This window comes from Jejuia spongiicola (assembly GCF_023502325.1).
Classification (GTDB): domain Bacteria; phylum Bacteroidota; class Bacteroidia; order Flavobacteriales; family Flavobacteriaceae; genus Wocania_A; species Wocania_A spongiicola.
This window is the reverse complement of the sequence record NZ_JAMFLZ010000007.1, coordinates 115,344-173,014: the sequence shown is the minus strand read 5'-3', so window position 1 is coordinate 173,014 and position 57,671 is coordinate 115,344. Positions and strand designations below refer to the sequence as shown.

The 57,671-nt window shown below is 32.4% G+C and carries 57 protein-coding genes and 1 tRNA gene (2 of these 58 cut by a window edge); 35 read left to right on the top strand and 23 right to left on the bottom strand.

From position 1 onward, the window contains the following. The 11 genes in view from M3P09_RS15160 to hemA are tightly spaced (at most 57 nt apart) and all read right to left on the bottom strand, a layout consistent with a single transcriptional unit that may run on beyond the window. A protein-coding gene (locus M3P09_RS15160) for a CNNM domain-containing protein (protein WP_099565261.1) crosses the window boundary here: on the bottom strand, positions 1-148 show its 5' end (the start). The gene continues 971 nt to the left of window position 1, outside the view; the window shows 148 of its 1,119 coding nt (coding positions 1-148); its start codon is at positions 146-148; the stop codon falls past the left edge of the window. Positions 149-194: 46 nt separating this feature from the next. Continuing rightward, positions 195-1,484: a serine hydrolase domain-containing protein gene (locus tag M3P09_RS15155; protein ID WP_249973783.1), complete on the bottom strand. Its 1,290-nt coding sequence runs from the start codon at positions 1,482-1,484 to the stop codon at positions 195-197. Positions 1,485-1,513: 29 nt separating this feature from the next. Beyond that, positions 1,514-2,503, bottom strand: a complete 990-nt coding sequence (gene hemB / locus M3P09_RS15150; RefSeq protein ID WP_249973782.1) for a porphobilinogen synthase — start codon at positions 2,501-2,503, stop codon at positions 1,514-1,516. 53 nt (positions 2,504-2,556) lie between these two features. Next, positions 2,557-3,459 (bottom strand): oxygen-dependent coproporphyrinogen oxidase, encoded by a 903-nt coding sequence (gene hemF, locus M3P09_RS15145; protein WP_249973781.1) that lies wholly within the window; start codon positions 3,457-3,459, stop codon positions 2,557-2,559. Between the two features lie 4 nt (positions 3,460-3,463). Continuing rightward, on the bottom strand, positions 3,464-3,811 hold the full coding sequence (locus tag M3P09_RS15140; protein WP_099565265.1) for a 5-carboxymethyl-2-hydroxymuconate Delta-isomerase: 348 nt from the start codon (positions 3,809-3,811) through the stop codon (positions 3,464-3,466). Between the two features lie 6 nt (positions 3,812-3,817). After that, positions 3,818-4,363: a GNAT family N-acetyltransferase gene (locus M3P09_RS15135; RefSeq protein WP_249973780.1), complete on the bottom strand. Its 546-nt coding sequence runs from the start codon at positions 4,361-4,363 to the stop codon at positions 3,818-3,820. Beyond that, complete coding sequence (locus M3P09_RS15130; protein ID WP_249973779.1) at positions 4,353-5,111, bottom strand: EI24 domain-containing protein; 759 nt, start codon at positions 5,109-5,111, stop codon at positions 4,353-4,355. The genes M3P09_RS15135 and M3P09_RS15130 overlap by 11 nt, the downstream gene beginning before the upstream one ends. Beyond that, entirely contained in the window at positions 5,104-5,658 is a 555-nt protein-coding gene (locus M3P09_RS15125; protein ID WP_249973778.1) for a GNAT family N-acetyltransferase, read from the bottom strand. The genes M3P09_RS15130 and M3P09_RS15125 overlap by 8 nt, the downstream gene beginning before the upstream one ends. 10 nt (positions 5,659-5,668) lie before the next feature. Then, complete coding sequence (hemE, locus tag M3P09_RS15120) at positions 5,669-6,697, bottom strand: uroporphyrinogen decarboxylase (RefSeq protein ID WP_249973777.1); 1,029 nt, start codon at positions 6,695-6,697, stop codon at positions 5,669-5,671. A gap of 57 nt (positions 6,698-6,754) precedes the next feature. Further along, complete coding sequence (gene hemC / locus M3P09_RS15115) at positions 6,755-8,332, bottom strand: hydroxymethylbilane synthase (RefSeq protein WP_099565270.1); 1,578 nt, start codon at positions 8,330-8,332, stop codon at positions 6,755-6,757. Then, the gene (gene hemA / locus M3P09_RS15110) at positions 8,325-9,587 is read right to left on the bottom strand and encodes a glutamyl-tRNA reductase (protein ID WP_099565271.1); all 1,263 of its coding nucleotides are present in this window, start codon (positions 9,585-9,587) and stop codon (positions 8,325-8,327) included. Before hemA ends, hemC begins: the two co-directional genes overlap by 8 nt. A gap of 189 nt (positions 9,588-9,776) precedes the next feature. Here hemA and M3P09_RS15105 point away from each other — a divergent pair, with 189 nt between their 5' ends. The 5 genes from M3P09_RS15105 (at position 9,777) to M3P09_RS15085 (ending at position 14,737) form a co-directional block, all read left to right on the top strand. Then, complete coding sequence (locus tag M3P09_RS15105) at positions 9,777-10,676, top strand: helix-turn-helix transcriptional regulator (protein ID WP_099565272.1); 900 nt, start codon at positions 9,777-9,779, stop codon at positions 10,674-10,676. Positions 10,677-10,685: 9 nt separating this feature from the next. Continuing rightward, the gene (hemH, locus tag M3P09_RS15100) at positions 10,686-11,717 is read left to right on the top strand and encodes a ferrochelatase (RefSeq protein ID WP_249973776.1); all 1,032 of its coding nucleotides are present in this window, start codon (positions 10,686-10,688) and stop codon (positions 11,715-11,717) included. Positions 11,718-11,719: 2 nt separating this feature from the next. Then, positions 11,720-12,280 carry a CopD family protein gene (locus M3P09_RS15095; RefSeq protein WP_249973775.1) on the top strand — a complete coding sequence of 187 codons (561 nt, stop codon included), beginning with the start codon at positions 11,720-11,722 and terminating at the stop codon, positions 12,278-12,280. 182 nt (positions 12,281-12,462) lie between these two features. Then, a complete protein-coding gene (locus tag M3P09_RS15090; protein ID WP_099565275.1) occupies positions 12,463-13,950 on the top strand; it encodes a sensor histidine kinase in 1,488 nt (495 codons plus the stop codon). 4 nt (positions 13,951-13,954) lie between these two features. Next, on the top strand, positions 13,955-14,737 hold the full coding sequence (locus M3P09_RS15085) for an enoyl-CoA hydratase/isomerase family protein (RefSeq protein ID WP_249973774.1): 783 nt from the start codon (positions 13,955-13,957) through the stop codon (positions 14,735-14,737). A 213-nt stretch (positions 14,738-14,950) separates the two neighbouring features. Here the strand turns inward: M3P09_RS15085 and M3P09_RS15080 are convergent, their stop codons facing one another. Beyond that, complete coding sequence (locus tag M3P09_RS15080; RefSeq protein ID WP_249973773.1) at positions 14,951-16,090, bottom strand: alpha/beta hydrolase family protein; 1,140 nt, start codon at positions 16,088-16,090, stop codon at positions 14,951-14,953. Between the two features lie 323 nt (positions 16,091-16,413). Between M3P09_RS15080 and M3P09_RS15075 the strand changes: the two genes are divergently transcribed. Continuing rightward, positions 16,414-17,487, top strand: coding sequence for a PA0069 family radical SAM protein (locus tag M3P09_RS15075; RefSeq protein WP_099565278.1), 1,074 nt, complete (start codon positions 16,414-16,416; stop codon positions 17,485-17,487). A gap of 65 nt (positions 17,488-17,552) precedes the next feature. Here the strand turns inward: M3P09_RS15075 and M3P09_RS15070 are convergent, their stop codons facing one another. Next, positions 17,553-18,143 carry a hypothetical protein gene (locus M3P09_RS15070; protein WP_099565279.1) on the bottom strand — a complete coding sequence of 197 codons (591 nt, stop codon included), beginning with the start codon at positions 18,141-18,143 and terminating at the stop codon, positions 17,553-17,555. Between the two features lie 205 nt (positions 18,144-18,348). Between M3P09_RS15070 and M3P09_RS15065 the strand changes: the two genes are divergently transcribed. Both M3P09_RS15065 and M3P09_RS15060 read left to right on the top strand, forming a co-directional pair. After that, positions 18,349-19,227: an AraC family transcriptional regulator gene (locus M3P09_RS15065; RefSeq protein WP_099565280.1), complete on the top strand. Its 879-nt coding sequence runs from the start codon at positions 18,349-18,351 to the stop codon at positions 19,225-19,227. 4 nt (positions 19,228-19,231) lie between these two features. Next, the gene (locus M3P09_RS15060) at positions 19,232-19,405 is read left to right on the top strand and encodes a hypothetical protein (RefSeq protein ID WP_199099708.1); all 174 of its coding nucleotides are present in this window, start codon (positions 19,232-19,234) and stop codon (positions 19,403-19,405) included. Between the two features lie 15 nt (positions 19,406-19,420). Here the strand turns inward: M3P09_RS15060 and M3P09_RS15055 are convergent, their stop codons facing one another. The 8 genes from M3P09_RS15055 to M3P09_RS15020 all read right to left on the bottom strand — a co-directional run bounded on the left by M3P09_RS15055 (position 19,421) and on the right by M3P09_RS15020 (position 26,050). Next, positions 19,421-20,080, bottom strand: coding sequence for an HD domain-containing protein (locus M3P09_RS15055; protein ID WP_249973772.1), 660 nt, complete (start codon positions 20,078-20,080; stop codon positions 19,421-19,423). A gap of 68 nt (positions 20,081-20,148) precedes the next feature. Next, positions 20,149-21,141 carry an acyl-ACP desaturase gene (locus M3P09_RS15050; RefSeq protein ID WP_099565282.1) on the bottom strand — a complete coding sequence of 331 codons (993 nt, stop codon included), beginning with the start codon at positions 21,139-21,141 and terminating at the stop codon, positions 20,149-20,151. A 9-nt stretch (positions 21,142-21,150) separates the two neighbouring features. Then, positions 21,151-21,888: a lysophospholipid acyltransferase family protein gene (locus M3P09_RS15045; protein ID WP_249973771.1), complete on the bottom strand. Its 738-nt coding sequence runs from the start codon at positions 21,886-21,888 to the stop codon at positions 21,151-21,153. Positions 21,889-21,914: 26 nt separating this feature from the next. After that, positions 21,915-22,313, bottom strand: a complete 399-nt coding sequence (locus tag M3P09_RS15040) for a hypothetical protein (protein WP_249973770.1) — start codon at positions 22,311-22,313, stop codon at positions 21,915-21,917. 52 nt (positions 22,314-22,365) lie between these two features. Further along, complete coding sequence (nadD, locus tag M3P09_RS15035) at positions 22,366-22,944, bottom strand: nicotinate (nicotinamide) nucleotide adenylyltransferase (RefSeq protein ID WP_249973769.1); 579 nt, start codon at positions 22,942-22,944, stop codon at positions 22,366-22,368. 26 nt (positions 22,945-22,970) lie between these two features. Beyond that, complete coding sequence (gene gmk / locus M3P09_RS15030; protein WP_249973768.1) at positions 22,971-23,561, bottom strand: guanylate kinase; 591 nt, start codon at positions 23,559-23,561, stop codon at positions 22,971-22,973. A 12-nt stretch (positions 23,562-23,573) separates the two neighbouring features. Continuing rightward, positions 23,574-24,431, bottom strand: coding sequence for a YicC/YloC family endoribonuclease (locus tag M3P09_RS15025; protein WP_099565286.1), 858 nt, complete (start codon positions 24,429-24,431; stop codon positions 23,574-23,576). A gap of 56 nt (positions 24,432-24,487) precedes the next feature. Beyond that, on the bottom strand, positions 24,488-26,050 hold the full coding sequence (locus tag M3P09_RS15020; RefSeq protein ID WP_249973767.1) for an arylsulfatase: 1,563 nt from the start codon (positions 26,048-26,050) through the stop codon (positions 24,488-24,490). A gap of 113 nt (positions 26,051-26,163) precedes the next feature. On the opposite strand from M3P09_RS15020, the gene M3P09_RS15015 reads away from it, so the two are divergent. From M3P09_RS15015 to M3P09_RS14980, 8 genes are all read left to right on the top strand, one after another. Beyond that, positions 26,164-27,264: a formylglycine-generating enzyme family protein gene (locus tag M3P09_RS15015; protein ID WP_099565287.1), complete on the top strand. Its 1,101-nt coding sequence runs from the start codon at positions 26,164-26,166 to the stop codon at positions 27,262-27,264. A gap of 308 nt (positions 27,265-27,572) precedes the next feature. Beyond that, positions 27,573-31,523, top strand: coding sequence for a DUF1592 domain-containing protein (locus tag M3P09_RS15010; protein ID WP_249973766.1), 3,951 nt, complete (start codon positions 27,573-27,575; stop codon positions 31,521-31,523). A gap of 5 nt (positions 31,524-31,528) precedes the next feature. Further along, positions 31,529-32,878 carry a DUF1552 domain-containing protein gene (locus tag M3P09_RS15005; RefSeq protein WP_099565289.1) on the top strand — a complete coding sequence of 450 codons (1,350 nt, stop codon included), beginning with the start codon at positions 31,529-31,531 and terminating at the stop codon, positions 32,876-32,878. A 27-nt stretch (positions 32,879-32,905) separates the two neighbouring features. Beyond that, on the top strand, positions 32,906-34,192 hold the full coding sequence (gene fucP, locus M3P09_RS15000; RefSeq protein WP_249973765.1) for an L-fucose:H+ symporter permease: 1,287 nt from the start codon (positions 32,906-32,908) through the stop codon (positions 34,190-34,192). A gap of 111 nt (positions 34,193-34,303) precedes the next feature. Continuing rightward, the gene (locus M3P09_RS14995) at positions 34,304-35,323 is read left to right on the top strand and encodes a cytochrome-c peroxidase (protein ID WP_249973764.1); all 1,020 of its coding nucleotides are present in this window, start codon (positions 34,304-34,306) and stop codon (positions 35,321-35,323) included. Positions 35,324-35,333: 10 nt separating this feature from the next. Further along, positions 35,334-36,923, top strand: coding sequence for an outer membrane protein assembly factor BamB family protein (locus M3P09_RS14990; protein WP_249973763.1), 1,590 nt, complete (start codon positions 35,334-35,336; stop codon positions 36,921-36,923). Positions 36,924-37,002: 79 nt separating this feature from the next. Beyond that, positions 37,003-38,133: a sialidase family protein gene (locus M3P09_RS14985; RefSeq protein WP_249973762.1), complete on the top strand. Its 1,131-nt coding sequence runs from the start codon at positions 37,003-37,005 to the stop codon at positions 38,131-38,133. A gap of 3 nt (positions 38,134-38,136) precedes the next feature. Further along, entirely contained in the window at positions 38,137-39,021 is an 885-nt protein-coding gene (locus M3P09_RS14980) for a phytanoyl-CoA dioxygenase family protein (protein WP_249973761.1), read from the top strand. 44 nt (positions 39,022-39,065) lie between these two features. Here the strand turns inward: M3P09_RS14980 and M3P09_RS14975 are convergent. Beyond that, positions 39,066-39,147: transfer RNA gene (locus tag M3P09_RS14975), tRNA-Leu, on the bottom strand. Positions 39,148-39,292: 145 nt separating this feature from the next. Between M3P09_RS14975 and M3P09_RS14970 the strand changes: the two genes are divergently transcribed. From M3P09_RS14970 to pth, 3 genes are all read left to right on the top strand, one after another. Next, positions 39,293-40,234 (top strand): ribose-phosphate pyrophosphokinase, encoded by a 942-nt coding sequence (locus tag M3P09_RS14970; protein ID WP_099565294.1) that lies wholly within the window; start codon positions 39,293-39,295, stop codon positions 40,232-40,234. 26 nt (positions 40,235-40,260) lie between these two features. Next, positions 40,261-40,905, top strand: coding sequence for a 50S ribosomal protein L25/general stress protein Ctc (locus M3P09_RS14965; protein ID WP_099565295.1), 645 nt, complete (start codon positions 40,261-40,263; stop codon positions 40,903-40,905). A 249-nt stretch (positions 40,906-41,154) separates the two neighbouring features. Then, the gene (gene pth / locus M3P09_RS14960; protein ID WP_099565296.1) at positions 41,155-41,781 is read left to right on the top strand and encodes an aminoacyl-tRNA hydrolase; all 627 of its coding nucleotides are present in this window, start codon (positions 41,155-41,157) and stop codon (positions 41,779-41,781) included. Positions 41,782-41,812: 31 nt separating this feature from the next. On the opposite strand, the gene M3P09_RS14955 is transcribed toward pth, so the two are convergent. Then, complete coding sequence (locus M3P09_RS14955) at positions 41,813-44,857, bottom strand: zinc-dependent metalloprotease (protein ID WP_249973760.1); 3,045 nt, start codon at positions 44,855-44,857, stop codon at positions 41,813-41,815. Positions 44,858-44,939: 82 nt separating this feature from the next. On the opposite strand from M3P09_RS14955, the gene M3P09_RS14950 reads away from it, so the two are divergent. The 16 genes from M3P09_RS14950 to M3P09_RS14880 form a co-directional block, all read left to right on the top strand. Further along, positions 44,940-45,878 (top strand): bifunctional riboflavin kinase/FAD synthetase, encoded by a 939-nt coding sequence (locus tag M3P09_RS14950; protein ID WP_249973759.1) that lies wholly within the window; start codon positions 44,940-44,942, stop codon positions 45,876-45,878. Beyond that, entirely contained in the window at positions 45,868-47,184 is a 1,317-nt protein-coding gene (locus M3P09_RS14945; protein WP_249973758.1) for an HTTM domain-containing protein, read from the top strand. Before M3P09_RS14950 ends, M3P09_RS14945 begins: the two co-directional genes overlap by 11 nt. Before the next feature lie 44 nt (positions 47,185-47,228). Continuing rightward, positions 47,229-48,500: a serine--tRNA ligase gene (serS, locus tag M3P09_RS14940; protein WP_249973757.1), complete on the top strand. Its 1,272-nt coding sequence runs from the start codon at positions 47,229-47,231 to the stop codon at positions 48,498-48,500. 176 nt (positions 48,501-48,676) lie between these two features. Next, positions 48,677-48,799, top strand: coding sequence for a hypothetical protein (locus tag M3P09_RS17395; RefSeq protein WP_255407676.1), 123 nt, complete (start codon positions 48,677-48,679; stop codon positions 48,797-48,799). 217 nt (positions 48,800-49,016) lie between these two features. Beyond that, entirely contained in the window at positions 49,017-50,792 is a 1,776-nt protein-coding gene (locus M3P09_RS14935; RefSeq protein ID WP_249973756.1) for a tetratricopeptide repeat protein, read from the top strand. A gap of 4 nt (positions 50,793-50,796) precedes the next feature. Further along, positions 50,797-51,309 carry a GNAT family N-acetyltransferase gene (locus M3P09_RS14930; protein WP_249973755.1) on the top strand — a complete coding sequence of 171 codons (513 nt, stop codon included), beginning with the start codon at positions 50,797-50,799 and terminating at the stop codon, positions 51,307-51,309. Positions 51,310-51,338: 29 nt separating this feature from the next. Continuing rightward, a complete protein-coding gene (locus M3P09_RS14925; RefSeq protein ID WP_099565302.1) occupies positions 51,339-51,662 on the top strand; it encodes a DUF4286 family protein in 324 nt (107 codons plus the stop codon). Between the two features lie 55 nt (positions 51,663-51,717). Further along, positions 51,718-52,515 (top strand): 16S rRNA (adenine(1518)-N(6)/adenine(1519)-N(6))-dimethyltransferase RsmA, encoded by a 798-nt coding sequence (gene rsmA, locus M3P09_RS14920; protein WP_249973754.1) that lies wholly within the window; start codon positions 51,718-51,720, stop codon positions 52,513-52,515. A gap of 59 nt (positions 52,516-52,574) precedes the next feature. After that, positions 52,575-53,945, top strand: coding sequence for a magnesium transporter (gene mgtE, locus M3P09_RS14915; protein ID WP_199099712.1), 1,371 nt, complete (start codon positions 52,575-52,577; stop codon positions 53,943-53,945). Between the two features lie 111 nt (positions 53,946-54,056). Further along, positions 54,057-54,422, top strand: a complete 366-nt coding sequence (locus M3P09_RS14910; RefSeq protein ID WP_099565304.1) for a cupin domain-containing protein — start codon at positions 54,057-54,059, stop codon at positions 54,420-54,422. 45 nt (positions 54,423-54,467) lie between these two features. After that, positions 54,468-55,442 (top strand): 2-hydroxyacid dehydrogenase, encoded by a 975-nt coding sequence (locus M3P09_RS14905; RefSeq protein ID WP_249973753.1) that lies wholly within the window; start codon positions 54,468-54,470, stop codon positions 55,440-55,442. 9 nt (positions 55,443-55,451) lie between these two features. Continuing rightward, on the top strand, positions 55,452-55,862 hold the full coding sequence (locus M3P09_RS17390; RefSeq protein WP_284041214.1) for a response regulator transcription factor: 411 nt from the start codon (positions 55,452-55,454) through the stop codon (positions 55,860-55,862). A 79-nt stretch (positions 55,863-55,941) separates the two neighbouring features. Continuing rightward, positions 55,942-56,313 (top strand): VOC family protein, encoded by a 372-nt coding sequence (locus M3P09_RS14895; RefSeq protein WP_249973752.1) that lies wholly within the window; start codon positions 55,942-55,944, stop codon positions 56,311-56,313. A gap of 97 nt (positions 56,314-56,410) precedes the next feature. After that, positions 56,411-56,917 (top strand): DUF4199 domain-containing protein, encoded by a 507-nt coding sequence (locus tag M3P09_RS14890; protein WP_249973751.1) that lies wholly within the window; start codon positions 56,411-56,413, stop codon positions 56,915-56,917. Between the two features lie 14 nt (positions 56,918-56,931). Next, on the top strand, positions 56,932-57,396 hold the full coding sequence (locus M3P09_RS14885) for a DUF1801 domain-containing protein (RefSeq protein ID WP_099565309.1): 465 nt from the start codon (positions 56,932-56,934) through the stop codon (positions 57,394-57,396). Next, positions 57,393-57,671: the 5' portion of a VOC family protein gene (locus M3P09_RS14880; protein WP_099565310.1), read on the top strand. 108 nt of this gene lie beyond the right edge of the window; 279 of the gene's 387 nt are visible here — the first part of the coding sequence; it begins with the start codon at positions 57,393-57,395; its stop codon lies off the right edge, out of view. Before M3P09_RS14885 ends, M3P09_RS14880 begins: the two co-directional genes overlap by 4 nt.

Here is a 57,671-nt window from a genome sequence, read left to right as displayed (position 1 = left end):
AGTGTTCTAAGTCTGATGCATAAGCTTTGCCTTCTTTCTTTTTTACATTAATAAATGTTGGTGTAACACTCAATAAAACAGCTTCTAGAATAGAGCATAAAAACGAAAAGAAAATAGAAATAAAGGCAAAAAATAGAAGTAATCCCATGTGATTTTTTAAAACTCTAAAGTACTAAATATTTATGAGTTTAAGTTTAATCTTTTAAAGCCTTATAAAACACTTGTTGTAATTTTGGCCTAATATTTAAATTGTAAATATTGCGGTGTGTTCTACTAGGGTAAACACGATTTGAAAGAAACACAAAAACAAGATTGTGTTTTGGGTCTGCCCAGACAAAAGTTCCTGTAAACCCTGAATGACCAAAACTTTCTGAACTTACTTGTGGAGCAGGATATGAGTCTTTAATACTTAAAGTATCGTTGCCAATTAAAGGTTTGTCGAAACCTAAACCTCGACGATTATTGTTTTCAAAATATTGAATTCTAGTAAACTCTTTTACTGTTTGAGGCTTAAAATATTGCTTACCAGCATAAGAGCCATTTTGCAAAAGCATTTGCATATATTTTGCCATGTCTTCTGCAGAACTAAATAAACCGGCATTACCTGAAACACCTCCAAAGAGGGCTGCATTTTCATCATGAACCCAATTCCTAGTGAGATCTTTTCTAACAATAGTATCAAACTCAGTGGGAACTATGGCATTTTTAAAATTTTTATGCATCGGAATATAACCAAGTGTAGTACAATCTAAAGGATCGTAAAAGTTTTCTTGAATATATTTTTGATATGATACTCCCGTAATATTTTCTATGACTTGCGGATAGATTAATGAGGCTATTCCAGAATATAAATATTCTTTTTTACCATCAGCTTTAACACGTTTAATTTTTCGATATATTTTGTGCTTAAATCTGTTTTTTATGTAAAGATTCTTATAAAATTGATTTGAATATCGCTTGCTTTTTTTAGTACGTAAAAATCTTCTTTTTATCTTACCTTTTTTTAAGGCTTCATTTAAAAAGATGATGTACGGTTTTATTCCAGACTGATGTGCCAAAAGCTCTCTAAGCGTAATATTTTTTTTGTCCTTTTGATGTTTCCAGTCGGTCCAATATTTACTAAAAGGAACATCCAGTTCTATTTTACCTTCTTCATAAAGTTTCATTAAAGCAGGTAGTGGGCCTGTTATTTTAGTTACAGACGCTAAATCGTAAACATCGTTTAAAGCTACTTTTTTAATACTATCATAAGTATGATATCCATAAGCTTGATGAAAAATAATTTTACCTTTTTTAGCGACTAATAGTTGAGCTCCAGGAAATGCTTTTTCGATAATAGCATAATGCATGATAGAGTCTACTTGAGTCTGAATGTCATTTGAATTTAACCCAACAGACTCGGGGGAATCATAAGTAAGTTGTGCACTTGCTACATGAAAACAAAACAAAATAAATAGAATTCTTAAAACGACTTTTTTAAACATGGATTCAAAACAATTATAGTTTTGACAATTTACGAAATCAATTTTACAATATCTTTAGCAAAGTAACTTGCTATAATATCAGCTCCAGCGCGTTTAAAAGCAGTGGTTGTTTCAAGCATAATTTGGTCATGATTTAACCAGCCTTTTTCAGCAGCAGCTTTAATCATAGCATACTCGCCACTAACTTGATAAACTGCAACAGGCGCATCAAATTCGTTTTTAATTTCTCGAAGAATGTCTAAATAAGCCATTCCTGGCTTTACCATAACTATGTCAGCACCTTCGTCAATATCCATTTCTGTTTCGCGAAGCGCTTCATGTCTATTAGCAAAATCCATTTGATAGGTTTTTTTATCTTTTGGAATATTTTCTAAATCTACAGGGGCAGAATCTAGAGCATCTCTAAACGGGCCGTAAAAAGCAGAAGCGTATTTTGCAGAATAACTCATAATACCAGTATCGATAAAACCTTCATCCTCTAAAGCTTCACGAATGGTTAAAATACGCCCATCCATCATATCACTAGGCGCTACAAAATTAGCCCCGGCTTTAGCGTGTGAAATACTCATTTCGGCTAAAAAATCTGCAGTATTATCGTTAGCAATTACACCGTTTTCAATAATGCCATCGTGTCCGTAAATGGAATATGGGTCTAAAGCGACATCTGTCATTACTAACATATCTGGGCACGCATTTTTTACCGTTTTAATGGCACGTTGCATAAGTCCGTTTGGGTTTAAAGCCTCTTTTCCTTTGTTGTCTTTTAAATTATCAGGAACTTTTACAAAAAGCAGTACAGATTTTAAACCAAGTTTCCAGAGCTCTTTCACTTCATTTTCTAGTAAATCTAAACTATAGCGAAAGTAATTTGGCATTGAAGCTATTTCTTCTTTAATTCCTTTGCCTTCAACCACAAATAATGGAACTAAAAAATCGTTTGGAGTAATTATAGTTTCGCGAACCAAGCCACGAATAGCTTCATTTGCTCTTAATCTTCTATTTCTTCTAAGTGGAAACATAATATTTTATTTTGATAGGTTTCGACTGCGCTCAACCTGACATTTAATTTGTATTAAACCCAATCTACAGGTTTATTTAAAACTTCTAATAATTTTTCCTCTTCACTTCCAGCTTTTGGATGATGATTGTAAACCCATTGCACATGAGGCGGCAAACTCATTAAAATACTTTCAATACGCCCATTGGTTTTTAAACCGAAAAGCGTGCCTTTATCATGTACTAAATTAAACTCTACATATCGCCCACGGCGAATTTCTTGCCAGTTACGATGTGCATCTGCATATGGTAAATCTTTTCTTTTTTCAACTATTGGAACATAAGCTTCTAGAAAGCTATTTCCAACCTCGGTTACAAAGTTATACCAATTTTCCATGGTCATGTTATCTGACGCTTTACAGTAATCGAAAAATAAGCCACCAATGCCTCGCGCTTCGCTTCTGTGTGCATTGTAAAAATATTCGTCACAACGTTTTTTATAGGTTGGATAAAATTCTGGAGAATGTTTATCACAAGCTGTTTTGCAAGTTTGATGAAAGTGAATAGCATCTTCTTCAAATAAGTAATAAGGTGTTAAATCTTGTCCGCCACCAAACCAACTATCTGCAATATCGCCATGCTCGTTATACATTTCAAAGTAACGCCAATTAGCATGAACCGTTGGGACCATAGGGTTTTTTGGATGCAACACTAAGCTTAAGCCGCAAGCAAAGAAATTTGCATCGGAAACTCCAAAATGCTTTTGCATTGTTTCAGGTAATTTGCCATGAACTGCTGAGATGTTTACTCCTCCTTTTTCAAAAACATGTCCATTTTCTATAACACGTGTTCGTCCGCCACCACCTTCTGCACGTTTCCATATATCTTCCTGAAATGTAGCTTTACCATCAATAGCTTCTAGTCTAGAAGTAATGATGTCTTGTAAATCTTGAATATATTGGTAAAATGTATTTTTCATTATTTTAAATCATCGATTTATTACAATATGTTGCTGCTTCAAAATCTCGAATATTAATAGCGATAAATGGAATATTAGGAAACATCGTTTTAAGACCAGCTACAATTTGTTTTGAAAGTTTTGCTTTTTGATGTGTAGTTCTGCCTTCCATAATGTTAGCAAATACATGAATAAAAGAGGTTTCTTTTCCCCCAACTAAATAATTATCCATAAAAGGATTAAGACGTACTTTAATATCGTTTTCCTCAAATAAACCTGAGTCGTTGGCATCATTATGAACCTGAAGCGTAACAGACTTAGGGTCTTGTATTTCTAAAATATCTTTTGAGCAATCAATTACAAAATGTGGCATATTATATTAGGGTTCTATTTCGTTATATAATTCATAGAGTTCCATGTTTAAAGGCTTCTCTCCTGGCGGTGTAAATTCATTCTTTAGTGTTTTTTTCCAGATATAATCACAATTTTCAGCAACTTTTACACTTGCAAAATTATCTTTATGTACAATAATTTGAAGTGTTTTTAAACCTAATTCTTTAAAGGCATATTTAGATAATGTATTTACCGCTTTTGTTGTTAACCCTTTGCCTTCAAATGGATAGCCTATACAATAAGCAAACTCACCTTGTTTTTTAATGGAATCGATTTCTTTTATATAAATTAAGCCTGCTAATTGGTTTGTGTCTTTTTGTTTTAAAGTAAACAAAAACTCTTCTCCCGATTTAAATTGATAAGCTTTTTTCTCAGTAAAAAGCCTTGATAAATCTGGAGTTAAATTTTGTTCTAAAGTTTTAGGAAAATACCGTTTTAGTCGGTCTTCATTTGAAACCGCAAAATTGCAAATATTCCAAGTGTCTTCAGTTTTTATGGGTTCTATATAATATGACTCTAAATCAAACAACATTTTCAATTTTGTTTTTAAGTTGTAAAGCTTCAACAGTTCTTATTGATGCAGCGGTAACCGATAATGGTAATACCAAAATAACCCCAATAAAAGGAATTAGGAGGCATAATATAAAAACAATTCCATTACCAATCGCTAATCCACGATGTTTACGAACAAATTGAATACTATCAGAGTATTTATAATGGCGCTCTAAAGTATAATCCATATTACCAAACCCAGCATAATATGCTTGAACCATAAATAATAATATTGTTGAAAATATATTAACTACAGGAATAAACTTTAGAAGTAAAATAGGAATGGTTAATATTAATTCCATCAGTAAGTTTCTGCCGTTTATACGAATACCTCGCCAAAGTTGTTGCATGAACGAGGTGTCCCTATGAGAATGCGCAGGATTTCCTGTTAAATGTGCTTCAATTTTCTCTGAAACGGGACTCATAAACGGCGCTGATAAAGCCATTATAATATGCTTGAAAAGGATAAGCCCAATAACTAAAACAATAAGGCCTCCTAGTATATTGCCAATTGTAGTAAAAGTTTCTTTGCCCCAGTCCCAAATCCAAATTTTCGCTATAAAACCACCAATATTATCAGATAATCCATAAGCTGAGCCAAAAATAATGATTGCAGTAATGAAGCTAATAAGCATAGGAATGGCAAAATATTTCCAAAGCTTTAATTTAGAAATAAGGCTAAAAGCACCAAAATATGCTTTGATCCCTAATGATATGTTTTTAAACATTTTTGCTTTTTAAATAATCGTTTTTTAGCAAACCAAAATACATAACATCTTCAAACTTATCTTGAAAACCTTTGTATTCTTCTCGCAAAACACCTTCTTTTTGAAATCCGTTTTTTATGGCTACTTTTTGACTTCCAATATTATCAGGAGCAATACGCAGAAACACTTTATTCATTTGTAATACTTCAAAACAATATGTTACAACTTCTGATGTGAATTTTGATACAATACCTTTTCCTGCAGTTTGTTTTGAAATAAAATAACCTATCTCACACTTTTTTACGCTGTTGTCAATATTTTTGATATTAACTAAACCGACGAGGTTGTCTGTTTGCGTGTTTTTTATAAAAAAAGAAAAACATCTCTCTTCACTTTCTTCTGAGACCCATTCATCAAATAGCATTTTTGCTCCTTGTTGTGTCTCACACCTTTTTACAGTTCCTGCAAATCCTTTTTCTATATATGTTTTATTGGCATAGATTAAATCTAAGAATGCTTCAAATGAAATTGAATTAATACGTTCTAATTTATAATCTAAATGGCTCACAAGGCACAGATTAACTATTATATTCTTTTACAGCATCAATAAACGCTTTAGCATTATCTAAGGGAATATTAGGTAAAATACCATGCCCTAGGTTTACAATGTATTTGTCTTTACCAAAGTCGTTAATCATTTGATGCACCATTTTCTTTATCTCAGCAGGTGGAGACAACAGTCTTGATGGATCGAAATTACCTTGAAGTGTTATATTACCACCAGTTAAATAACGTGCATTTCGTGCAGAACATGTCCAGTCTATCCCTAAAGCGGAAGCATTAGATTTTGCCATATCTCCAAGCGCAAACCAACATCCCTTTCCAAAAGCAATTACAGGTGCATCATCTTTTAAAGCTTCTATAATTTGGTTTATGTATTGCCAAGAAAATTCTTGATAATCAGTTGGAGAAAGCATACCTCCCCAGGAATCGAAAACTTGAACAGCATTTACGCCAGCATTTACTTTTTCTTTTAGATAAGCAATTGTTGTATCGGTTATTTTTTGGAGTAATTGATGTGCTGCTATTGGGTTTGTAAAACAAAACTCTTTGGCTTTATCAAAATTCTTGCTGCCTTGACCTTGAACACAATAGCAAAGTATCGTCCATGGTGAACCTGCAAAGCCAATTAGAGGAACTTCATCATTTAATAATTCTTTAGTAGCTTTTATAGCTTGATAAACATAGTCTAACTCAACTTTTACATCTGGCACTATTACATTATCTACATCTTTTTGAGTTCGCACAGGGTTTGGTAAATACGGGCCAAAATTTGGTTTCATTTGTACCTCGATATTCATAGCTTGTGGAATCACTAAAATATCACTAAACAAAATGGCAGCGTCCATTCCGTATCTACGAATAGGTTGCACTGTAATTTCGCTAGCTAATTCTGGAGTTCTACACCGTGTAAAGAAATCGTATTTCTCGCGAATTGCTATAAATTCTGGTAAGTAACGTCCTGCTTGACGCATCATCCATACTGGGGGGCGATTAACAGTCTCTCCTTTTAGTGCTCTTAAAAATAAATCGTTTTTTATGCTCATATTTTTTTGTAATTCTCGCGAAGGCGGGAATCTTTTTTTTGTATTGACGTTTATTATTTAAACGTAATTTTCATTAACTAACTCAATGACACTTTCTACAGTTGGCACTTTAGCAATTCTAACATCTTTAAAATGTTTTTTTGCTTCTTTTGCTGTGGTTTCACCTATACAAAATGCAATAATTTCTTCACTGTTTTTTTGAATATAACTTTGCACTGTTGATGGACTATAAAACATAACACCTTCAATAGAATCATCAATTTTTATAGCATCAAACTTTGTTTGATAGGCTTCAACCTCGTTAACCTTTATATTATTGGTTTCCAAAATGGTTGGCAAATCATCAAGTCTTAAATTACTGCAAAAATAAGTAACTTCAGTTCCTTCAATATATTCGACTAAGTACTGTGCTAATTTTTTTGCATTCTTTTCAAAGTGAGTAACTTTGCCAATTTTTTGTTCTATTAACCGCTTTGTACGTCTTCCAACACAGTAAATATTTTTAAACTGTAATTCTGCTGCAGAATAATTAGTAACTAAAGACTCAACAGCGTTTTTACTAGTAATAACAACATTTTTAATTTCGTTTTTTAAAAACCTAGGATGAATTCTATTCAAACTTATTTTTATAAAATCGTTGCTTTCAACTTTTACTTTTTCATGAAATAGTAAGCGTTGACTTTCGGTAAACGATTTTGAGGAATATACATTGGTTTTCTTATTAGAATGTTTAATGGTGTCCATTAAACGTTTACCGCCACGCTCAATAACAAAATCGGCACAAAATTGGGCTATATCACTATGCTCTCCTAATTTTTTTACTCGTGTAACGTCTATACGTTTAGAGCCATTTTCACTTAATAAAACGCCTTTAAAGTTTATTTCTTCGTTCTTAATATATGCAAGTGCGCCAATAGGAGCTGTACATCCTCCTTCTAATTTGTTTAAAAACTCACGTTCAATGGTAGTGCAAATCTCGGTTTCCTCATGGTTAAGCTCAGCACAAATAGTTCTTACTTCTTCGTCTTCTTCTAAAGCAGTAATCATAATAGCTCCTTGAGCAGGTGCAGGAATCATCCAATCTAAATTAATAGCTTCTTCTGGTCTTATACCTATACGACCAATACCAGCAGCTGCGAAAATGGCGCCATTCCAATTTTCATTATCCTCTAATTTCTGTAAGCGCGAATTCACATTGCCTCGTAAATCTACAATTGTATGAGTTGGATAACGATTTAGCCACTGTGCTTTTCGGCGTAAGCTACCAGTTGCAATAACCGCTTTTTTAGCACTTAAAAACTCTTCGTTATTTTTGTAAACTAAAGTGTCGTTCACGTTCCCGCGTTTTAAAACAGCAGCTTGTACAATTCCTTTTGGTAAAACTGTTGGCACGTCTTTTAGCGAATGCACAGCAATATCAATGTCATTATTTAACATAGCGATATCTAGAGTGCGTGTAAAAATACCGGTAATCCCTAGCTCGTATAATGGTTTGTCTAAAACAATATCACCAGTAGCCTTTACAGGAACAAGTTGTGTGCTATGGCCAATGTTTTCAAGTTGTTGTTGTACTATTTTGGCTTGCCATAGTGCTAATTCACTATCGCGAGTGCCAATTCTTATGGTTTTAGACATTTTTTGTAGAAGGTTCTAACTGAAACACTTTTTTTATAAGTTCAAGACTTTCGTCTGTAGAAATGTTGTCATCTTTTAAATGATGAGCGAAATGATTTGTGATTTTCTGAATGATGTTATTACTAATTATTTCAGCTTGCTGTTCGTTGAAGTCTGACAACTTTTTTCGTTGTGTATCTAACTCAGCAACTTTAAAATCGTTTAGTTTATGCTTTAAAGCTTTAATTGTAGGTGCAAATTTTCTGGTTTCTAACCACTCATTAAACTCTGTGTTCACATCTTCTATTATAGATTCTGCTAAAGGAATATGCTTTTTCCTTTCCTCTAAAGTTTGATCAGTCATTTTAGATAAATGATCTAAATGAACCAAGGATACATTTTCTAGTTCACTTACATTTTCATCTACATTTTTAGGAATCGATAAGTCTAGAATAAGTAATGGATTTGTAGATTGAATAATGTGCTTGTCTATTGTAGGTCGTTGCGCCCCAGTTGCAACAATTAAAATGTCAGTTGTGTTAATTTCTTCCTGTAAATTAGCATAATCTTTAACAACTAAATTAAACTTTCCAGCAATTTGTTCAGCTTTATTTTTCGTTCTGTTTATTAAAGTAATATGCTCATTTTTAGTATGTTTTACAAGGTTTTCGCATGTGTTTCTTCCTATTTTTCCAGTGCCAAAAAGAAGAATATTTTTGTTTGAAACACCCTCAATTGTATTTAAAATATATTGAACTGATGCAAATGATACTGAAGTAGCGCCAGAAGAAATATCGGTTTCGGTTTTAATACGTTTACTAGCTTGAATCACTGCATTTACCAAACGTTCAGAAAATGGGTTTAGCAAACCAAATTTTCTTGAAAGTTTTGCACTCTTTTTAAGCTGGCTAATAATTTCAAAGTCGCCCAAAATTTGGCTATCTAAACCAGAGCCAACACGAAACATGTGAGCAATAGCTTCCTTGTTTTTATAAACGTATGCTACTTTTTGAAATTCTTCAACAGTGCCTCTTGTATTATCACAAAGCAATTGAATAAGCTGAAAAGGGTGTTGAGCAAAACCATAAATTTCGGTTCTGTTACAGGTTGAGGTTACTACCAAACTTTCAATATCATTTTCTTTGGCTTGATTTATAAGTGCTAACTTCGAATCTTCATCCAAACTAAAGCGTCCTCTTATTTCGGCATCAGCTTTTTTATAACTTAAACCAATAGAATAAAAGTAATTACTTCTAGATATATTATATTTTTGCATTTAGTGTTTTGTAATTTCAATAGCAAATGTAAATTTATGATTATAAAAAAAACAACGCTAAAAGAACTTTTAATATCGTTTCGAGTTTTTTATGCTTATTTTTTTATATAATATGATAAATGTCATATTTTTGTAGTGAAATCAGTGGTTTTTGATTGTTTAGTTTAGAATGAATCTAAATAAAGTAAAATGAATAGTGAGGAAATTGCAAAAAAAAATGTCGCTAGAGGGGCTTTTGTAGAAACTCAAGTAGATGATGGCTTTTTAGTTTTTACTTATAAGAACGATGATAATCGGGTTCAAAAAGTTACAAGACATATAGATAGCGATTACATTCAGTTCCATTTTTGTGTAAAAGGATCGAGTAAATTTATTTTTAATGAAGGCAGATATGCTTTAAATATTCAAGAAGAAAACTCATTATTACTTTACAATCCACAGCGTGATTTACCTATTGATTTGGAAGTGGATCCAAATTCTTGGATGGTTTCCATTTTAATTTCTATTAAAAAGTTTCATGGGTTATTTTCTCAAGAGGCTGATTATATTTCATTTTTAAACGAAGATAATAGAGATAAAAAATATTATAAAGATGGTGTTATATCACCTTCAATGGCAATTGTTTTAAACCAGTTAATAAGTTTTAATCTTAATCAATCTATAAAAAGCCTTTATTTTACAGGAAAAGCATATGAGTTGTTAAGTTTGTACTTTAATAGAAGCGAAGATGCAAATGTAGAACAATGCCCCTTTTTGGTTGATGAAACCAATGTAATTAAGATAAGAAAAGCAAAAGATATTGTTATTTCTAGAATAGCAGAACCGCCTAGTCTACAAGAGCTTGCAGATGAGATAGGATTGAATTTAAAAAAGTTAAAAGAAGGGTTTAAACAAATTTATGGCGACTCGGTTTTTAGTTTTTTGTTTGATTATAAAATGGAAGTCGCTAGAAAATTATTAGAAGCTGGCGAGCATAATGTAAATGAGGTTGGGCATAAAGTAGGATATAGTACTTCTAGCCATTTTATTGCTGCTTTTAAAAAGAAATATGGCACAACTCCAAAAAAATATTTAATGTCTCAGACATAAAAATTATATATGAAAGGAATTTTACTAGTAAACCTTGGCTCTCCAGACAGTCCAGATCCAAAAGATGTAAAAAAATATTTAGGCGAATTTTTAATGGACGAGCGTGTTATCGATATCCCGCTAGTAGCAAGAACAGCCTTAGTAAAAGGTATTATATTAAATACTAGACCCAAACAATCAGCTGCAGCATATAAAAAAATATGGTGGGACGAGGGTTCACCACTTATTGTAATTTCTGAACGACTCCAAAATAAAATTCAACAGCAAGTTGACATACCAGTTTCATTAGCAATGCGCTATGGTAGCATGACTATAAAAAAAGGGCTTCAAGAGTTAGTTGATAAAGGTGTAGATGAGGTTTTGCTTTTTCCATTATATCCTCAATTTGCTATGGCAACAACCGAAACTATTACGGTATTAGCCGAAGAACTTAGGCAACAATATTTCCCAAATATTTCCATTGAATCTGTTCCCGCATTTTATAATAAACCAGATTACATCGAAGTACTTTCAAATTCGATAAAAAGTCATTTAGAAAATAAACAAATAGACCATTTATTGTTTTCATACCACGGTGTTCCAGAAAGGCATATTCGAAAAAGCGATGTTACAAAATCGCATTGTAAAATAGATGGAAGTTGCTGCGAAACACCAAGCAAAGCGCATGAGTTTTGCTACAGACACCAATGTTTAGAAGTAACAAGATTAGTTGCTAAAAAACTTGATTTAAAAGAAGCCACATATTCTACCTCATTTCAATCACGTTTAGGGTTCGATCCATGGCTATTACCGTATACAGATAGAACTATAGAACGTTTAGGTAAACAAGGCGTAAAAAACATGGCAATAGTAACTCCTGCTTTTGTGAGCGATTGTTTAGAAACTTTAGAAGAAATAGCGATGGAGGGGCAAGAGATTTTTCATGAAGTGGGGGGTCAAGATTTTATAACAATACCATGTTTAAATGACGATGTTGCATTTGTTGATTTGTTATCAAATTGGATTAATAAATGGACTAATACAAAAATTGAAACCACTTAACCATGGACTATTTTTTAGGGTATTATAATTATATAAAAGCACTGCATCTTATTTTTATAATTACATGGTTTGCAGGATTATTTTATATTCCGCGCTTGTTTGTATATCAAATAGAAGCTTTCCATAAACCCTCACCAGAAAAAGAAATTTTAGGAAAACAATTAAAGTTAATGGCAAAACGGCTTTGGTATATTATCACTTGGCCATCTGCTATATTAGCAACACTTTTTGCCATTATTCTACTTGTTTTAAACCCCGCTTTGCTATATTTAGTTTGGATGCAGGTTAAACTAGGCTTTGTGGTATTACTAATTATTTATCACTTAAAAACGCATCAATATTTTAAGCAATTACAAAATGACGTTGTTAAAAAATCATCAAGTTTTATGCGTATTTGGAACGAAGGAGCAACTCTTATCCTGTTCGCTGTTATCTTTTTAGTCATCTTAAAAAGTGCTATAAACTGGATTTTTGGAGTATTAGGCATCATTGTTTTAGGAGTGCTTTTAATGTTAGGATTTAAACTTTATAAAAAAATTAGAGAAAAAAACACTGAAGCTTAATTTATTATAGCGTTACCCTATCGGGTCGGGCTATTCAATACAATCTTTTTACTCGTGCCTCATAAAAAGGATTTCCTTTTCTATCCCTAACGCACCTATCTATTAAGTTCTGTTTTTTTTAAATCAACCTAAAGCTGTTTGGTTTGATTATTGCTATATTTATGCAATCGCAAAACCTCTAAATGAAACTAAAAAAGCTCTCTTTACGTACACGTATTTTTTTAACCATGATTTTGCTGGTGCTATTGGCGTCTATACTTATTGCTGTTATAGCCATTTATCAATACAAAGAAGAAACCAAAGATTATCACAAACAACGGTTAGAGCGTAAAGAACAAAGTATAAAAACACACATAAATAGAGTTTTAAATAGTAGACAAAATACATGGGAAATTAAAACAGAAAATGTTCCACTAATTTTTAAAGAGGAGATATCGAATATTGCCGAAATACATAGACTTCAAATAAATTTGTACGATTTAGAAGGGTCTCTTTTAATCACATCAAGAGCAAACTTACAGCCAAATTTAAAAGATAAATGTATTGATGCAGAGATTCTAAATAAAATATCAAACACTGTAGAACTAAATAGCATAACTGGATTAGCAGAGCATAGGTATGTTGATAAGCATCAAGAAAACGGCGAAACGTTTCAATCATCATATACTTTTATTAAAGATCAAAAATCTAAGTCGTTAGCCATATTAAATATTCCGTATTTAGAGAAAGACGATTTTCTTTCTAAAGAACTTAATGAATTTCTTGAACGAATAACTTATGCCTATTTGTTTGTTTTACTTATGGCAATTGGAGTTGCGTTTTTACTATCAAAATATATTACAAAATCGTTAAAAACCATTAGCGATAAAATTAACGCAACACGATTAGAAAAACGCAACGAAAAAATTGATATTGATGACACAAGCGAAGAAATTTCAACACTTGTAAAATCATATAATAGTATGATTGACGAGCTTGAAGAAAGTGCGGTACAGTTAGCCAAAAGCGAACGAGAGCAAGCTTGGAGAGAAATGGCAAAACAAGTAGCGCACGAAATTAAAAACCCATTAACACCAATGCGTTTAACGGTACAGAATTTTCAACGAAAGTTTAACCCAGAAGAAGAAAATATTCATAAAAAAGTTGATGAATACAGTAAAACGCTAATTCAGCAAATAGATACTATGAGCTCTATTGCTTCAGCATTTTCCAACTTTGCGAAAATGCCAGCACAGCAAAATGAGACCTTAAATGTGGTAAACATTGTCAAGCTAGCTTTAGATATTTTTAATGAAGATTATATTCACTTTCAAGCTGAAGAAGAAGAAATTATTGCCAAGTTAGATAGAACACAGCTTATTAGAGTGGTAACTAATTTAGTAAAAAACGGAATTCAATCCATACCAGAAGGCAAGGAGCATCCTAGCGTGGTTATTCAAGTAACTTCAGAAAATAATCATGTTAATATCATAGTTTCAGATAACGGGAAAGGCATTTCTGAAGAAAACAAATCGAAAGTTTTCGAACCTAAGTTTACTACAAAAACGAGTGGTATGGGACTCGGTTTAGCTATGGTACAAAATATTGTTGAAACTTATAAGGGAAGCATTACATTTACATCAGAAAAAGATAAAGGGACAGTGTTTAAAGTCTCTTTTCCAAAAGAATAAAATTATGAATTACGAAAACATTTTAACGTCGTTTCAAAACGGAATTACAATTATAACCATAAATCGCCCAACAAAATTAAACGCTTTAAATAAGGCAACAATTAAAGAATTACATGAGGCTTTTAAAAGTGCTAATGACGATATAAACACAAAAGTTATTATTGTAACCGGTAGCGGCGAAAAAGCATTTGTTGCTGGAGCAGATATTTCTGAATTTGCTGATTACGATTCTAAAAAAGGTAAAAAACTAGCTAAAAAAGGACAAGAGCTGTTGTTTAATTTTGTTGAAAATTTATCTACGCCAACTATTGCTGCCGTTAACGGTTTTGCTCTTGGAGGAGGTTTAGAATTGGCCATGGCTTGCCATTTTAGAGTTGCTAGTAGCAATGCAAAAATGGGCTTGCCAGAAGTATCGCTTGGGGTTATTCCAGGTTATGGAGGTACACAGCGTTTACCTCAATTAATTGGCAAGGGACGCGCTATGGAACTTATTATGACGGCAGGTATGATAGATGCTAACCAAGCACTTAATTATGGTTTGGTAAATCATGTAACTACTCCAGAAGAATTGCTACCACAATGCGAGAAAATAGCAGGCAAAATAGCACGTAATTCTTCAGTGGCTATTAGCGCAGCAATTAAAGCAATTAACGCCAATTTTAAAGACGGTTTAGATGGTTTCGAGGTTGAAATTTCAGAATTTGGTGATTGTTTTGATACCCCAGATTTTACCGAAGGCACTACCGCTTTTTTGCAAAAACGAAAAGCTGACTTTCTTGGGAGATAGAGATATACCTTTAAGTTGTTAAGAATAATTACTATTATTTTAAAAGGTTCGTTTAACGGTCTCGTGTATGGTTTGTTGCGAGTTTAAGCAACTAATTTAGTAAACAAAAACGAACGCGAGAAAATTCTGAAGGAATTTTCCAAGTAGGCAATCACCAAAGCAATTAATTATACACGTTGTTGTGTACAGTATTTTGTTTTCTAATTTTAGCTATTATTGCATCCCTTGTTTTTGAATAAAACTTTTCATCAGTATTAAAACCTCGGATGCAATGGTTGTTTCGATACTATCTATTTCTTCTGGTAAACCTGTTTTTGCTGGTTGAAGCATGTGGTTGAGATCTGGAATTAGTTCAGAAGTGACCTCGGTATTACCTGCTTCTTTAAGAGCTTTATCAATAGCAGCCATAGAAGCAACACCAGGAACATTCAAATCTAATGTTCCTCCAATAGATAACACTGGACAGCGAACTTGCCTGAGGTAATCTTCCGGACTTGGCCCTTCCCAGAACTCTCTAAAAGATGGTCTGGCGTAGTATTCTATGTAACCGTACTTAATTTCATCATCCAGAGCTTCTCCTGTCAGACCCTTTAACCAAGAAAGATCTTTACGGTTTCGAAAGGCCAAATTATAAATAGAATCCTCCATTACTTGTCCAAGTTCCATATCCAAAGCTATAGTAATTATAGAATCATTGACTTGAGATTCTCGTAAAATCTGCTCTTCTGAATAGCCTCTTGCCCTAGCCATCCCACTGGAATACAAACTATCTGCCAAGGGATAAGGCAATCCCGGTGCGCCCAGTAGGATTATAAAATCCAATTCCTGTTCGGCAGCAATCATTGGAACTAAAGAACCTCCTTCACTATGTCCTGCAATTCCAATGGTATTAAAATCAATATCTTTCCTATCTTTTAGGTATTGAGCAGCACTCCACCCATCTGAAGCAAAATCATCATAAGTGGCCTCATCAAAATCGCCTTCAGACTCTCCACAACCTCGTTTGTCATAACGCAATACCGCTATGCCATTCCTACTTAAATAATCGGTCATGGTCAGAAAGGTTTTATGACCATAAACTTTGTAATCGCGAACATTCCGCCCTGATCCGTGCATGAGCACTACAGCCGGATAGGACTGGGATTCTGTATCCGGATAGGTAAGTGTGCCACGAAGCATGATACTGTCCTCAACATTTTTAAACTCTATTGTTTCACTCTTATAGGGAATAGGCGATTTCAGCGGCTTATTTCGAAAGTAGGTGGCAGCATCAGCATCAGATTTTTCTTCTTTTGGCTGATTAATACAACTCCCTAAAACAATCAACACAATTATACACAGTATGTTTTTCATAATTCAAAAATTAGAGTTCATTTTATACAAATAATTGTTGTTTAGTGTTTATAAATTTCAAAACACGCCAATATTGTACACAATGTTCTTTACGGATATGCGTCGTTTTAATGACTTATATCCGACGTTAAACGAAGTTAGCTAAATTTTCTGACAAAGTCAAGTTGAACCTATACCGTTGTTTGTCCTAGTATTTTTAATAATAAAATCTCGATATATTGAGAATGTTAATAACCCGTTTTTGTTTTAACATTTTTCAATACAAATTATAAGTAATTTTAAAGAGCTTACAAAAAAAGCATTCAACCCTTAATTTTACTATAATGAACCCAAAATCTGCCATAAAAGGACGTGGTGCACAGCTTAATGTACCCAATCGTTTCTTCGAATTAAGTCATGAAATGCGTGATGACTTCTTAGAGTTCTGCCAAAAAGAAGGCGAAGAAAGTGATAAAAATAAAACACTTTATTTAGAAGTGTTTCCCAAAACGATAGTCAATAAAGTTGAGAGTCCAGATGTGGGGATGATGTATTCTATGAATGCCTATCAAGGTTGCGAACACGGATGTATTTATTGCTATGCGAGAAATTCGCATGAGTTTTGGGGGTACAGTGCAGGCTTAGATTTTGAGCGTAGAATTATGGTAAAGAAAGACGCTCCAAAACTATTAGAAACTTTAATAAAAAAGAAAAACTGGAAAGCTCACCCAATAGTAATGTCTGGAAACACAGATTGTTATCAGCCAGCTGAAAAACGGTTTAAAATTACAAGACAATGTTTAGAGGTATTTTTAAAGTACAAGCACCCTGTAGCTATCATTACAAAAAACGCTTTAATACTTCGTGATTTAGATATTTTAAAACAATTGGCAAAAGATAATCTAATAGGAGTAAATATGTCTATTACGTCGCTATCTGAAGATACTCGACGTATTCTAGAACCTAGAACGGCAACAATAAAAAAGCGATTAGAAACAGTTAAAATATTAAGCGAAAACGGTATTCCAGTAAACGTGATGTTAGCACCAATAATTCCGTCAATAAATAGTCATGAAATTTTGCCATTAGCTAAAGCAGCATCAGAGCATGGTGCGTTTGGCATAGCCCATACCATTGTTAGGCTTAATGGAGCAATAGGTGAAATTTTTACCGATTGGATAAAAAAAACAATGCCAGATAGAGCAGAAAAGGTGTTACATCAAATAGAAAGTTGTCATGGCGGAACCCTAAACGATAGTCGGTATGGAGCCAGAATGCGAGGTCAAGGTAAAATAGCAGAGCAAATTAATATGCTGGTGCGCTTAGCCAGAAAGAAACATTTTAAGAATAAAATTATGCCTAAACTAAATTGTGATTTGCATGAGCCATATAAAGTAGGGCAGTTAAAATTGTTTTAAAAAAAGTGGGCTATTACAGCCCACTTTTTCAAACTAAACTAAACTAAATAAGACATCAATATCAATTATATATTAATGTGTTTTTCAAACGTTCTGCCGTCACTTTTAAAAATAACTTTATAGTTTCCTTTTTCTTTTTCATCTAACTTATAGATTCGTTCAATTTTTTGAGTATCCTTTATTTCTTCAGAATAAATTTTTGTGTTTTTATAATAGATATCAATCATAAGTGGTTCTTTATTTAAAGATAACTTTGTTATAAATAAGCGATTATCTATTGCTTTTAATAAAGGCTTAAACACAGATTTACTCGCTTCTTTTTTAAACTCTACCATGTTTGTTTTTACAACAAATGGAATGGTTTTAATCTCTACGTCTTTTTCTAGCTCAAAAAAGTAATAACCATCTGGAAGTGTTGTTAAATCAAAGCTTTTAATATAAACTCCTGCTTGTTCAATAAATTCTTTATATAATATTATTCCGTTGTTGTCTATAATAGATAACTGATTTCCTTTTTTTACATTTTTTAAAGTGATCGAAGTTTTTTTAGCTTCATTATTAATGTTATAAGAAATACTATTTGCGTAGCTTATAACTGTAGCAAGCATTGCTAGTGTTAAGGTTCCTTTTTTAATGTTTTTAATTACGTTTTTCATGATTTGGATTTTTAATAACGTTCAACGATACAAAGGTATATTAGGAAGAAGCTGTATAAAACATCAATTTTGATGAATATATGTGCTAAATTATCTGTTAAATTAATGTTAACTGTATGTTAAGTTAAAATAGCATATATTTAAATCAAATTAACACACAATTCATGTGTAATAAATAGTAATTTTGCTTTAGAATAATCAATTCATGATTAATAAGAAACCTACTTTTGAAAAAGTAAACCCTAGTTTTGGAAGCTCGTTATTAATTAAACAGCATTCAGAAAGAGTAAACAACAAATTTGCTTCTTGGCATTTTCACCCTGAATTAGAGTTGGTATATGTAAATAAGGGAAAAGGGAAAAGACATATAGGAAATCATTTGTCTTACTTTAATAATAGTCAATTAATTTTAATTGGCTCAAACTTACCTCATAATGGTTTTACAGATAGACTTACAGTTAATGGCTCAGAAACTATAGTACAGTTTAAACCAAATTTTTTGGGAAATGACTTTATTGATATTCCTGAGATGACAGCTATAACCGCTTTGTTTGATAAAGCAAAAAAAGGAATACTTTTTAAACCAGAGGCTAAGAGAAAAGTTGGGTATAAGATTGAAAGACTTATTGAATATGAAGGGTTAAAGCGTATTCTGAAGTTTTTAGAAGTATTAAATTATTTAGCAACAACTGATGAATATACTTTATTGAATGCTAATGGGTTTGCTTTTGAGGCAGAACCACAAGACAGTGCAAAAATTGATATTATATTTAAACATATCAATAAAAACTTCCATAGGCATATTAGTTTAGATGAGATCGCAGATAAAGTAAGTATGACAGTACCTGCTTTTTGTAGGTATTTTAAAAAATCTACAGGAAAAACATTTACAAAACTAGTTAATGAATATAGAGTTGTACATGCTACTAAATTATTGAATGAAAGCCAGATGAGTATTGCTGATATTTGTTATGAATGTGGGTTTAATAATTTTTCACATTTTAATAAACAGTTTAATGAAATTACTGGCAAAAGTGCATCACAATACAGAAAAGAAATTAAATTAATTATACAAGAAAGCTAAAGCCATGGAGGATAAAATAGACAATACATTAGCGTACTACTATCATAAAAGAAATGAAATACTTAATTTTATTAATACAAATGATTGTTTAGTTCCAGATCAAATTATTGAAAAAGGGGAAGAGTTGGCTGTTTTAGAATATAAGATTACAGCATTACAGATTGCAAAAGAGAACTAATTAATACTGTTTTAGCTAGACTTTACCATCCCACTCGCTATAAAACTGATCTAGAAAACCAACCATATAGTTATGGCGTTCTTTAGCAATTCTTTTTCCAGTTTTAGTATTCATTTTATCTTTTAAAAGTAACAGTTTTTCATAAAAATGATTAATGGTTGGAGAAGTAGAGGTTTTATACTCAGCCTTAGTCATTTTTAAACTGGGTTTTATTGAAGGATCAAAAAGTTTTCTGTTTTTAAAACCCCCATAATTAAAGCAACGAGCAATACCAATAGCGCCAATAGCATCTAGTCTGTCTGCGTCTTGTATCACATCTAATTCTAAGGATTTAAACTTTTGCCCTTTTTCCAGCGATTTATTAAAAGAAATGTTTTCGATTATGTTTACAACATGTTCTATAACAGTAGAATCTACATTTATTTTAAACAAAAATTCACGAGCTATTTTTGGACCAATAGTATCGTCGCCGTCATAAAATTTGCTATCGGCAATGTCGTGTAATAAGGCTCCCAATTGAACAACAAATGAATCTACATTTTCATTTTTAGAGATATGTATAGCGTTATTATATACTCTTAGGGTGTGAAACCAATCATGCCCTCCTTCTGCATTAGTAAGAGTTTCTTTTACAAAGGCTTTGGTTTTATTTATTATTTCTTTAGAAGTATGCATAGCATAAAAATAAAAATTCCTTTCAATTAAGAAAGGAATTGCATTATAAATTAAATATAATTAATAACCTATTTAATTATTGCTGGCTCAACCCATTTAAACTCAAATGAGTTTTCTGGAATTTTAATTCTGTCAGCCAATCGTAGCATTCTGCTTGGAAGCTTCATTAAGTAGTCTCTTGCTTTTTCAGCTTCATCTGTTAAATTGGTAATTTTATCAATTTCCCAACGATCAATTAATTTTTGTAATATATCAACATAGTCTTTTGAAGTATAAACCCCAATACGTTGCGCAGTATTTGAAAACTCTTCGAAAGCAGTTCCAATTTTACCTCCAGATTCTCTTAAAAATACAGCTGGCATAGTAATTTTTTGTTTCATCATATAATGAAATGCCATCATCATTTGGCTTGGATCCACTTTAAAAATACGTTCAACAAACTCAGAATATGCATGGTGGTGCCTCATTTCATCACCAGATATAATTTGGCACATTTTTCCTAATTGTTTATTGCCACTTTTCTTTGCAATTTTAGCCACTCGATTATGAGATATATATGTAGCTAATTCTTGAAAACTAGTATATACAAAGTTTTTATAAGGATCTCTATCTGTGCCAATATCAAAACCATCTGCAATAAGATACTGTGTGGTTTTTTCTACTTCGCGCATATTTACACGACCAGATAAGTATAGGTATTTATTAAGTACATCACCATGACGATTTTCTTCACCAGTCCAATGGCGTACCCATTTACCCCAAGCGTTTTCTCTGTCTACTTGGTTTACACCTTCAACATCCATAAGCCATGATTCGTAAGTTGGTAAAGCTTCTTCAGTAATCATATCACCAACTAAAACCACCCAAAAATCATAAGGTAACTCTTTTGAGAGTTCTCTAATTTCTTTAACCTCTTCAAAAAAATTATCGCCTTCAGAGTTCGGTAGAAAATCTGAGGGTTGCCATATTTTTTCAATCGGAATTAAGTATTTTTCTATAAGTGATTCAACATCTTTTTCTAAAAACTGCATCACTTCTAATCGTACGTTTTTTAACGACATCTATATTTTTTAAGGGTGGATATGATCTTTTATAGTGGTTTCAATACTATTTATAAGATCTAGTTTGTTTTCAAAGGTACTAACTTTTATGGGCTTATGAACAGTAAAAGTAATATGAGTGCCTAGACCCATAGGAAATTTACCAAAACGGACTATTTCCCAGGAGTTATTTATTGAAATAGGAACTACAAAAGCCGATGGGATTTTTTTAAACAGAATTTCTAAACCTTTAGTTTGAAAAGGTTTTGGTACGCCATTTTTACTTCGCGTCCCTTCGGGAAAAATTACTGCACTCCTTTTGTTTGTTTCAATATATTCGCCAAATTTCATAAGAGCAGGTAGTGATTGTCTTGGATTTTTTCTATCTATTAAAGCTGCTCCTCCATGACGCAAATTATACGATACACTTGGGATACCTTTGCCTAACTCTATTTTACTTATGAATTTTGGATGATATTTTCGCATATACCAAGTTAATGGGTATATATCGTGTAAACTTTGATGATTAGCAACAATAATTAGAGGTTGATTTGTATCTATGTTGTGCGAGTTATAAAACGAAAAACGAGTTCCTAAAATATTTGCACAACGCATTAACCAGAACTGTAGTGCATCTACACTTTTTTTGTGTGCTTGATACCCGAAAACATTAAAACAAAACCATTGGATAGGGTGGAATATTACTAAAGTTAATAAAAAAGCTAAGTAATAGAGAAAAGTTAGTGGGTACGACAATAGTTTAAGCATGCCCAAAAATACATAAAAACTTAGTTTTAATATACAGGAATACAGACGTTATTTTCGCAATTTATGCTTGATGGAGGATTCGTTATTCCACAATCTGAAATGGCACCCCATTGAGTATTAAACTCGGCTTCTCTTTTATTGTAATCCTCAACCCATAATTTAAGCTTTTCTGTATCAATTGAAGTTGTATATATTAAATAACTCCATGGGCCTCCGCAGGGTTTACTTCCAAATGCTATAGATTTACATTCGGTATTCTCGTTGCATACAGATGTGGCAACTAAATCTTCAATGGCTTTTTTAGAAATATTTAGCTGTTCGCGTTCTTCCTCCTGAGTAAGTGGTGTATCATCTTCATCACATTGAAAAGCCATTAATGATAAACAAATTGTAAGTATAAATAAAAGAAGCGATGAGTTTTTCATGTCTAAGGTTTATTATTAGATGTGAAATAGATAAAAAGGTTGCGTAAACGAATTACTTGTAAAAATTCATTTCATCTAAATACTCCCATACATGTTGAGGAAGCATTGGCTGAATGTTTTTTCCCGCTTTAATAGCCTTACGAATAAAGGTTGAAGACAATTCCATTATAGGTGCTTCAACATGATGTATTTTTTTATGATTATCAAATTGAGTTTCAATTTGCCCTTTAGATATTCTTGGGTAAATGTAAATATGGTGATTTTGGAGTATTAATTCATAATTTTTCCATTTATGAAAACTCTTTAAATTGTCTTCGCCCATAATTAAAGAAAACTTATAATCGGGATATTTTTCTTGTAAATATGTTAGTGTGTTAATGGTGTAATTCGGTTGAGGTAAATTAAACTCTATATCGCTTGGTTTTAGTTTACTATAATCTTTTGTGGCGCGATAAACCATTTCTAAGCGCTGATAGTTATCAAGTAAGCTACTCTTTTTTTTAAACGGATTGTGTGGTGTTACTACAAACCATATTTGGTCTAAATTGCTATGTTCTACCAAATGATTAGCAATTACAAGATGCCCAATATGTATTGGGTTAAAAGAACCAAAATACAATCCAATGTTCATAATGATACTTTTTTAAGTTCCGATAATTATTTGGATATAAAATTACTAATTAAAACTTCGGCTTCGTGAAGCGCTTTTTCTAAATTGTCATTTTCAATTATAACGTCAAATAAAGGTGCTGTTGCTAATTCTGCAGATGCTTTTGCAATGCGCATATTTATCTTGTCCTCGGTTTCAGTTTTGCGTTTTTTTAATCTTATTTTAAGCTCATCTATACTTGGGGGTTTTACAAATATAGCTAGTGTTTCTTCAGGAAATTTTCGCTTAATACGTAGTCCTCCCGATACATCAATATCAAAAATAACGTGTTTGCCTTTTGCCCAAATACGTTCCACTTCAGTTTTTAAAGTACCATAAAAATTATCGCGATATACTTCTTCCCACTCTAAAAACTCATCGTTTTTTATTTTGCTTTTAAATGCCTTAGCTGAAAGAAAATAATAATCTTTTTCGTGCTCTTCTTCACCGCGCTTTTCTCTTGATGTTGCCGAAATCGAAAACTCTAAATTCAAACTTTCAACACCTAATAGATGCCTTACAATAGTTGTTTTGCCAGAACCAGACGGTGCCGAAAACACGATAAGTTTGCCCTTTTTGTTGTTGTTATCTTTAATCAATAGTATTAAATTTTAAAGTACGTTCAACAATTGCTCTTTGATTTTTTCGAGCTCGTCTTTCATTTGTACCACTAGTTGTTGCATGGGTGCGTAATTACTTTTTGAGCCAATAGTATTTATTTCTCTTCCCATTTCTTGGCTTATAAATCCTAATTTTTTCCCATTAGAATCTTTAGAGTTTAAGCACTCTGTAAAATAATTTAAATGATTTTTTAAACGTACTTTTTCTTCAGTAATATCAAACTTTTCAATATAGTATACGAGTTCCTGCTCGAAACGATTTTCGTCGTATTTTTCTTTTAAGTCTTCAACACCTTTAAGCAATCGTTCGCGTACAGCCTCAACACGTTCTGGGTCAATTTTAATGATTTCTTCAAGAATTTCACCAATGTTATTGATACGATTATTAAAATCTAATTCTAAAACTTCACCTTCGTTTAACCTATGTTGGTTCAAGCCCGTAATTGCGTTTTCAATTTCTGCCTCAATATGCTTCCATTCATTCTCATCAATTTCCTCTCTTACCGTATTTAGTGCATCAGGAAAACGAACAGCCATTTTAAGAAAATCTACATCATTACCCTCAACTACATTTTTTAATTGATTAATATATTGTTTAACAACAGGCGCATTAATTTGGGTTGAAGTATCTTCAGCTGTGGTTTCAACATAAATTGAAAAATCTATTTTACCACGCTCTAATTTTTTAGCAAGAAGTTTTCTTATAGCAAGTTCTTTTTCTCTATAAATTGAGGGCATTCGAGCGTTTAAATCAAGGTTTTTACTGTTTAAAGATTTAAGCTCAACAGTAATTTTTTTTGTTGGTAATTGCAATACAGATTTTCCATAACCTGTCATTGAATGTATCATATTCCAAATATATTAAGTTGCACAAAGGTAAATAAAACCTAAGGTTTAGAAATGTATTATTTAGAATTAATAATGTTTTCTAAAGCTTCAATTTTAAATTTATCAATTTCAGGCGTGGTGTGTTCTTTTTTAATGATTTTATAAAAACGCTCTATGAGTTCTGGATGGTCTTTTGCTATGTTATTCTTTTCTAAAAGATCTTCATCAAGATTGTAAAGCTCAACATCTGTATTACCTTTTTTAATATTTGGCCACACAAATTTCCATTTTCCTTGTCGAATAGCAACTTGCCCATTATATTCAGGGAATTCCCAATACATATAGTCATGAGTTTTTTGTTTGTCTTTTTGAATTAAAGTATTGTAAAAACTAATCCCATCAGTATCCTTAGGACTCTCAATTTGAGCAACGTCACAAAGAGTAGCCATTACATCGTAAAACCCAGAAATATGATTTGTGGAAGTACTTGGTTTAATTTTTCCTTCCCATGAAGCAATCATAGGAACACGAATACCGCCTTCGTAAACAAAACCTTTGCCTCTTCCGTATTCGCCATTAAATGGCTTGGCACTGTTAAACCAAATAGGATCTGCTCCGCCTGCGTAACTTGGACCATTGTCTGAGGTAAAAATAATAAGCGTATTATCATATTCATCAATCGATTTTAAGTGAGCTATAAGATTACCTACTTTTTCATCTAAATAAGATATCATTGCGGCATAAGTAGCTTTAGGATAACGATTAGGAAAATATCCTTTGTTGCCAATATAAGGAGGTTCTTCTCCAAATTTATCAACGTAATAATCCACCCATTTTTTTGGAGCTTGTAATGGTACATGCGGAATAGGAGATGCCCAATATAAAAAGAAAGGCTTATTTTTATTAGAATCAATAAAGTTGATCATTTTATCAAACGAAACTTCTGGAGCATAATAGGGCTGTGTATACTTTTTATAGCTAGCAAGATCATTAGGGTTTGCACCTTTCTCTAATTTTTCGTTCGGAGCAACAGTATCGTTTGCTAAATGATATCTTATTTCATTTTCATATAAATGCAAAGGTGTGTATGTGTGCGCTTGACGTTGACAGTTATACCCAAAAAAGTAATCAAAGCCCATATGATTTGGTAACGAATGGGTGTTTGGAGCGCCTAAACCCCATTTCCCAACAATTCCTGTAGCATAACCAGACTCTTGTAATAATTTAGCAATAGTTACAGTGTTTTTTGGTAAAGGGCGTTGACCCTCTAGAGTTGAGTCTTTTGCCATTTCACGATAATCCCAAACTTTTCCTCTATCTCGCCATTCATCATTTCCTCTAATATAGGAATGTCCTAAATGTTTCCCTGTAAGTAATGATGCCCTAGCTGGAGCACATACAGGAGCACCAGAATAGTGTTGGGTAAACATTAAGCCGTTTTTAGCCAAAGCGTCAATATTAGGAGTTTCAATCTTTTCTTGACCATAAGCTCCTAATTCAGCATAACCTAAATCATCAGCTAAAATATAGATAATGTTAGGTTTTGCAGGGTTTCTATTAGTTTGCTTTTCTTTCTTATTACAAGAAGAAAAATAAAATGAAATTAAAAAAGCGAAAAAAATGTACTTGGTTTTTAGCATTGTGTGTGTCATTTATAACATAGTAATTCACAAATTAAAGCCTTTATCTCTAAAACATAAAGGCTTAGTAAAAGTAAATTAATATTTTTACAGTTAATTTTTACCAAAACTTAATGAAAACTAATATTTATAGCGCTATAATTTGCCTTTGTTTTGTTGCTTTTTTAAACTGTAAGGAAAAAAACTCTAGTAAAACTGAAATAAACAATAGCAAAATACAGGCTAGTAAAATAGATAGCATAATTAATAAGCCTCCAAAGGGCATGATTTGGATTCCTGCTGGGTCTTTTTTACAAGGAGCTGTTCCTCATGATGAAATCGCTATGATGCATGAAAAACCTCAACACAAAGTAAGTATAGATGGGTTTTTTATGGATATAACTGAAGTAACTAATGCTCAGTTTTCAAAGTTTGTTGATGAAACGGGCTATATAACTGTAGCAGAAAGAGAAATTGATTGGGAGGAGATGAAAAAACAGTTACCTGAAGGAACACCAAAACCTCATGATACTATTTTGCAACCAGGATCTTTAATGTTTAAAAAGACAAAAACATCAGTTCCTAACTTATATGATTTTTCTCAATGGTGGCGATGGGCTATTGGTGTAAATTGGAAACATCCAAGTGGTGTTAATTCTTCATTAGAAGGAAAAGAAAATCACCCAGTAACACATATTTCTTTTGAAGATGCACAAGCCTATTGTAAATGGGCAGGAAGACGATTACCAACTGAAGCAGAATGGGAGTATGCAGCAAGAGGAAAAAAAGCGAATACTACTTATTTTTGGGGCGACGACATTAGTTTATTGTCTAAAAAAGCTAATAGTTGGGAGGGCGAATTCCCTGTGTTTAATACTCTGGAAGATGGCTACGAAAGGAGTGCTCCAGTAAAATCTTATCCAGCTAACAGTTTTGGGTTATACGACATGGCAGGTAATGTTTGGGAGTGGACTACAGACTGGTATAATGTTAATTATTATCAAGAATTGGCCTCAACTAATACACCAACCATTAACCCTAAAGGCGCTAATAAAGCATACAATCCTAGCAACCCATATGTACAAGAAAAAGTTATAAAAGGAGGTTCTTTTTTGTGTAGTTATACGTATTGTGCTAGTTACAGGATTTCATCAAGAATGGGTTCTAGTACAGATTCTTCATCTGAGCATATTGGATTCAGAACAGTTGCAACTCCAGATATGTTAATAAAATAATAGTAGGGGTTTAAATATTTACCATCAATTACTTCTTTTGTTTCTAAAATTCAAGTAGAAAAACACTTGTTTTTTGCCAATACCTTTTTGACCTTTAATTATACGTCACAGCTCAACTAAAGATAGAATTGTAATAGGAAAACTACTTATTTAACAAAAAAACCTATGCTAAAGCAAAAATAATATTATCTCTAGTATTTTTAGTATTTGTGAACTTCTTGGTTGTCAGCTAAATTGCGATAGTAAACCAACGATATAATTTTTTGAAAAAAACCATATTATTTGCGAGCAGTTTTACTTTAGTTTTATTGATACTAATATTGGTGCCAATAAATTCTGAAGAGACTAATGATGTAATAACCTTTTTTGGAAACTTTCATCCATTAATTCTTCATTTGCCTATAGGTGCATTAATAGGAGTCTTTTTTTTAGAGGTGATAAACATAATTAAGCCCCAATTAAATTTAGATAATGCAAATAAAGTATTACTATGGTTTAGTGCGATTAGCTTAATACCTGCTGTTATATTTGGTTTTTTTCTGGCTTCAACAGGAGGTTATAATAGTGAAGTTTTAGCTTTCCATAAATGGTTAGGTTGGTTTACAGCTTTACTATGTGTATGGCTATTAGTTTTTCGTTTATGGGCGTATTCAAAATCTAAGAATTACGTAAAAGTGTATCAATGGTTTTTAGTTGTAAATGTAGTGCTTCTTTCATTTACAGGGCATTATGGAGGCACTTTAACGCATGGAGCTAATTATTTAACTAAGGATATGCCAGAAGGTTTAAAAGATTTTTTTGGAGTTGAAAAGACCGAAGCAGAATCGATACTTTCTTCTATTAAAGAATTAAAAGAGTCTAGTAGCTCAAAAAACAATAATGAAATAAATGAAGCATTTGTATTTGCAGATACTATTCACCCTATTATGAGTAATAACTGCTTTGATTGCCATAATGCCAATAAACAAAAAGGAGATTTGCGTTTAGACAATGTTGGGTGGAAAATGATAAGTGCTAAAAATGTTAAAGTTTGGAAAAATGTTTTGAAAGAAGTTAGTGAAGGGAATATGCCTCCAGAGGAGGAAGAACCTTTAACAGATAAAGAGCGAAATAGTATAATAGATTGGATAACACGCTCTTTAGATAGTGTTAAGCCTGAGTTAAAACAGCAAGTTGCAGAAATAGAAAAGAAGGAAGCCGAAGCTGCAAACGAAAAAGAACAACAGGTACTAGCGCTAAATGAAAGCTTGTTGTCAACAGAACCAACAGAATCATCTTTAAAATATGTTAATGAGATTCAGCCCATATTAGATAAGTATTGTTATCAATGTCATGGGCCAACAAAGCAAAAGGGAGACACTCGCCTCGATATATTAAACTGGAATATGGTAAATGGAGGGGATGCAGAAAAATGGCATTCGGCTCTAGATGAGATTAATGCAGGTAACATGCCCCCAAAAAAGAAACCACAATTAACCAGTGAAGAGCGAAGAATGGTAGTTGATTGGATTACTAACTCTTTAGAATATGCAGCTGACAAGAAAAGTGCAACTAATAAAAGTGTTACAAGGCGTTTAACAAAGGCTCAATATACTAATACGCTTAATCAACTATTAGAATTACCAATAAACTTTGGAAATGTGTTACCTGACGATGGAAAATCTAAAATGGGTTTTTCTAATAATGGAGACGTACTTCAAATATCAACATTACATATTGATTATTATCAAAAAATAGCTCGAGAAGCTTTAGATAAAGCCATAGTAAGTGGTCCAAAACCTAAATCCAAAAAGTATAAAATTACTTTTGGTAAAGGAATAGGAGAAGGTAAGGTGGCTGCAGAGTTTGGCGGGTTTCAATCGGTAGCTGTTAAGCATGAAGATTTTAAGGTAGACCTTTATGATAACGATGGTGTTGATTTTGATGTAACAGACTCAATAAAAAAGCGAATAGGTGTAGACATGAGAGGCTCTGCCAGTGATAGATACGCTGTTGAGGATGATGGTATGATTTTATATTCAGCGCTTCCTCATAAAGATGTGCCTCCACGATCATGGCAGGGGCCATCACCAAACGCAAAAATGTTGATAAAGAACAATTATCCAAGAAACGGGAACTTCGTGTTAAGGGTTAATGCTTCTAAGGGGTATGGCATTACAAGGGGAGAAGGCTTAATAGAACTAAGAGAAAATAAACCAGCAAAGGTAACGCCTAACACAATTAATCTTTTAGCTGTAAATAGTAAAGAGAATAGTAACTTAGTTTTTAAGGATAGTTTGTTAGTACCTGTTAGAATTGACTCAGTTACATCTTCACGCTTTGAAATTAAAATTCCAAAGGATAGCTTTTATCAAGTAGATTTAGTACACCCATATTTGTCTCAAGAAAACATGCCCTCTTTTCTTTTAAGGATTGATAGATTTAATAAGATTGAAGAGCGTTTACAAATATCAAAGGATTTAGAAAATGAAACAGAAATAGTAACACCAGTTACTTTAGCCTATTTACGAAAGGGAAAGTATAAAATTATGATAGGAGGCAGTTTCTTTGTAGGCTATAAAAACATAAGATTTACACCATTACCTGAAGATAGTGAGATTCCTAAGGCACTTAAAAAAGAAGCTGAAAAGAATCAAAGTCAATATAAAGATTTAGTACCATCCATTAAAGCATTTGTTGCAACTAGAACAGATGATGGGATGGATTATCAAACTTTTGATGTAAGTAAAGAAGTAACTTCTGAAGCAGGCGATTTCAAAACTTTTGAATTTAAAGGTCAATTAGAAAATTTACCAGTTCCGGTTTACGACCCTATAGAGACGGAACCATTCTCCAATACTATGATAGTTGGTTTGTGGAATAATCATTTAGTAAAAAATAAAGAAGAGAATGGCCCTGCACTATTAATTAAATCGATAGAACTAGAAACGCCTTATAATCCTGTTTGGCCTACAAAAAGTCATACTGCTATATTTTTCGATTCACCTAATAAAAATAACTACCAAGTTTATACCGCAGAAGTCCTCAAGAAATTTATGGAAAAGGCTTTCAGGCGTCCTTTAGTAGATGGCGAGTTAGAACGTTATTTTAATTTTTGGAACACAATAAAAGATGATTTTGTGGTTTATGAGGATAGTGTTAAAGAGGTTTTAGTAGCTATTTTATGCTCACCTAACTTTTTATATTTATTGGAATCTGAAAATTCAGGACCTAAAATGTTTAATGATGATTTTTTCTTGGGAGCAAAAATGGCTTATTTTTTATGGAATTCGCCTCCAGACGAGAAATTAACTGAACTGGCTTCTTTAGGAATGCTTAAAAATGAACTGTCAAATCAAATAGACAGAATGATTGATAGCCCAAAGACTTTAAAAATGATTGAAGCTTTTGCTTACGAATGGTTGCGAGTAGATAGATTAAAGAGCATTAATATTGATGTTAATTTATATCCTGATTTTACTCGATTTGTTAAGTCAGATATGGCTAAAGAAACCTATAACTTTATTCACTATATACTAAAAGAGGATATGAGTATTTTAAATTTCATTGACTCAGACTTTGCCATGTTAAATCAAAATTTAGCAGAGTTTTATGGATTAGATGGTGTAGTTGGAAATCAATTTAGGCCAGTTGCTATTCCTAGAGAAAAAAATAGAGGAGGGTTATTATCACAAGGTGCTTTTTTAACAGGTCATTCAGATGGTGTTCAAGCACACCCTATAAAACGGGCTGTATGGTTAAAAGAAAAAATTCTAGGCGATGCACCTCCACCTCCACCTCCAAATGTTCCAGAATTAGACCCGGAAACTCCTGGTTTTGAGAACTTAACGTTAAAAGAACAGTTGGAATTACACAGAAATAAAGTATCTTGTATCGATTGTCATTTAAAAATCGACCCTTACGGTGTTGCTTTTGAAAATTATGATGCAGTAGGAAGGTTTCGAAAAGCATACAAAGGAAACCTTATAGACTCAAAATCTAAATTACCAGATGGCACCGAAGTTGAAGGTATTACGGGTATTAAAGAATACCTTTTAACAAAGAAAAAAGATGAATTTACTAAGTCGGTTGTAGAACACTTGTTTGCTTACGCCTTAGGAAGAGATGTAAGTTTTTCGGACGAAAAAGAGTTAAACAGTATTGTTGAGAAAGTGAAAGCTAACAACTATAAGTTTAAAACAGTTTTAGAAGAAATTATAAAAAGCAATTCTTTTTTAAAAAAGATAGCTAACGAAAAAAACACTATAGCCAAAAATTAATAGATATGGGAAAAAAATCATGGCATTTAGATCGTAGAACATTTATAAAAGGTGTAGGTGCAGCTTGCATGTTGCCTTATTTAGAATGTATGGGTATGGGAACGCTAACAAGTTTTGCAGCTCCCAAAGCCCCAAAAAGACTTTGTATTTTGTATTTTCCTAATGGTGTAAGTATGTCGCCTGGAGCAGATTCTAAAAATGCACAATGGCATTGGTTTCCTCATACAACAGGAACAAATTATAAGTTTACAAACTCATTATCTCCATTAGAGCCTTATCGAAAAAAATTATCGGTACTGGGAGGTTTAAGTCACCCTAATAGTCGAAATGTTTTAGGCCATATGGCAGGAGATACTTTCCTTACTGGAGGAGATTTAAGAGGCGATAAGTATTTAAATACAATTTCTGTGGATCAAGTTGCGGCTCAAAAATTATCTAAGTATACAAGAATACCATCATTAACATTATCTACTGATGGTGGAGTTGGTTACAAATCAAGAGCTTCAACTCTATCATTTGATTCTACAGGAAAAGCTATTCCTTCGGAACACCGACAAAGAGAAATTTTTGAACGTTATTTTTCTCCAACGGGAGGAGCTACATCTGCTGAAAGACGTAAAAGTTTGCAGCAAGACAAAAAAATTGTAGACTTAGTTTTAGAAGATAGTAAACGCCTTAAAAAACAGTTGGGGTATAATGATAATGTAAAGCTAGATGAATACATGTCTTCTTTAAATTCAATTGAAGAGCAAGTAAAACGAAATGAAAAGTGGTTGGATATTCCAATGAAAGAATTTGATGCCTCTTATATTAATTTGAATGTGGACGCTACCGTAAACCCTGAAGCATATTTGCGTTCAACAATGGACTTGATGATACTTGGTTTGCAAACCGATTTAACACGGGTTATGACATTTATGATGGGGCGTGAAGATGGTATGGGGCTTTTTGATGCTTTTCCTAAACTAACTTTAAATTTAACAGGACATCATGGTATGACTCATGATAGGAAAACAGGTTATCAAGAACGTCTAGGAAAGTACGATCAATGGTTATCTAAACAATTTGCTTATTTCTTAGATAGAATGGAAAACACTCATGACGAGCATGGCTCCTTACTAGATAATACTTTAGTCTTATATGGAAGTGCTTGTTGCTCTACACATAATGCAAATAATTATCCGTTAGTCCTTGCTGGAGGATCGAAACTAGGTGTTAAGCATGGTTCTTATGAGGTTTTTGACCCTAAACATGTACATATGGCGAATTTATTTGTAAGCATGCTAAACAAACTTGGTGTTGAAACAGAATCATTTGGTGATAGCACAGGAGAATTACCTAAAATCTTATCTTAATTTATAATTTCATTTTTTAAAATTTATATGACCAACCAAAAGACTGCGCCAATAGTAAGTAAAAAACTGTTATTACCATTTGTACTTGTCACATTCTTGTTTTTTGCTTGGGGCGTTCCTGGCAGTATGACAGAGCCACTCATTTCTGCATTTAAAGATATTTTTAAAGGAATGAGCAACTTTCAAGCTTCACTTGTACAGGCTGCTTTTTATGGAGCATACTTTGTTTGGGCAATTCCAGCCGCATTTTTAGTTAAAAAAACGAGTTATAAAACCACTATAATGGTTGGTATTATATTGTATGCTATTGGTGCATACCTATTTATTCCTGCAAGTCAAGCTCAGGAATACAATTATTTTTTAGTAGCACTTTTTACTTTAGCAACTGGAATTTCGTTTTTAGAAACCTCTGCAAACCCATATATTATTGCAATGGGCGACGAAAAAACCGCAGTACAAAGGTTAAACCTTGCTCAATCATTTTTCCCTTTTGGATCATGGATTGGAACAATTATAGCCGGACAAGCTATTTTGAGTAACCTAAAAAGCGCTGAAGATAAAGTTGATATGACGGTAAAACAATTAGCAACTTTGCAAACTGAGGAGTTAGAAATTCTTGCTTCACCTTATAGTTATATTGCAATTGTCGCAGTAGTTTTTTTAGTCATTTTTAGTGTAACTAAAATGCCTGCTTATAAAGATGATGATGACGAAAACTTCTTCGCTGTTTTTGGTAAAAACCTCAAAAAACGGCGGTACTTATTTTCAATAGCCGCACTTTTTTGTGCTATGGCTGCTCAGTTTGGAACGTTTGCCTTTATGATTCCTTATCTAAAAGAATATTATGTAGAGGCTGGTGAATTGGTTAAAGGTGGACGTGCAGGGGAACTCTTAGCATATGGGGTTTTTCTTTTTATGATAATGCGTTTTGTGTGCACATGGCTAATGAAATTTATCAAACCAAATAAGCTTCTTGCAATCATGTCTAGTCTTGCTGTCTTTTTTACTATCTGTGCCATTTTGTTTCCAGGAAACATAGGCGGAGTGTGTTTAATTTTAGTATGTGGATGTGTGTCATTATTATTTCCAACTATTTATGGTATTGGATTGCAAGGATTGTCCTCTGTAGAAACTAAGATAGGAGCTTCTGGCCTTATAATGACAATTATTGCTGTAGGGATTATGAACCCTGTTCAAGGTTTTGTTATTGATAAAACTTCGATAAACATTTCTTATATCTGTACACTTATTCCATTTATTATTTTGGTGTTTTATGGTTTAAAAATTGAAAAATTCTCGAATCGAAAAGCTTAATAAATGCAAATATTGAGTGCAACATTAATATAGTATTTTATTCGTGCTGAACGATATAATCAGAAAAATCTATAGTACTGAATAAATTAAAAAAACAGCTTAAATATTTAAATGTATTCTAATAAGGCTTTTACATTTTTGTTTTTTGTTATTTGTTTGTCTTTTCAAATATCTAGTCAAACCAATATAAATCAAGAAGCGCAAAGTTTAAGAGAAATACTAATGCCCTATTTTGTTCCTGTAGAACAGGATAATCAATATCTTAATGATAATCAAAAAAAGATTGATTTAGGAAGGCACTTATATTTTGATAAAAGACTTTCTTTAAACAGTACAATCTCTTGTAATAGTTGCCATGATTTAAAAAAAAATGGAACAAATGGAGCTTTTTTTCTCAAAGAGAAAGAAGATGGAAATACATTTAGAGATACTCCAACTATTTATAATGTAGCAACACTATCTATGTTTAATGCCGATGGAGGTATTACTAGTTTAAAAGAAAAATTAAGACATTCACTAATAAACCCTTATGAAATGAACGTGAATGATGAACATATAATTGTGCAGAGACTTGAAGACGTATCGACTTATAATACTTTGTTCCGGTCTGCCTTTCCTAAAAGCGATAAAGCTATTTCTTTTGATAATATAATTGAGGCGTTACAAGCCTTTATTAAGGGATTAGAAACACCAGCACCGATTGATTTATTTATTAAAGGGAATAATAACGCTTTATCAAAAGAAGAAATTGAAGGAGGATACATTTTTAACTCCAAAAGCTGTTATTCTTGTCATACAGGGTCAAATTTTGGTGGTCAAATGATCCAGAAATTAGGAATTAATGAAGATTGGCCTAACAAGAACGATTTGGGATATTATCGGATAAAAAAAATATCCGCTTACAAAATGTTTTTTAGAGTTGCTCCTTTAAGGAATGTTGAAAAAACGGCCCCATATTTTCATGATGCTTCTGCTAGCCAATTGTGGTATGCTGTAAAACTAATGGGAAGACATGAAAGAGGTTTAGAAATTAATAAGGAAGAAGCCTTAAAAATTCAGTTGTTTTTAAGTACCCTTTCTGGAGAAATCCCTAAAGATTACATAAAAGAACCAAAGTATTTATTAAACTAAAAAATATAAAATGAAGCTGCTATTTAAATTATTATTTTGTTGTGGACTATTAATTTCCTGTAGTACTTCAAAAAAAAATGTAGTTACAGTTGATGGAAGCGAAAATCAATGGCCAATGTCTGGAGGTCCAGATGGTAGTTGGAAAGTTGAAACAGCTTTAAAAGTCCCAACCAAATGGTCTGTTAGAACAGGAGAAAATATAAAATGGAAAAAATCACTACCAGAAGGAGGTCAAAGTGGGATTGCTATTTGGGATGATAAAATATTTTTTACTATTAACCCTCCAAATGATGATCCTAAATACTCCAAAGATTCTGAGCTTAAAGGTGGAGCTTCTAGTAAAGACATAATTTTACTTTGTTTAAATGCAAATAATGGCGAAACCTTATGGAGTAAAACTGTAAAAGGAATCATTGAAAGTGAGTATAATTATGGTTTTAGTGATGCAACTACACCAACTCCAATGACAGACGGGAACCATGTTTGGGCAATCAATGCAAGTGGAGGAATGGCTTGCTTTTCAATGAGCGGTAATTTAATTTGGAAACGCACATGGCAACCAATTCCTGTTACACCAAATCGGCCATTTAACAAACAGTTTGATTCTATTCTTTTTAAAGATTTGATTTTAAATGTAGAGCCTGCTGAAGAAAACGATTCTGTTAGAACTACAGAATGGAACTATCTACACGCTTTTAACAAAATAACAGGAAAAAGGGTGTGGGTAACTAAAGAAGCTGTAACTAATTACAATACTCCGGTTTTAGGAGAAACTCATGATGATAAACCAGCTATACTAATTGGTAGAGGGGGTCCCCATAGCGTACCAGAGCGACCAGTTGGTTTAAGTCTAATTAATTTAGATAAAGAGAATCAAGGAGATGCGTTATGGAATTGGGAACCTAATGATAAAAACAATATTTCTGGCTGGGGAGCTTTAAGCACTCAACATTGGAATAAGGAAAAAGCATCATGGTTTTATGAAGGTAAGTCGCACTTAACTATTGATACAAAAACAGGAGAATTAATTAGTCAAAATAACATGCGTACTGTTGATATTAATAAATATGATACTCTAGCTAAAAAATATAAGCTTCTAAAAAATGTAGAAATTAAAGATTTTGGAAGTAAGTATCACTACCATTACCATTGTAACATTCAAGTTGAAAATGATGTTTATTTTATGGGGCTTTACAACCCATTTGTTAAGAGACACAATATGGTTAATGGAAACACAGAGTATCTCGAAGTTCCTGAAGAAATAAATGAAACTGGCGGTTTTGTTTGGGAAAAACAATCAAATGATGGCTTAAACTCTCAAGGGCAATTACATTCTTCTGATAATAGAACTAGAGGAGGAGGCTTTCAAAAATGCTTTTTAGGGTCGCCTATAATGATAAATAACTATATTTATTTTACAAATGCTTTAGGGATTGTTTATGTTATTGATAGTAACGCGAAGAAACTAGACGAATCTGCAATTGTAGCTATAAATGATTTAGGAGAAAGAGGTAAAACATGGACCGTTAATTCATTAAGCTATGCAAATGGGAATATTTACCATAGAACAATGAAAGAGATTATTTGTATTGGCAAATAATATCAAATTTTAAAAGAGGACCTTTATAAAGCCTTAGTTATCATAAATTTGTGTTATTTAGTGTATAGAAACAAAAATTATGATAAAAAACACTTTAATTTTAGGGTTAGTGCTGATACTTTTCTCGTGTAAAAGCAAAGAGAGCAAAAACAGAAACGAAGTCATTGAAGAAAAGCCTAAACTTGTACCGTTATTCAATACAGGTATGCAAGAAGGTGTGTCTTGTTACAGAATTCCTGCTATAGTAACAGCTCCAAATGGCGATTTAGTTGCTGCAATAGATGAACGTGTACCATCTTGCGGAGATTTGAAATGGAGTAAAGATATTAATATTGTTATGCGAAGAAGTAGTGATAATGGTAAAACATGGACACCGATAGAAACCATTATTGATTACCCAGAAGGGAAGTCGGCTTCAGACCCTTCAATGATTGTAGATAAAATGACTGACGATATTTTTCTGTTTTATAATTTTATGAATTTAGATACAGAAAAAGACATTTACTATTTGCATGTCATGAAAAGTTCAGATAATGGAAAAACTTGGAGCAAACCAGAGGATATTACCTCGCAAATAGCAAAACCAGAATGGCATAACGATTTTAAATTTATAACCTCTGGTCGAGGCATTCAAACCAGAACAGGTAAATTGCTCCATTGCATGGTAAATTTAGATAGTGGAATGCATCTTTTTGGAAGCGATGACCATGGAAAAACATGGAGTCTTTTTAACACACCAATAACTCCTGCAAACGAATCAAAAGTTGTTGAATTGGCAGATGGAAGTTGGATGGTCAATGCTAGAGTAAATAATAAAAAAGGAACCAGATATATTCATATTTCAACTGATGAAGGAAAGACTTGGGTAACAAAACAAGAAACTCAACTTGAAGACCCAGAATGTAACGCTAGCATAATTAGATATACCTTAAAAAAAGAGGGTTACAAGAAAAATCGATTACTTTTTTCTAACGCAAAATCTGTAAAAGGACGTGTAAACATGACGGTGCGTATTAGCTATGATGAAGGTAAAACATGGAGTAAAGGTAAAACTATTTATACAGGACCATCTGCCTATTCATCATTAACCATTTTAAAGAATGGAGACATAGGCCTCTTTTTTGAAAAAGATGACTATAAAAAAAATGAGTTTATAAGTTTTTCATTAAATTGGTTAACCGATGGAAGTGATAATTATATAAAATTATAAATTATGAATGTTGCTAAAGACTTAGCAGATTATCATAAATCAATTTCTACTATTTTTAGTCAGCCAAAATCTGATAAAGAGTGGGAGCAATACAAGTTAAGTGATGAACAAATTCAGCATTACAACGAATTTGGATATGTTTCTGGAATTAAACTTCTGGAAGATTGGCAAGTTGATGTCTTAAATAAAGAATTAGCAGAAATTGTAAACCCAAAACATCCTGCACACCATTTGTTTTATGAATTTCATTCAAACGAATCTGCTAATCCTGACGAAGTTTTATTTCATTCTTTAGGGCATTGGCGTATTACAGAAGCATTTCATGACGTACTTTGGAATCCAGCTTTTGTAATGGCTGCAAGTCAATTGTTAGGTGACAAATCTGTACGATTTTGGCATGATCAATTATTTTGTAAACCAGCAAAACATGGAGGTGTCGTGGCATGGCATCAAGATTATTCATATTGGACACGAACCATTAAGATGCAACATTTAACATGCTGGACAGCGTTAGATGATGCAACTACAGATAACGGTTGTTTGCATTACGTTCCCAAAAGTCATAAATGGGGGTTATTGCAAGCACCAGAAATTGCCGGAGATATGAATGGCCTTTTACAATTTCTTTCAGTAGAACAAAAAGCAGAGTTTAAACCAAAACCAATTGAATTAAAAAAAGGATATGCAACCTTTCATCACCCGCTAATGGTTCATGGTTCGTACCAAAACAAATCAGAAAATAGCAGAAGAGCTTTTGTGCTTAATGTATTTGCCGATGGTACTTTAAGTAATTCAGATAATGAGCTTTTATCCGGAGTACCAATAATAAAGAAAGGAAATAAAATGGAAGGTAAATTTTTCCCATTAATATATAATTCTAATAAATAAAAACCTCAATCTATTTATAACTAAATAGTTGAGGTTTTTATCTGTACTCAAGGTGGGAGTCGAACCCACACTCTCGAAAGAACTGGATTTTGAATCCAGCGCGTCTACCAATTCCGCCACTTGAGCATTTTGGAGAGCAAAAATATAAAATATTTTTTCTCCTAACTATTAAAATAGTCGCTTTTATCCTTTTGGAATTCAAATAAATCCCTAAATTTGCACCTCATTAAAAATAAGTAACCTTTTTCGACTCATTAGCAAGTAGTTAGTTATGACAAAAATTAAAACACGAGCCAAAATATTTGCATGCACACAAAGTACAACTTTAGCAGAAAAAATAGCTAAGGCTTATGGAGAAGATTTAGGGAGCGTAATAACCTCTACCTATAGTGATGGTGAGTTTCAGCCATCTTATGAAGAATCAATAAGAGGTACACGAATTTTTATTATTGGATCAACAAATCCAAGCTCTGAAAATTTAATGGAACTATTGTTAATGATTGATGCTGCTAAACGAGCATCAGCAAGACATATTACTGCAGTTATGCCATACTTTGGTTGGGCTAGACAAGACAGAAAAGACAAGCCTAGAGTTCCTATTGCTGCAAAATTAGTAGCAAAAATGTTAGAAGCAGCAGGAGCAACTCGTATTATTACTATGGATTTGCACGCAGATCAAATACAAGGATTTTTTGAAAAACCTGTAGATCATTTGTTTGCGTCAACTATATTTTTACCATACTTAAAAAGCCTTGGTTTAGATAATTTAACCATTGCTTCGCCAGATATGGGAGGTTCTAAAAGAGCTTATGCATATTCAAAAGCATTAGAGAGTGATGTAGTAATTTGTTATAAACAAAGAGCTAAAGCTAATGTTATTTCGCATATGGAATTAATTGGTAATGTTGAAGGTAAAAATGTGGTGTTAGTTGATGATATGGTAGATACAGCAGGAACTTTAACAAAAGCCGCAGATTTAATGATGGAAAGAGGCGCTTTAAGTGTAAGAGCCATTTGTACACATCCTATATTATCTGGGAATGCTTATGAAAAATTAGAAAACTCAAAATTAGAAGAATTAATAGTAACAGATTCAATTCCGCTACAACAACAAAGTAGTAAAGTAAAAGTATTGAGCTGTGCAGATTTATTTGCAAACGTTATGCATAAAGTGCACCATAATAAATCAATTAGTTCTCAATTTGTAATGTAAATTAATAATTAATATATAAATAGAAAATGAAATCAATTACAATCAACGGATCTCAAAGAGAAAGCGTAGGCAAAAAAGCAACAAAAGCCTTACGTAATGCTGGTCAGGTTCCTTGCGTATTATACGGAGGAGATAAACCAGTGCATTTCTCTGCACCAGAATTAGCTTTCTCTAAACTTGTATACACGCCAAATGCGCATACAGTTGTGATTGCTCTAGATAACGGAGAAACTTTAAATGCAGTACTTCAAGACATTCAATTTCACCCTGTGACAGACAGAATTTTACACGTAGATTTCTACCAGTTATTTGAAGACAAAGAAATCGCTTTAAATATTCCTGTTCAACTTGTAGGAAACTCTAGAGGAGTTAAAAATGGTGGTGTGTTAAGAAGAAACAATCGTAAACTACGTATTAAAGCGCTTCCAGCTAACTTACCAGATTTTATAGAGATAGATATTACGCCACTTAAAATAGGTGATAAAGTTGCCGTTGGTGAATTGCCAAGCGAGAACTACACTTTTTTACATTCGGACAATACTGTAGTATGTCAAATTAAGACTTCAAGAGTAGCAGTTGAAGATGAAGAGGAAGAAGAAGAAACTGAAGAAGGAGCAGCAGCAGAAGGAGCAGCAGCAGAGGGAGCAGAAGCACCAGCAGCTCAAGAATAGAACATATTCTTAATTAAATAATACAAAGCATTCTGGTTTATTCAGGATGCTTTTTTATTTTCAAAAAGTAAAAAATAATGTTTGGGCGTTACCACACTAAGGAGGGGTCGGGCTATTCAATACAAGTCCTCGCTCGTACCTCGTTGTGGGCTTTTCATTACTATCCCTAACGCGAGTAACCTGCCATAAACCATACCAATCATAAAATTTTGGCATGTTTAATGTATTTTAGCTTAAAATAAAAATACCATGTGGCAATTTTTGTTAAATTTATTTAAAAAGAAAAAGCAAACTGAAGAGCAAGATCCTATGAAAAAGTATTTAATAGTTGGTTTAGGTAATATTGGGGAAAAGTACCAAAATACTAGGCATAATATTGGCTTTAAAGTTTTAGATTTTTTTGCTAAAACTGAAGAGATTACTTTTGAAACCCAAAAATTAGGAGATATTGCAACCTATAAACTAAAGGGAAGGACCTTTATCTTTTTAAAACCAAGTACGTATATGAATTTAAGCGGGAAAGCCGTTTTGTATTGGCTAACGAAAGAGAAAATTCCATTAGAAAACCTATTAGTAATTACTGATGATTTGAATTTACCCTTTGGAAGTATTCGTTTAAAAACTAAAGGAAGCGATGGAGGGCATAATGGGCTTAAGGATATTCAAGACAAACTTAATACAACAAAATACAATCGTTTTAGATTTGGAATTAGTGATACTTTTAGTAAAGGGAGACAGATAGATTATGTGCTAGGCGAATGGACTGATGATGAGAATGAAAAACTACCAGAACGTTTAAACAAATCGTTAGAGTTAATAAAATCTTTTGCTTTAGCAGGAATAAATAATACTATGAATACTTTTAATGGAAAATAAAAAAGGGAAGATTTTATCTTCCCTTTTTTATTTATTCAACAATTATCTTTCTAGTAGATTTTCGTTTATCATCACTTACATTTAAAATGTACATTCCAGATTGTACATTATTTAAATTGATTTTCTCATTAAAATCTCCAGCGTTTTTGTATCTGTTCTTATAAATTTTTCTTCCTCTTAAGTCATAAACCTCTACATTAACATTACTAGATAATGAGCTGTTAAGCTTTATAGTAAATTCGCCTTTGTTTGGATTTGGAAAAACAGCAAAATTATCAAAACCAAATTCTTCAACAGCTAATGATACTTGCACGTTAAGAGCATAATCTTCAACTTCTCCATCAAAACCATTTTCACAAGAAGTAGGCAGTCCATCGTCTTTAAACTTTGTTGACACCCTCATAATCGTATTACCTAAAGTAGCGTCGTTGGGTATTGTAATAGAAAGAGGCGAATTGCCAGTAGCACCATCTGAAGTATTGGTGGCATCACCTAAATTATATTCTTCACCTGCATCATCAAAACTACAGTTTTGATTCCAATCAATCCAAACCTTAGTAGCCGTTGTAAAATTACCATCTGTATTGGCATTAATTGTTAAATTGTATGAGCTATTTCTATTTACATCTGTAGGGCTGGACATGTAATCACTATAACCAGATGGTTTTGCAGAAGCTTGGTTAATAGTATTAAATTGTACTAAAGTTGTGCTTGTGCCATAAGTTGTACTCCCAACAGAGATGCAATTGCCATTAAAAAACGGAAAAGCGATGTCTCTATTTTTAGCGGGGGTCACCGTTGGAGTTGTTATTATATTCAAAGTGTAATCATCTTGAGCCACAGCACCCAAGTTAGATATGGTCATAGTAACAGGCCCAGAAGTAGTTCTGCTAGTTGGAGAGAACGCAATTGTTGAAGCACCAGGGTTTCCTGAAGCACTAAATGTTGTATTCTCATTAAAACCATTAGCTGCAACATAATCAAAAGTAAAGGTTGCAGTTGTTCCTCCACAGGTAATAGGAGTTAAAACTTCATTAGCTATAAAAAAATCTGGGTTAGTAGAAATTGAAAATTCAAAATCAGAAACATCATAAAAAATATTATCAGCAGCTTCAACTAATATTCTTGCATTAGTTGTATTTGCCATTGCTGGCACTGTATAAGTAAAAGAGCCATCATTAGGAGTGTTAGATGCAATAGTTATTGGAAACTTGGAACCGTTTGTGGAGAGTTTAATATTTACATTTTGACAGTTTATAGTTCCATTTGTAGTTTGCCCAACAGTCCATTCAATAGTTTGATTTGTCCCTTGAGTCCAAGAAACTGGGTTTTTTACGGTAAAAGGAGTAACATCTTCAACGATTATTTGCATTCTATCATAACTGGTTTGCCCTCCGGTTGCAGAAGCAGGAGCTCTATCTCTAACTGTTAATGCCCAATTTAAAGTTCTAGCAACAGTAGAAACGGTCTCCCAATCACTTCCTAATGTAGGAGCAGATTGAGTTGTGTTACCAGCTAAAACACTAGAAAGCTTTGGGATGTACCTATCAGTAGATCCAGACGGTGGTAATGATCGGTTCATAGAGCCAAAGTTTAGCGTAGGTCCAAAATTTTGATTGCTAGTTATGCCACTATCTATTTGCTCCCAGCAATAAGTTAAATTATCACTCCCATCAATATCTGTTGCGGCCCCTTTTAGAATATAGGCAGTACCTTTTGGGATATAATAATCGCTTCCAGCATCAGCAACTGGTGGATTGTTAGCAATAGGTTCAGTAGTTTGGCAACTTTTAGTTGCTATATTATCTAATATTTGTTTTATGCTTTGATAATGAAAATAGTCATCACTATTTAAAGCCACATTATTAGCACCTGTAATTCCAGCATAACCCATTATGGTTGTCCCACTACCAGGTTCAGAATTTACACCAGTTCCTTCAGAGTCAAAAGCCCATGTGTGGTTTGCACCCATTTGATGCCCAATCTCATGTGCTACATAATCAATATCAAAAGTGTCACCTTCAGGAACACTATTTGAAGGAGATGTATAAGCGCTACCTTTGTTTTTGTCAGTTGAACTCCCAGTATCATTTCTACAAACGCACCCAATACAGCCTGCATTTCCGCCACCACCAGAGGCACCAAACAAATGTCCAATATCATAAGCTGCGTTACCAAGGACACTTGTTAATGTATTTTGAACTTGTAAGCTCCAGCCATTTGTATTATTAGAATTAGCAGAATCCGTTCCAACACTGGCATCAGAATAAGGGTCTGAGGCTGCATTTGTATAAATAACCAGATTATTAGTTGCAATAAGCTCAAAAGTTACGGCCATATCAGTTTCAAAAACCTGATTTACACGAGTTAAACTAGCATTTATAGCTGCCAAAGCCCCAGCAACGTTACCGCCGTGATATGCAGTATATTCTCCTGTTACAGATACAGCTATTCTAAATTTTTGTAAAGTTTTGTTATTTGCCCCACCTTCATTTACGAATGATTTACTAGACTTACTTAAGGTTTCATTTAGTTCGTCTATGGTTTTACATTCAAAACGGTCTGTTAATTTATTCTTTGAATACTTTTCATATAAAACATATTCATCAGAGCCTTTTTTAATAGGCTGCATAAACACAGTTGGTTTATCGATAGAAGAGATCATAGTTTGTACACCTTGAGGAGAAACACTCATTCTTAAACGTGTTTTAGAATCTTTTGTACTAATACCTACATACGATTTTATATTTGGATATTTTGCAGCAAGTTCAGGAGCAAAAACAGGTGCTTCATAAAGAATAAAATTTTCAAGTTCACCATCTAACCCTGGAATACTAACTATTTTACTTGATGTTTTTTTTGAAGAACTTCTTAAAGGTGTAGAAGAAACATCCTTATTTAATAAAGCAGAATTAAGTTTAAATAAGTGAACTTTACTATTGCTTAAATTTAGCTTTGATAAATTCTCAGAATTATTCGTGTTTTCTATTTTCTTCCATGTAGAATTTTGAGCAGAAACTGAAAATACAAACAAAAATATTGCTATTGATAAAACATAATGTAGTTTTGCTTTCATAAAGGTGTTTTTTGGGCAATTTATTGTTGAATTGTTAACAAATCTAAATTTTTAAGACGAAACGTGCAATTTTATTCGTTAAATGGACAGTACAAAGAAAATTGAAAATTACAAATCAAAAGAGCCAGCAGTAGTTACTATTGGAACTTTTGATGGAGTACATATTGGGCATCAAAAAATTGTTAAACGCTTAATTAATGCGGGTAAAATAAAAGGGTTAAAATCTGTTATTCTTACCTTTTTTCCTCATCCACGTATGGTGTTGCAAAAAGACTCAACAATAAAACTAATAAACACTATTGACGAACGTCATGCCATATTAGACGCATTAGGTTTGGATTACTTGCTTATTAAAAAATTCACTAAAGAATTTTCAAGATTTACAGCAGAGGATTTTGTCAAACAAATTCTGGTAGATAAATTACATGCTAAAAAAGTAATTATAGGTTACGACCATAGGTTTGGTAGAAATAGAAACGCGAATATTGAAGATTTAAAACGATTTGGAAAAGCGTATAATTTTGATGTAGAAGAAATTTCAGCTCAAGATATAAACGAAGTTGCAGTAAGTTCTACTAAAATAAGAAAGGCTCTTGACGAAGGAGATATTACTAAAGCGAATACATTTTTAGGATACGCTTTTATGATTACAGGAACTGTAGTTGAAGGTAAAGGATTAGGTAGGCAGTTAGGGTTTTCTACAGCCAATATAAAAGTTAAAGAGGGCTATAAACTTATTCCTAAATATGGATCTTATATTGTAAGCTCAGTAATTAATGATGAAAAAATCTTTGGTATGCTAAATATTGGGATTAATCCAACTGTTGATGGAAATACAGAAAGTATCGAGGTTCATTTTTTTAATTTCAATAAAAATATTTACAACGAAATTATTCAAATAGATCTGCATAAACGTATTCGAGACGAACAAAAATTTGAATCAGTTGATGCTTTAAAACTGCAATTAGCAAAAGATAAAAAAACGGCATTAGCTTATATAGCAAAATACCATGTTAAATAGTTTTTTATTTAAACATATTGATAATTCAGCTTTAATAATTTTCAGAATCCTTTTTGGATTACTTTGTTTTCTTGAATCGATTGGTGCTATTTTCACAGGTTGGGTAAAGCGTGTTTTTATCGATTCTCAATTTACATTTTCATTTATAGGTTTTGAATGGTTGCAACCATTACCTGATAATTGGATGTATTTGTACTATATAATTATGGGGGTGTTTGCCTTATTTATTATGTTTGGGTATAAATATAGGTTAGGCATTTTAGCTTTTACAATAATGTGGACAGCTACTTATTTAATGCAAAAATCATCATATAATAATCATTACTATTTATTAATGCTTATGAGTAGTATTATGGTTTTTATGCCAACAAATACTTATGCATCTATTGACGCAAAACTAAATCCAAAAATTAAACGTTACTCAATGCCACGGTGGTGCAGTTTGGTTTTTGTGTTTCAACTATTTATCGTTTATACCTATGCTTCAGTAGCAAAAATATATCCAGATTGGTTAAATACTGATGTTATGGAACTGCTAATGAAGAGCAAGCAAAACTACGTTTTAGTTGGCGAACTTCTTCAGCAAAAATGGTTGCATTACATTTTAGCCTATGGAGGTATTTTGTTTGATGGGCTAATCATTCCGTTATTACTGTTTAAGCCAACTAGAAAATGGGCATTTATAATATCTATTTTCTTTCATTTGTTTAATTCCATTGTTTTTCAAATAGGTATTTTTCCATATTTGGCATTAGCTTTCACGCTATTTTTTTTCAATTCTGAAACCATTCAAAAGTTATTCTTAAAAAAGAAACTCTTTTATAATAATGATGAGGTTATTGTTCCAAAATATAAAACACCATTAATTACCTTATTTACAATATTTTTTTTATTTCAAATAGGATTACCATTGCGACATCATTTTATTAAAGATAATGTGCTTTGGACTGAGGAAGGACATAGGCTTGCATGGCGTATGATGCTTAGAACCAAAAGCGGAACAGCAACCTATAGAGTTGAAAATAAAGTAACTGGATATAGTTACACAGTTAATTTAGATAATTATTTAACCATAAAACAAAAACGAATAGTAAGCACGAAACCAGATGCCATTTGGCAGTTTTCGCAAAAACTGAAAGAACAATTTAGTAAAGACGGACAAGATGTTTCGGTTTATGTAAACTGTAAAGTAAGTGTTAATGGGAAACCGTATAAACAACTTATAAATCCGGATGTTGATATAGCCAATGTTTCTTGGAATTATTTTAAACATAGCGATTGGATTTTACCATCAAAAGAGCAGTGATTATATATGTAATTCATTAAATTTGTCGCTTAAATTTTTTACTCATGTTACAAGTCCCTTTTATTAGAGAAAACAAAGATTTGGTAATTGCACGATTGGCAAAAAGAAATATTGATGCTACGCAAATGATTGATGAGGTTATTATTTTTGATGAAGACAGAAAAAGGTTGCAGTCAGAATTAGATAATATCTTGGCAGAATCAAATACTTTATCTAAAGAAATTGGAATTTTGTACAAATCTGGTGAAGCTGAAAAAGCAAATGTTTTAAAAGAAAAAACGACCCAATTAAGAGATAAATCTAAAGAGCTTAATGAGTCACTTAGTAATAAAGTTGAAGCATTAAATCAGTTACTATATAAAATCCCAAACGTCCCAAATGAAATTGTTCCTTCAGGAAATACCGATGAAGATAATGAAGAAGTTTTTAGAGAAGGAGACATACCTGTTTTGCATGATGATGCATTAGCGCACTGGGAATTAGCAAAGAAGTACGATATTATAGATTTTGAATTAGGCAATAAAATTACTGGAGCAGGATTTCCTGTTTATAAAGGTAAAGGTGCAAGATTACAACGCGCTTTAATTGCTTATTTTTTAGATAAAAACACTGCAGCAGGTTATACTGAATATCAATTACCACATTTAGTTAACGAAGCTTCAGGCTTTGGTACAGGTCAATTACCAGATAAAGAAGGGCAAATGTATCATGTTACTGAAGATAACTTATATTTAATACCAACTGCCGAAGTACCAGGAACCAATATTTTTAGAGATGTTGTTTTAAAAGAAAACGAATTACCTATAAGTATTACTGGTTATACTCCGTGTTTCCGTCGTGAAGCAGGAAGTTATGGTGCACACGTTAGAGGCTTAAACAGGTTACATCAATTTGATAAGGTTGAAATTTTGCGAGTTGAACACCCAACAGAGTCTTACAAAGCTTTAGATGGGATGGTAAACCACGTAAAAACCATTTTACAAGAACTAAAATTACCATACAGAATTTTAAAACTTTGTGGTGGAGATTTAGGTTTCACATCGGCTTTAACGTACGACTTTGAGGTGTTTTCTACAGCACAAGACAGATGGTTAGAAATATCTTCTATATCTAACTTTGAAACCTTTCAAGCTAATCGTTTAAAATTGAGATTTAAAAATAGTAATGGTAAAAACGAACTAGCTCATACCTTAAATGGAAGCGCTTTAGCATTACCAAGAGTACTTGCCGGAATTTTGGAAAATTATCAAACAAAAGATGGTATTGTAATTCCAGAAGTGTTGCAATCTTATACAGGTTTTTCAATCATTAATTAAGCTTTAAGAATTCATAAAAAGAAGCTTAAAACTTACAAAAAATTAAAAATTAATTCTTTTAAATCGATTAAGTGTAAATAAACCATGTCGTTTAACGATTTTGTATTGATTTCTTTTGCTAATCAAAATATATTTTAGAAGTTAGCTCCAACCAAAAAGAATAAACTTAACCTACCATGAAAAATATTAAGCGCTTAGTGCTTTTAATTGCATTAGTTTTGGTTGCTAGTAAAGTTTTATTTTCAGATTTCGAAATATCTAAAACTGAAAATAATACCACAGCAGTAGTAAGTAGATAGGGTTTGCTTGCTCAAAACTAATTATTTCTCTTAATATAGGCATTCTCTATTATTGAGAATTTAAGGCTGTCCCCAATCTTGTATAATATTGTTTTTAAATTAACAGGCGTTAATAGAAAACTTATTGTTGGTTGGTTAGTGCCCGAATTTTATTCGGGCACTTTTTTTTATAATAATATTTACAATTTCTAATTAGCACATTTGCTATATTTACATAATGAGGATTCTTTTTATTTTATGTTTACTTTTTTCTACAAGCCTGTTTTCGCAAGATGACGCGCTGGCAAAAGATTATTTTAATAAGGGAGATTTTGAAAAAGCACTCTACGAGTATAAAAAACTATATGCAAAATCGCCTTCAAACATAAATTATATTAATCAACTTGTTACTGCGCATCAACAATTAGAGCAATATAATGAAGCCGAAGACTTTCTTTTAAGATTAATAAATAGAATAAAATATCCCGCTTTTTTTGTTGAGTTAGGGTACAATTATCAGCTTAAAAACGATTTAGAAAACGCTAGCCTATATTATCAAAAAGCTATAAATAGTTTAGACGATAATGTTAATAATGCATTTTCAGTAGCTCGAAGTTTTCAAAACCATACCTTATTAAACGAAACTATTACGGTTTATGAAAAGGCTATGATTTTAAAACCAGAATTAAACTTTAAATTTCAATTAGCTAAAATATATGGAGAACAAGGGAATGTTGAAAAGATGTTTAGCAGCTATATTGAATTTGCTGAAAAAAACCCAGTGTCGTTAAATAATATTAAAAGGCATATTAACGATTTTATAAGTGAAAACAGTGCGAATGAAAACAATATATTATTTAAAAAAATTCTACTAAAAAAATCTCAACAAGAACCTAATTTACTTTGGAATGAAATGTTGAGTTGGTTATTTATTCAACAAAAAGATTTTAAGAAAGCATTTATACAAGAGAAAGCAATTTTTAATAGACGACCAGAAAGCTTAAATAGAATTGAAGAATTAGCTAGCATTACTGTAAATGAAAACGAAAACGAGGTAGCTGAAGAGATGTACACATTTTTAATTGAAACAGCGCAAGATTTAGAAACACAACTTAATGCCCACTATAGCTTATTGCAGCTTGAAACGAAAAAGGGGTTAGCAGACCAAAACGATTTTATTAATAACAAATATTTAGAGTTATTTAAAGAATTTGGTGTGTTTCCGCAAACCTTAAAACTGCAAGTAGCTTATGCGCATTTTTTAGCATTTTATATGAATAAAACTGATGACGCCATCAATTTTTTAGAAACTACTTTAAAACTGCCATTAACCGAATTTGAGAAAGCTGAGGTTAAACTAGAATTAGGAGATATTTTAGTTCTTCAAGAAAAGTTTAATAAAGCCTTAATTTATTACACACAAATACAACGCAATTTAAAGAACAGCACAATTTCTCAAGAGGCACGCTATAAAGTAGCCAAAGCAAGTTATTACAAAGGTGATTTTAAATGGGCAGAATCACAGCTTAAAATTTTAAAAGCTTCAACATCACAACTTATAGCCAATGATGCGCTCGATTTAAAATTATTGATTACTGATAATAAATATGAAGACTCATTACAAACAGCATTAAAACTTTATTCTAAAGCAGATTTGTTAGCGTTTCAAAATAAAAATAGTGAGGCCATTTCGCTTTTAAACACCATTTTAAAAAACCATAAAACCGAGCCCATAGTGGCCAAAGCTTTATTTAAACAAGCCCAACTATTTGAAGAAAACACAGAATTTGAAAAAGCCCAAGCTAATTACGAACTAATTATTGCTAATTATAGAGATGGTATTTTAGTTGATGACGCCTATTATAGATTAGCAGACATTTATGTAAAGCATTTAAACCAACCAGAAAAAGCAAAAGATTTGTACGAGCAAATTATTTTTAACCATGTAGATAGCATTTATTTTGTTGAAGCTCGAAAAAAATACAGAGCATTGCGTGGAGACGCTATAAATTAATTATATGATAATTGCAGAAACAGAACGATTATTAATTTCAAAAGTTAGCTTACAAGATGCTCCTTTTTTTGTGGAGTTAATGAACACGCCACACTGGTTAAAATATATTGGTGATAGAAATATAAGGTCTGTAAAAGATGCCGAAGCGAATCTTAAAAATGGTATTTTGAAAAGCTATAAAGACAACGGTTTTGGTTTTTATAAAGTACTATTAAAAGCCGAGAACAATAAAACAATTGGAACAGCAGGACTTATAAAAAGAGAACAATTAGATGATGTAGATGTAGGTTTTGGTTTTTTACCAGAATACGAAGGCAAAGGCTTTGGTTTTGAAGCATCGGTTGAAATTATGAAACTTGCTAAATCAGAATTCAAACTTAAAAAAGTTGTAGCGATAACAAATCCAGATAACCATAATTCAATTAAATTATTAGAGAAATTAGGATTAGTTTTCGAAAAAAGAGTAAATCCCTTTGAAGAAGATAAAGAACTTCTGTTATTTGCAAAAACTTTATAAATCTATGTCATTTAAGCATAGCAAGAAATATGATTATATACAACGTAACGGTAAACATAGACGAAAGTATTCATGACGAATGGTTAGCATGGATCAAAGAACATATTCCACAAGTACTAGGAACAGGTAAATTTGAAAAAGCAACATTAACTAAGGTTTTAGTAGAGGAAGATATGGGTGGACAAACTTATTCTATTCAATATAGATCATATTCACGCGAAGCTCTAGATGCTTATTATCGTGAGGATGCAGATAGATTAAGAACAGATGGCATGAAAAAATTTGCAGATAAAATGTTAGCGTTTAGAACTGAGCTACAAATTGTAGATGAATATACTGTGAATTTTAAATAGCTTTACTTCCCTTAGCGCAGACAAAGGGTTTTTATTAATAAACATTCATGAATTCGTGGCATATAATCCAAACCAACATCAAGTAAAAGCTAAAAAGTATTTAGGGCAGCATTTTTTAAATGATGAATCTGTTGCAGAAAAAATTGCAAACACCTTAGCATTAAAAGATTATAAAAAAGTTTTAGAGATTGGACCGGGAATGGGTGTGCTAACTAAGTATTTGCTAAAAAAGAATATTGAAACTTTTGTTATTGAGATTGATACCGAATCGGTAGAATATTTACAAGCAAATTACCTAAACTTGGCGCCAAGAATTATAGAAAAAGATTTTTTAAAATTCGATTTAAATGAAGTTTTTAAAGGAGAATCCTTCGCTATTATTGGTAATTTTCCGTATAATATTTCAACTCAAATTGTTTTTAAGGCCTTAGAAATGCGTGAACAAATTCCAGAATTCTCTGGGATGTTTCAAAAAGAGGTTGCGCAGCGTATTTGTTCAAAAGAAGGCTCAAAAGTATATGGAATTCTTTCTGTTTTAACGCAAGCATTTTATAATGCCGAGTATTTATTCACAGTACCTCCATCCGTTTTTAATCCACCTCCAAAAGTAGATTCAGGAGTTTTAAGGCTTACTAGAAAAGAAAATTACAGTTTACCTTGTAGTGAAAAATTATTATTTAAAGTGGTAAAAACGGCATTTCAACAGCGCAGAAAAACGCTTCGAAATAGTTTAAAAACCTTCAATTTATCAGATAATTTAAAAGCAAATGTTATATTTGGCAAACGTCCGGAACAATTAAGTGTAGAAGCCTTTATTGAGCTTACGCAATTCATTGAAAACGATAAAAATTAAATCATCACTTCGCGAGGTTTCAAAGGAATTTTGAAATAGTATCGAGAAGTTTTAATCTCATGTCTGAAGAGAAAGAAAACATACAATTTGAGCTAACAAAAGAGCTTGTTGGGCAAGTAAAGCAACTTATCAAAGCAAATGATGATAAGGAGCTTCACAAATTGCTTGATGAGTTTCATTATGCCGATATTGCCGAAATTCTAGACGAAGTAAATCTGGATGAAGCAACCTATGTTATTAAACTCTTAGATTCTGAAACCACTTCAGATATTTTAACAGAGCTCGACGAAGATATTCGAGAAAGAGTATTAAAAAACCTATCTGCAAAAGAAATTGCCGAAGAAGTTGAGGAGTTAGATACTGATGATGCTGCTGATATCATTTTAGAACTTCCAGAAGAACGACAAGAAGCCGTTATTTCTCATATTGAAGATCAAGAACATAAAGCAGAAATAACAGAACTTTTAGCTTATGATGAAGATACTGCTGGAGGGCTCATGGCCAAAGAGCTGGTTAAAGTTTACGAAACCTGGACAGTTGCTGGTTGCATGCGAAGAATTCGAGGTCAAGCCGAAGAAGTAACACGAGTCCATTCAATTTATGTTGTAAATAAGGAAGAAAAACTCATAGGTCGTCTATCTTTAAAAGATTTAATTGTTGCTAAGAACGATCAAAAAATTTCAGATCTCGTTAAAGTTAATGTAGATTATGTTAATGTAAATGATGACGTTGAAGATGTAGCAAAAGTCATGGCAAAATATGATTTGGAAGCCATTCCGGTGTTAGACGATAACGAGGTTCTTTTGGGTAGAATTACTATTGATGATATAGTAGATGTATTAAAAGAAGAAGCAGAGAAAGATTACCAATTAGCAGCAGGTATTACTGGCGATGTAGATTCTGATGACAGTATTTTAGAGCTTACCAGAGCCCGACTACCTTGGCTCTTTTTAGGTTTAGTAGGTGGTATTGGGGCTTTTTTAATAATGGAAGGGTTTCAAGATACATTTAATAAATATGCAGTATTATTTTTCTTTACGCCTTTAATTGCGGCTATGGCTGGTAATGTTGGCGTACAGTCAAGTGCGATTATCGTACAAGGTTTAGCAAATGATGATGTAAAAGGAAGTGTAAATAATAGATTAATAAAAGAAATGCTATTGGCTGCTTTAAATGGGGTTATTTTGGCTGTTTTTCTTTTTCTTTTTGTATGGGTAACTAAAGGCGAAATAAATACTGCTTTTGCCATATCTGTTTCTCTAGTAGCTGTAATAATAGTTGCAGGCTTAATAGGAACATTTGTGCCATTATTTTTAGATAAACGAGGCATAGATCCAGCCATTGCCACAGGTCCGTTTATCACTACAAGCAATGATATTTTAGGAATTTTACTTTATTTCTGGATTGCAAAAATGATTTTGGGCATTTAGCATTTGGGCGTTACCACAAGGGTCGGGCTATTCGTTACAATCTTTTTGCTCGCGCCTCTCAAAAAGGATTTCTACTACTATCCCTAACGCAAAACTTCGTAATTTTACAATATGAATTCAATCAATATTAAAAATAAATTTTCAAAATTTTCAAAAAATTGGCACCCACATCAAATTGCAATAGTTGATGATATGCAAGTTATACTGGCAAAACTTAAAGGCGAATTTGTGTGGCATAGTCATGAGGACGAAGATGAACTATTTCAAGTTATAAAAGGGACACTATACATGCAATTTAGAGATCGAACAGAAGTAGTTAACGAAGGTGAAATTATTGTAGTTCCGAAAGGGGTAGAGCATAATCCTTTTACAAAAAATGATGAAGAAGTACATGTCCTATTATTTGAAAAATTAAACACGGCACATACAGGAAAAGTAAAACATGAAAAAACACAAACGCATTATCCAAAAATATAGTTTTGGTCACGCTGAACAGGTTTCTGCATCTCATAATATTTTAAAATGAAAATTTTACACCTCGATACTAACCACGAACTATTAATAAATCAACTTAATAATTTAGGATTTATTAATGATGAAGATTATACATCTTCAAAAGACGAAGTTATAGCTAAAATTCATAAATATGATGGATTTATTATTCGTAGTCGCTTCTCAATAGATAAATCATTTCTTGATGCTGCTACCAATCTAAAATTTATAGGTCGTGTTGGTGCAGGTTTAGAAAATATAGATTGTGATTATGCCGAAAGCAAAGGCATAAATTTAATATCTGCACCAGAAGGTAACAAAAATGCTGTTGGAGAGCATGCACTAGGAATGTTATTATCGCTCTTTAATAAACTTAATAAAGCAGATAGCGAAGTAAGACAAGGCAAATGGCTTAGAGAAGAAAACAGAGGAATAGAACTTGATGGAAAAACAGTGGGTCTTATAGGCTATGGTAACATGGGGAAAGCTTTTGCAAAAAAACTACGTGGTTTTGATGTTAAAGTTTTGTGTTACGATATTAAAGAAAATGTAGCTGATGAGAACGCTAAACAAGTTTCATTAAAAGAATTACAGCAACATGCAGATGTTTTAAGTTTGCACATACCAGAAACACCTTTAACCATTAATATGATTGATGATACTTTTTTTAATCAATTTAAAAAACCATTTTGGTTAATTAATACAGCACGAGGTAAAAGTGTAGTTACTGAAGATTTAGTTGTGGCACTTCAATCTGGTAAAGTTTTGGGCGCTGGATTAGATGTTTTAGAATATGAAAAATCATCATTTGAAAACTTATTTAAAAGCGGTGTCACATCAAACGGAGAAGTAAGCAGAAGTGGTGAAGAAATGCCAAAAGCTTTTAGATATTTAATTGATTCTGAAAATGTTTTATTATCGCCACACGTAGCTGGCTGGACTATTCAAAGCAAAGAAAAATTGGCTCAAACTATAGTTGATAAAATTAAAGCGAAATTTTGTTAACTTTCGTTCATGAAAAAAATCGTTCTAGTTTTTTCATTACTAATTTTAGCTTTATTGCTATTGTTTCAATTTGGTAAATACACTTTAATAAGTGGTGATACGCAAATTGAATATATCATGGCAGGTATTGCAATCGTTTTTTTAGGTATTGGACTATTTATTAATAAGAAAACTCAAAAGCCAACACCAGTCTCCATTCATGATATAGATTTAAAAAAAGTTGAAGAGCTAGGTATTACTAATCGAGAATATGAAGTTTTACAACTTATTTCCATAGGGTTATCAAATAAAGAAATTGCTGATAAATTATTCCTTTCCGAAAGCACTATAAAAACTCACGTTTCAAATTTGCTAGTTAAATTAAATGCAAAACGCCGCACACAGGCATTGCAGATAGCAAAAAATTTACAGATTATTTAAAATTTGTACTTTAGTATGAACTCTTAAAAAGAGGTATAAACTACTTTTAAACCAATTATTAATCTTAAAAATTTATTTTATGGAATTAGGAGCGTTTTCTGCTAGTTTAAATGTAAAAGACATTAATAAGTCAAAATTGTTTTACGAAAACCTTGGGTTTAGTGTCTTTGCTGGAGCTATCGAAATGAATTATTTAATCATGAAAAATGGTAATGCACTAATTGGTCTTTTTCAAGGGATGTTTGAAAATAATATTTTAACTTTTAATCCAGGTTGGGATGAAAGTGCAAACAAATTAGACAACTTTACCGATGTTCGAGATATTCAAAAGCATCTGAAAAGCAAATCAATAAAACTAGAAAGAGAGTCAGATGAAGAGACAGAAGGACCAGCAAGTTTAGTTTTGTTTGACCCAGACGGAAATACCATTCTTATTGACCAACATGTATAGAATGATACTAAAGTATTATGCATTTAGTACTTTAGTATGAATCCTCTATTCTGTCATCTTACTACTTTTGACTAACTAATCAATACATACAAAACAAATGAAAAACACAGTAATTAAGTACGGTCTTTATGCTTTACTAAGCGGGTTTTTATTATTCGGATTACCTTTTTTATTAGGAATGGGAGTAAATTTTGACTATGGAGAACTTATTGGGTATACCTCTATGATACTCTCTTTATTATTTGTTTACTTCGGAATCAAACATTATCGAGATAAAGTAAATAACGGAAAGATTTCTCTAGGTAAAGCAATTGCTATTGGGATGCTTATAGCTTCATTTTCGGCTATTGGAGTAGCTTTGTTTGATTATATCTATACCACTAAAATAAATCCCGACTTTGCAACTGAATACATAGATTATTCTATAAAAAAAATGGAAGCCACATTATCACCAGAAGAATTAAAAATAAAAAGCGCAGAACTTATTCAGCAAATGAAGGATTATGGGAGCCCTGGTTTTATGGCTTTCATGATGTTTTCAACAGTAATAATTTTAGGATTTATTATATCTTTAATTTCAGGATTAATACTTCAACGTAAATAAAAAAAATAAAAATTATGCAATACGAAGCTACATCTCCAGAAGATTACATTAATCAAGTTCCGAATGAGAGACAGGATACTTTAAAAAAATTACGAAAAATAATTAATGATAATTTGCCAAAAGGTTTTGAAGAAGGAATGATTTATAAAATGATTGGTTTTTATGTACCTCATTCTGTATATCCAAACGGGTACCATTGCGATCCCAAAACACCATTACCTTTTATGAGTTTTGCATCTCAAAAAAACTCGGTTAATTTATATCATAGCGGTATTTATGCTAAAAAAGAATTACACGATTGGTTTGTAAATGAGTACCCAAAACATTGTAAGCGTAAGCTTGATATGGGAAAAAGCTGTATCCGGTTTAAAAAAATGGACGAGATCCCTTTTGAACTTATAGGAGAACTAACAAGAAAAATGACTTGTGAAGAGTGGATAGATATTTATGAGTCAGCAATAAAAAACAGAAAGAAATGAAAAATCGAGTAACAGGAATAGGTGGATTGTTTTTTAAAACCAAAGATCCCAAAACGACTAAAGATTGGTATAAAAAACATTTAGGTTTTAATACCGATGATTATGGGTGTACCTTTTGGTGGAAAGATAAAACAGGTAAAGATTGCTCAACACAATGGAGTCCCTTTTCTGAAAACACCAAATATTATGAGCCTTCAAAAAAAGACTTTATGTTTAATTATAGAGTTGAAAACTTACAAGAATTGTTAGCGGTTTTAAAAGATGAAGGCGTAACC

Excerpts from the sequence above, each read along its gene's own strand:
- M3P09_RS15155 (WP_249973783.1), bottom strand. The coding sequence starts at position 1,484 with ATGTTTAAAAAAGTCGTTTTAAGAATTCTATTTATTTTGTTTTGTTTT.
- hemB (WP_249973782.1), bottom strand. The coding sequence starts at position 2,503 with ATGTTTCCACTTAGAAGAAATAGAAGATTAAGAGCAAATGAAGCTATT.
- hemF (WP_249973781.1), bottom strand. The coding sequence starts at position 3,459 with ATGAAAAATACATTTTACCAATATATTCAAGATTTACAAGACATCATT.
- M3P09_RS15140 (WP_099565265.1), bottom strand. The coding sequence starts at position 3,811 with ATGCCACATTTTGTAATTGATTGCTCAAAAGATATTTTAGAAATACAA.
- M3P09_RS15135 (WP_249973780.1), bottom strand. The coding sequence starts at position 4,363 with ATGTTGTTTGATTTAGAGTCATATTATATAGAACCCATAAAAACTGAA.
- M3P09_RS15130 (WP_249973779.1), bottom strand. The coding sequence starts at position 5,111 with ATGTTTAAAAACATATCATTAGGGATCAAAGCATATTTTGGTGCTTTT.
- hemE (WP_249973777.1), bottom strand. The coding sequence starts at position 6,697 with ATGAGCATAAAAAACGATTTATTTTTAAGAGCACTAAAAGGAGAGACT.
- hemC (WP_099565270.1), bottom strand. The coding sequence starts at position 8,332 with ATGTCTAAAACCATAAGAATTGGCACTCGCGATAGTGAATTAGCACTA.
- hemA (WP_099565271.1), bottom strand. The coding sequence starts at position 9,587 with ATGCAAAAATATAATATATCTAGAAGTAATTACTTTTATTCTATTGGT.
- M3P09_RS15105 (WP_099565272.1), top strand. The coding sequence starts at position 9,777 with ATGAATAGTGAGGAAATTGCAAAAAAAAATGTCGCTAGAGGGGCTTTT.
- hemH (WP_249973776.1), top strand. The coding sequence starts at position 10,686 with ATGAAAGGAATTTTACTAGTAAACCTTGGCTCTCCAGACAGTCCAGAT.
- M3P09_RS15095 (WP_249973775.1), top strand. The coding sequence starts at position 11,720 with ATGGACTATTTTTTAGGGTATTATAATTATATAAAAGCACTGCATCTT.
- M3P09_RS15090 (WP_099565275.1), top strand. The coding sequence starts at position 12,463 with ATGAAACTAAAAAAGCTCTCTTTACGTACACGTATTTTTTTAACCATG.
- M3P09_RS15085 (WP_249973774.1), top strand. The coding sequence starts at position 13,955 with ATGAATTACGAAAACATTTTAACGTCGTTTCAAAACGGAATTACAATT.
- M3P09_RS15080 (WP_249973773.1), bottom strand. The coding sequence starts at position 16,090 with ATGAAAAACATACTGTGTATAATTGTGTTGATTGTTTTAGGGAGTTGT.
- M3P09_RS15075 (WP_099565278.1), top strand. The coding sequence starts at position 16,414 with ATGAACCCAAAATCTGCCATAAAAGGACGTGGTGCACAGCTTAATGTA.
- M3P09_RS15070 (WP_099565279.1), bottom strand. The coding sequence starts at position 18,143 with ATGAAAAACGTAATTAAAAACATTAAAAAAGGAACCTTAACACTAGCA.
- M3P09_RS15065 (WP_099565280.1), top strand. The coding sequence starts at position 18,349 with ATGATTAATAAGAAACCTACTTTTGAAAAAGTAAACCCTAGTTTTGGA.
- M3P09_RS15060 (WP_199099708.1), top strand. The coding sequence starts at position 19,232 with ATGGAGGATAAAATAGACAATACATTAGCGTACTACTATCATAAAAGA.
- M3P09_RS15055 (WP_249973772.1), bottom strand. The coding sequence starts at position 20,080 with ATGCATACTTCTAAAGAAATAATAAATAAAACCAAAGCCTTTGTAAAA.
- M3P09_RS15050 (WP_099565282.1), bottom strand. The coding sequence starts at position 21,141 with ATGTCGTTAAAAAACGTACGATTAGAAGTGATGCAGTTTTTAGAAAAA.
- M3P09_RS15045 (WP_249973771.1), bottom strand. The coding sequence starts at position 21,888 with ATGCTTAAACTATTGTCGTACCCACTAACTTTTCTCTATTACTTAGCT.
- M3P09_RS15040 (WP_249973770.1), bottom strand. The coding sequence starts at position 22,313 with ATGAAAAACTCATCGCTTCTTTTATTTATACTTACAATTTGTTTATCA.
- nadD (WP_249973769.1), bottom strand. The coding sequence starts at position 22,944 with ATGAACATTGGATTGTATTTTGGTTCTTTTAACCCAATACATATTGGG.
- M3P09_RS15025 (WP_099565286.1), bottom strand. The coding sequence starts at position 24,431 with ATGATACATTCAATGACAGGTTATGGAAAATCTGTATTGCAATTACCA.
- M3P09_RS15020 (WP_249973767.1), bottom strand. The coding sequence starts at position 26,050 with ATGCTAAAAACCAAGTACATTTTTTTCGCTTTTTTAATTTCATTTTAT.
- M3P09_RS15015 (WP_099565287.1), top strand. The coding sequence starts at position 26,164 with ATGAAAACTAATATTTATAGCGCTATAATTTGCCTTTGTTTTGTTGCT.
- M3P09_RS15005 (WP_099565289.1), top strand. The coding sequence starts at position 31,529 with ATGGGAAAAAAATCATGGCATTTAGATCGTAGAACATTTATAAAAGGT.
- fucP (WP_249973765.1), top strand. The coding sequence starts at position 32,906 with ATGACCAACCAAAAGACTGCGCCAATAGTAAGTAAAAAACTGTTATTA.
- M3P09_RS14995 (WP_249973764.1), top strand. The coding sequence starts at position 34,304 with ATGTATTCTAATAAGGCTTTTACATTTTTGTTTTTTGTTATTTGTTTG.
- M3P09_RS14990 (WP_249973763.1), top strand. The coding sequence starts at position 35,334 with ATGAAGCTGCTATTTAAATTATTATTTTGTTGTGGACTATTAATTTCC.
- M3P09_RS14985 (WP_249973762.1), top strand. The coding sequence starts at position 37,003 with ATGATAAAAAACACTTTAATTTTAGGGTTAGTGCTGATACTTTTCTCG.
- M3P09_RS14980 (WP_249973761.1), top strand. The coding sequence starts at position 38,137 with ATGAATGTTGCTAAAGACTTAGCAGATTATCATAAATCAATTTCTACT.
- M3P09_RS14970 (WP_099565294.1), top strand. The coding sequence starts at position 39,293 with ATGACAAAAATTAAAACACGAGCCAAAATATTTGCATGCACACAAAGT.
- M3P09_RS14965 (WP_099565295.1), top strand. The coding sequence starts at position 40,261 with ATGAAATCAATTACAATCAACGGATCTCAAAGAGAAAGCGTAGGCAAA.
- pth (WP_099565296.1), top strand. The coding sequence starts at position 41,155 with ATGTGGCAATTTTTGTTAAATTTATTTAAAAAGAAAAAGCAAACTGAA.
- M3P09_RS14955 (WP_249973760.1), bottom strand. The coding sequence starts at position 44,857 with ATGAAAGCAAAACTACATTATGTTTTATCAATAGCAATATTTTTGTTT.
- M3P09_RS14950 (WP_249973759.1), top strand. The coding sequence starts at position 44,940 with ATGGACAGTACAAAGAAAATTGAAAATTACAAATCAAAAGAGCCAGCA.
- M3P09_RS14945 (WP_249973758.1), top strand. The coding sequence starts at position 45,868 with ATGTTAAATAGTTTTTTATTTAAACATATTGATAATTCAGCTTTAATA.
- serS (WP_249973757.1), top strand. The coding sequence starts at position 47,229 with ATGTTACAAGTCCCTTTTATTAGAGAAAACAAAGATTTGGTAATTGCA.
- M3P09_RS17395 (WP_255407676.1), top strand. The coding sequence starts at position 48,677 with ATGAAAAATATTAAGCGCTTAGTGCTTTTAATTGCATTAGTTTTGGTT.
- M3P09_RS14935 (WP_249973756.1), top strand. The coding sequence starts at position 49,017 with ATGAGGATTCTTTTTATTTTATGTTTACTTTTTTCTACAAGCCTGTTT.
- M3P09_RS14930 (WP_249973755.1), top strand. The coding sequence starts at position 50,797 with ATGATAATTGCAGAAACAGAACGATTATTAATTTCAAAAGTTAGCTTA.
- M3P09_RS14925 (WP_099565302.1), top strand. The coding sequence starts at position 51,339 with ATGATTATATACAACGTAACGGTAAACATAGACGAAAGTATTCATGAC.
- mgtE (WP_199099712.1), top strand. The coding sequence starts at position 52,575 with ATGTCTGAAGAGAAAGAAAACATACAATTTGAGCTAACAAAAGAGCTT.
- M3P09_RS14910 (WP_099565304.1), top strand. The coding sequence starts at position 54,057 with ATGAATTCAATCAATATTAAAAATAAATTTTCAAAATTTTCAAAAAAT.
- M3P09_RS14905 (WP_249973753.1), top strand. The coding sequence starts at position 54,468 with ATGAAAATTTTACACCTCGATACTAACCACGAACTATTAATAAATCAA.
- M3P09_RS17390 (WP_284041214.1), top strand. The coding sequence starts at position 55,452 with ATGAAAAAAATCGTTCTAGTTTTTTCATTACTAATTTTAGCTTTATTG.
- M3P09_RS14895 (WP_249973752.1), top strand. The coding sequence starts at position 55,942 with ATGGAATTAGGAGCGTTTTCTGCTAGTTTAAATGTAAAAGACATTAAT.
- M3P09_RS14890 (WP_249973751.1), top strand. The coding sequence starts at position 56,411 with ATGAAAAACACAGTAATTAAGTACGGTCTTTATGCTTTACTAAGCGGG.
- M3P09_RS14885 (WP_099565309.1), top strand. The coding sequence starts at position 56,932 with ATGCAATACGAAGCTACATCTCCAGAAGATTACATTAATCAAGTTCCG.